At 44.1% G+C, this 43,556-nt stretch carries 35 protein-coding genes and 1 tRNA gene; 15 read left to right on the top strand and 21 right to left on the bottom strand.

Annotated elements, in window-relative coordinates:
• Window positions 1–253: 253 nt before the first annotated feature.
• The 5 genes from mscL to DDR33_RS02225 are packed head-to-tail and all read right to left on the bottom strand — an operon-like array spanning window position 254 to window position 4,010.
• A complete protein-coding gene (gene mscL, locus DDR33_RS02245) occupies window positions 254–646 on the bottom strand; it encodes a large-conductance mechanosensitive channel protein MscL (protein WP_109414115.1) in 393 nt (130 codons plus the stop codon).
• A gap of 45 nt (window positions 647–691) precedes the next feature.
• Entirely contained in the window at window positions 692–1,459 is a 768-nt protein-coding gene (locus DDR33_RS02240) for a LytR/AlgR family response regulator transcription factor (protein ID WP_109414114.1), read from the bottom strand.
• Between the two features lie 4 nt (window positions 1,460–1,463).
• Window positions 1,464–2,546 (bottom strand): sensor histidine kinase, encoded by a 1,083-nt coding sequence (locus DDR33_RS02235; protein ID WP_109414113.1) that lies wholly within the window; start codon window positions 2,544–2,546, stop codon window positions 1,464–1,466.
• Window positions 2,536–3,618 carry a serine hydrolase domain-containing protein gene (locus tag DDR33_RS02230; protein WP_109414112.1) on the bottom strand — a complete coding sequence of 361 codons (1,083 nt, stop codon included), beginning with the start codon at window positions 3,616–3,618 and terminating at the stop codon, window positions 2,536–2,538. Before DDR33_RS02230 ends, DDR33_RS02235 begins: the two co-directional genes overlap by 11 nt.
• An 11-nt stretch (window positions 3,619–3,629) precedes the next feature.
• Window positions 3,630–4,010 carry a hypothetical protein gene (locus tag DDR33_RS02225; protein ID WP_109414111.1) on the bottom strand — a complete coding sequence of 127 codons (381 nt, stop codon included), beginning with the start codon at window positions 4,008–4,010 and terminating at the stop codon, window positions 3,630–3,632.
• 324 nt (window positions 4,011–4,334) lie between these two features.
• Between DDR33_RS02225 and DDR33_RS02220 the strand changes: the two genes are divergently transcribed.
• Window positions 4,335–4,718 (top strand): nuclear transport factor 2 family protein, encoded by a 384-nt coding sequence (locus DDR33_RS02220; protein WP_109414190.1) that lies wholly within the window; start codon window positions 4,335–4,337, stop codon window positions 4,716–4,718.
• Window positions 4,719–4,732: 14 nt separating this feature from the next.
• Here DDR33_RS02220 and DDR33_RS02215 read toward each other — a convergent pair whose 3' ends face one another.
• The 3 genes from DDR33_RS02215 to DDR33_RS02205 all read right to left on the bottom strand — a co-directional run bounded on the left by DDR33_RS02215 (window position 4,733) and on the right by DDR33_RS02205 (window position 7,188).
• On the bottom strand, window positions 4,733–5,158 hold the full coding sequence (locus tag DDR33_RS02215) for a c-type cytochrome (protein ID WP_109414110.1): 426 nt from the start codon (window positions 5,156–5,158) through the stop codon (window positions 4,733–4,735).
• Window positions 5,159–5,197: 39 nt separating this feature from the next.
• The gene (locus DDR33_RS02210) at window positions 5,198–6,352 is read right to left on the bottom strand and encodes a PQQ-dependent sugar dehydrogenase (RefSeq protein WP_202913630.1); all 1,155 of its coding nucleotides are present in this window, start codon (window positions 6,350–6,352) and stop codon (window positions 5,198–5,200) included.
• 158 nt (window positions 6,353–6,510) lie between these two features.
• Window positions 6,511–7,188, bottom strand: a complete 678-nt coding sequence (locus tag DDR33_RS02205) for a hypothetical protein (RefSeq protein WP_146198676.1) — start codon at window positions 7,186–7,188, stop codon at window positions 6,511–6,513.
• A 131-nt stretch (window positions 7,189–7,319) separates the two neighbouring features.
• On the opposite strand from DDR33_RS02205, the gene DDR33_RS02200 reads away from it, so the two are divergent.
• From DDR33_RS02200 to prfH, 7 genes are all read left to right on the top strand, one after another.
• Window positions 7,320–7,817 (top strand): 3'-5' exonuclease, encoded by a 498-nt coding sequence (locus tag DDR33_RS02200; protein ID WP_109414107.1) that lies wholly within the window; start codon window positions 7,320–7,322, stop codon window positions 7,815–7,817.
• A 110-nt stretch (window positions 7,818–7,927) separates the two neighbouring features.
• Window positions 7,928–8,320 carry a DUF3592 domain-containing protein gene (locus DDR33_RS02195; protein WP_109414106.1) on the top strand — a complete coding sequence of 131 codons (393 nt, stop codon included), beginning with the start codon at window positions 7,928–7,930 and terminating at the stop codon, window positions 8,318–8,320.
• A 24-nt stretch (window positions 8,321–8,344) separates the two neighbouring features.
• The gene (locus DDR33_RS02190; RefSeq protein ID WP_109414105.1) at window positions 8,345–8,851 is read left to right on the top strand and encodes a hypothetical protein; all 507 of its coding nucleotides are present in this window, start codon (window positions 8,345–8,347) and stop codon (window positions 8,849–8,851) included.
• A gap of 93 nt (window positions 8,852–8,944) precedes the next feature.
• A complete protein-coding gene (locus DDR33_RS02185) occupies window positions 8,945–9,718 on the top strand; it encodes an SDR family NAD(P)-dependent oxidoreductase (protein ID WP_109414104.1) in 774 nt (257 codons plus the stop codon).
• A 92-nt stretch (window positions 9,719–9,810) separates the two neighbouring features.
• Window positions 9,811–10,725, top strand: coding sequence for a helix-turn-helix domain-containing protein (locus tag DDR33_RS02180; RefSeq protein ID WP_109414103.1), 915 nt, complete (start codon window positions 9,811–9,813; stop codon window positions 10,723–10,725).
• Window positions 10,726–11,025: 300 nt separating this feature from the next.
• Window positions 11,026–12,426 carry an RtcB family protein gene (locus DDR33_RS02175; protein ID WP_109414102.1) on the top strand — a complete coding sequence of 467 codons (1,401 nt, stop codon included), beginning with the start codon at window positions 11,026–11,028 and terminating at the stop codon, window positions 12,424–12,426.
• Window positions 12,427–12,428: 2 nt separating this feature from the next.
• Window positions 12,429–13,046, top strand: coding sequence for a peptide chain release factor H (prfH, locus tag DDR33_RS02170; RefSeq protein WP_109414101.1), 618 nt, complete (start codon window positions 12,429–12,431; stop codon window positions 13,044–13,046).
• Between the two features lie 153 nt (window positions 13,047–13,199).
• Here prfH and DDR33_RS02165 read toward each other — a convergent pair whose 3' ends face one another.
• The gene (locus DDR33_RS02165; RefSeq protein ID WP_109414100.1) at window positions 13,200–14,183 is read right to left on the bottom strand and encodes a hypothetical protein; all 984 of its coding nucleotides are present in this window, start codon (window positions 14,181–14,183) and stop codon (window positions 13,200–13,202) included.
• Window positions 14,184–14,442: 259 nt separating this feature from the next.
• Window positions 14,443–15,042 carry a DJ-1/PfpI family protein gene (locus DDR33_RS02160; protein WP_109414099.1) on the bottom strand — a complete coding sequence of 200 codons (600 nt, stop codon included), beginning with the start codon at window positions 15,040–15,042 and terminating at the stop codon, window positions 14,443–14,445.
• A gap of 209 nt (window positions 15,043–15,251) precedes the next feature.
• Between DDR33_RS02160 and DDR33_RS02155 the strand changes: the two genes are divergently transcribed.
• Window positions 15,252–16,334 (top strand): alkaline phosphatase family protein, encoded by a 1,083-nt coding sequence (locus DDR33_RS02155; protein WP_202913629.1) that lies wholly within the window; start codon window positions 15,252–15,254, stop codon window positions 16,332–16,334.
• A gap of 61 nt (window positions 16,335–16,395) precedes the next feature.
• Here the strand turns inward: DDR33_RS02155 and DDR33_RS02150 are convergent, their stop codons facing one another.
• The 6 genes from DDR33_RS02150 to DDR33_RS02125 form a co-directional block, all read right to left on the bottom strand.
• On the bottom strand, window positions 16,396–17,394 hold the full coding sequence (locus DDR33_RS02150) for an alpha/beta hydrolase (RefSeq protein WP_109414098.1): 999 nt from the start codon (window positions 17,392–17,394) through the stop codon (window positions 16,396–16,398).
• Between the two features lie 117 nt (window positions 17,395–17,511).
• A complete protein-coding gene (locus DDR33_RS02145) occupies window positions 17,512–18,273 on the bottom strand; it encodes a LytR/AlgR family response regulator transcription factor (protein ID WP_238387626.1) in 762 nt (253 codons plus the stop codon).
• 88 nt (window positions 18,274–18,361) lie between these two features.
• Window positions 18,362–19,681, bottom strand: coding sequence for a RagB/SusD family nutrient uptake outer membrane protein (locus DDR33_RS02140; protein ID WP_109414097.1), 1,320 nt, complete (start codon window positions 19,679–19,681; stop codon window positions 18,362–18,364).
• A gap of 7 nt (window positions 19,682–19,688) precedes the next feature.
• Window positions 19,689–23,045 carry a SusC/RagA family TonB-linked outer membrane protein gene (locus DDR33_RS02135; protein WP_109414096.1) on the bottom strand — a complete coding sequence of 1,119 codons (3,357 nt, stop codon included), beginning with the start codon at window positions 23,043–23,045 and terminating at the stop codon, window positions 19,689–19,691.
• 15 nt (window positions 23,046–23,060) lie between these two features.
• Complete coding sequence (locus DDR33_RS02130; protein ID WP_109414095.1) at window positions 23,061–25,646, bottom strand: zinc-dependent metalloprotease; 2,586 nt, start codon at window positions 25,644–25,646, stop codon at window positions 23,061–23,063.
• A 158-nt stretch (window positions 25,647–25,804) separates the two neighbouring features.
• A complete protein-coding gene (locus tag DDR33_RS02125; RefSeq protein WP_109414094.1) occupies window positions 25,805–27,391 on the bottom strand; it encodes a histidine kinase in 1,587 nt (528 codons plus the stop codon).
• A 177-nt stretch (window positions 27,392–27,568) separates the two neighbouring features.
• On the opposite strand from DDR33_RS02125, the gene DDR33_RS02120 reads away from it, so the two are divergent.
• The 4 genes from DDR33_RS02120 (at window position 27,569) to DDR33_RS02100 (ending at window position 32,853) form a co-directional block, all read left to right on the top strand.
• Window positions 27,569–28,111 carry a carboxymuconolactone decarboxylase family protein gene (locus tag DDR33_RS02120; protein ID WP_109414093.1) on the top strand — a complete coding sequence of 181 codons (543 nt, stop codon included), beginning with the start codon at window positions 27,569–27,571 and terminating at the stop codon, window positions 28,109–28,111.
• A 46-nt stretch (window positions 28,112–28,157) separates the two neighbouring features.
• Window positions 28,158–28,979, top strand: a complete 822-nt coding sequence (locus DDR33_RS02115) for an SDR family NAD(P)-dependent oxidoreductase (RefSeq protein WP_109414092.1) — start codon at window positions 28,158–28,160, stop codon at window positions 28,977–28,979.
• 383 nt (window positions 28,980–29,362) lie between these two features.
• Entirely contained in the window at window positions 29,363–32,086 is a 2,724-nt protein-coding gene (locus tag DDR33_RS02105; RefSeq protein WP_238387625.1) for a glycoside hydrolase family 78 protein, read from the top strand.
• 203 nt (window positions 32,087–32,289) lie between these two features.
• Window positions 32,290–32,853 carry a DUF4468 domain-containing protein gene (locus tag DDR33_RS02100; protein ID WP_109414091.1) on the top strand — a complete coding sequence of 188 codons (564 nt, stop codon included), beginning with the start codon at window positions 32,290–32,292 and terminating at the stop codon, window positions 32,851–32,853.
• 464 nt (window positions 32,854–33,317) lie between these two features.
• On the opposite strand, the gene DDR33_RS02095 is transcribed toward DDR33_RS02100, so the two are convergent.
• Together DDR33_RS02095 and metG are read right to left on the bottom strand one after the other, a co-directional pair.
• Window positions 33,318–33,389 (bottom strand) — tRNA-Arg (locus tag DDR33_RS02095).
• 7 nt (window positions 33,390–33,396) lie between these two features.
• Complete coding sequence (gene metG / locus DDR33_RS02090; protein ID WP_109414090.1) at window positions 33,397–35,457, bottom strand: methionine--tRNA ligase; 2,061 nt, start codon at window positions 35,455–35,457, stop codon at window positions 33,397–33,399.
• Window positions 35,458–35,544: 87 nt separating this feature from the next.
• Between metG and DDR33_RS02085 the strand changes: the two genes are divergently transcribed.
• Window positions 35,545–36,471: a S66 peptidase family protein gene (locus tag DDR33_RS02085; RefSeq protein WP_109414089.1), complete on the top strand. Its 927-nt coding sequence runs from the start codon at window positions 35,545–35,547 to the stop codon at window positions 36,469–36,471.
• Window positions 36,472–37,447: 976 nt separating this feature from the next.
• Here DDR33_RS02085 and DDR33_RS02075 read toward each other — a convergent pair.
• From DDR33_RS02075 to DDR33_RS02065, 3 genes are read right to left on the bottom strand one after another with little or no spacing between them, the layout of a single operon-like run.
• Entirely contained in the window at window positions 37,448–37,960 is a 513-nt protein-coding gene (locus DDR33_RS02075) for a lipid-binding protein (RefSeq protein ID WP_158280611.1), read from the bottom strand.
• 22 nt (window positions 37,961–37,982) lie between these two features.
• Window positions 37,983–39,524, bottom strand: coding sequence for a SusD/RagB family nutrient-binding outer membrane lipoprotein (locus tag DDR33_RS02070; RefSeq protein ID WP_109414086.1), 1,542 nt, complete (start codon window positions 39,522–39,524; stop codon window positions 37,983–37,985).
• Between the two features lie 26 nt (window positions 39,525–39,550).
• Window positions 39,551–42,760 (bottom strand): SusC/RagA family TonB-linked outer membrane protein, encoded by a 3,210-nt coding sequence (locus tag DDR33_RS02065; protein WP_109414085.1) that lies wholly within the window; start codon window positions 42,758–42,760, stop codon window positions 39,551–39,553.
• 395 nt (window positions 42,761–43,155) lie between these two features.
• Between DDR33_RS02065 and DDR33_RS02060 the strand changes: the two genes are divergently transcribed.
• Entirely contained in the window at window positions 43,156–43,518 is a 363-nt protein-coding gene (locus tag DDR33_RS02060; protein WP_109414084.1) for a PadR family transcriptional regulator, read from the top strand.
• The last annotated feature ends 38 nt before the right edge of the window (window positions 43,519–43,556 follow it).

Raw genomic sequence — 43,556 nt, 5'->3', positions numbered from 1 at the left:
CAAAAGTAGGGAGAGAACAGCCGCCAGCCTATAGCATTTAGGCGGGGCACAGCAAGTATTCGGTAAACGAAGGAAAAGAACCGGTAAATGAAATTCACAAACAACATTCATTGTGCTGCACTCACAAACAGGGCGCCAGGCAGTTTAAATGTTCTTTTCGTCTGTTAAAAACGACAAACAACTCACAACTGACAAAAACAAGCTCCCCCGCCCGTTCTGGCAGGAAAGATTAAGATCATGCGAAGGCCGGAGATCAGGGATTTTTCCTTGCAAGAAGATCGCGGATCTCTGTAAGTAAAACCTCCTCCTTAGTAGGAGCCGGCGTTACGGTAGGAGCAACAGCTTCCTTCTTTTTAAACTGGTTGATCGCTTTAACGAAAACAAACAGTGCCAGGGCAACAACAAAGAAAGAAATTACCTGCGAGAGGAAATTACCATACTTGATAGCCGTCCCCGGAATTACCAGTTCACTGAGATTGGTCAGGTTCGCTGCCTTAAGGGCTGGAGTGAGAATCGCCGGGGTGATAATATCATCCACCACAGAACTCACAATCTTACCGAAAGCACCGCCTATTACTACGGCAACTGCCAGCTCAAGGACATTTCCTTTAACCGCAAATTCTTTAAACTCTTTAATAAACGACATAATTATCTATGATTTATAACAGATTAAAGATAACACTTTATGTTTTTATCCCGACATCCATTCTCTGAAGATGGCTGCCTTTGCTCTGCTTATCAGGATTTTCTCTTCGGGAGAAGGGACAACTTTTAAGTACAGGCGCCCGTTAAAGAAATAAGCTATTTCCCGGATCGCCTCCCGGTTTACCAGGAACTGTCTGTTGGCCCTGTAAAATAGTTTCGGATCCAGCACCTCCGAAAGTTCATCCAGGCTTCTTTCCTCCATCGTGAGCATTTTAGAATCAAACTTCATCCCACGAACCACTCCATTTGAAAGTTCGAACCAGGCGAAATCAACTGTGGGCACCGGAAGCAAACGGTCTCTGAAAGGAACCAGGAAACTTTGCCTGTAACTCCTTCCCTCTTTCATTAATTCAGTCAGCCTGCCGAGCAACTGTTTATTTATCTCCCGGCCATTCCTCTGTTCAAGGCGCCGGTATTTACCGACCGCCGTTTGCAACCTTTCTTTATTAACCGGTTTCAGAAGGTAATCAACACTGTTCAATTCAAAGGCCCTGATTGCATACTCATCATAGGCGGTTGTAAAAATTACGGGAATATCTACTCTGATATGATCAAATATGGTAAAGGAAAGCCCGTCAGAGAGGTGTATATCCAGGAAAATCAGGTCAGCAGGCGGCTGCGTTTCCAGGAATTCTGCCGCCTCTTCCGTGTTATCGATAACCCCTGTAACCTCCACATCCGGTTCTATAACACGGAGCAGGTTGATCAGATGCGAGGCTGCGTGTTCCTCATCTTCTATAATCAGCACTTTCATTTATCTATTGAGTTAGTGGAACCGTAACAGAGAAACCGGTGTCAGACCTTTTCACGATGATCCCGGAATTCACCAGGTATTGACAGCGCTGATCTAAAATAACAAGCCCCTGCCCGGTAGAGGGCACCGCCCCTTTCCGCGCCTGAAGATTGTTCTGTACCGTTAATCTGCCTTCTTCATCCGTAAAGATATCAATCAGCAGATTCTTTCTGGAAGAAACGATATTATGTTTTACGGCATTTTCCAGCAGCAGCTGAACTGCAAGGTGAGGCAGTTTCCACGCAAGGCGATCCGGGTCGATGTTGATCGCGATCTGGATCTTATTGCCAAACCTAACTTTCAGAATCTCGATGTATGTACCTGCCAGATGCATTTCATCGCGAAGTTGTACCAGTTCAGTATTACTACCCGAAAGCACCTGCCGGAAAAGCTCAGACAAATTGTCTAAAAATTTCGCAGCCGCCTCTTTATCGCTCTGTATAAGGCTGCCAAGCACATTAAAAGAATTAAATAAGAAGTGTGGATTTACCTTGTTCTTCAGAGCCTCATACCGCGATTCTGAATTCATCTTCAGTAAGGATTCATTTGCCAGCAATAACTGCTGCCGTGAAAATATGAGATGGTAAATATGTGAGACCAGGATGATCAGCAGAACCTCGATGAAGATGCTCATGCTAAAGAAGAAACGGAACAACCTTTCATTCACCCTTATATCAAAGAAAGAGAGGTGAAAGAAAATCAACAACGACCTTACTACAAAGAACATCAGGAGGCTTAAAATGATCCGGCACACCGCCTTCCTGAAGTCAATTGTCAGCCTCCCCACTTCAATTCTCCTGGTCTCGAGATTAAGAGCAAGGAAAATGACCGCAACAAGAAACGGATAAAAAGATTTTGCAACAAAATCAGCGGTACTAAAATGAACAGGCCTGCTAAAGCTGTCTGCCTGGCTGAAGACAGCCAGGCGTGGCAGCATAAAGACCAGCGTTATCACCAGCGAAGTAAGGAAGATAAGTTTCTTCTTCGCTGGTATATTATATACTTTGCCTTCGTTTGTCCGGGATTCCTTCTGATTTTTAACGGCCATTATCCGTGGTTTCAATAATGTCTCTTATCATTTGCCTGATCTTCAAACTAGTAATCTGGCTCTCCTTCGGCTTTGTCCGGGTAAAGATAATACCGGCAACATGATGTTTCGAATCCTGCCAGGGATGAGTACCGAAAAGTCCGGGACTACTTGATTCAATTATATTTCCGGACTTGTCAACCACATCCAGCCAGTTGCCGATTCCGTATCTCAAACCTGTGTTAGCATACTCAGAGTACGGATTTGCAGGATAAGGAGTAGCCACGATTTCTGCTCCCCCGGTTTGATCCTTTATCATTTCATCAAGCGCTTGTTTAGTCAGGACTTCAGTACCCTTAAAAACACCGCCATTAACAATCATCTCAAGGAAATTCAGATAGTCGCGTGCTGTTGTCCTCACGCCGCCTGCGATCAGCGGATTTGGCCCGTTAAAAGAATACACAGCCTTCATCCCGCAGGGACTGCCGATGGCTTCATCAAAGAGGTTTTGCCAGGATTTTCCGCTCACAATTTCGGCTATCCTTCCTGCTATCTGCATGCTGGCACTTCCATAACTAAATCCCGTGCCCGGCTTCCTTACTAAAGGCGTATACATCGCTATCGAATCTACGGCCTGTGCCAGTGTAAAATCACGCTTATACTCATACTTGTCAGAGAAGCCGTCCGGCTCTTCCTGATCCCCTTCAAAACCTGAAGTATGAGAAAAGAGCTGCCTGATAGTAATCATACCCTTATGATTCCGGGTAAAAAGAGGCAGGAATTTACCGACGCTGTCATCCAGGGAGAGTTTCTTCTGATCCACAAGCTTCATGATCACCGCTCCTGAGAGCCATTTTGAAGCAGAAGCTATGACACGGGGAGTATTAACATTCAGGTTTACTTCTTTCCTGTAAATAACCTCGCCATCGCGGGAAACTAAAACAGCCACTTGATTCTGATAGACGTCGAGGTTCTGTTCTATGAACTTGTCGACAGCAGAAAAATCATACCTGCTGTTCTTATACGGATTATCATCTGCCTTTTTGCAGCTTCCCGTTAAAAAGGGAAGAAGAAGAATTAAAATAGTTCTCATAATATGCCGTTTTAGTTTTTACTACCAGACTTTCTGTTGTTTTTGAAATCCTCTTTCATCTCAGCCTGAAACTTCTTGTATTCTTTATACTGGTCTTCATCCAGTATCTCTTTCATCTGTGCATCTCTTTTTGAACGGAGAGTTGAAAACTTCCGGTACTTTGCCATTTTTGAATCTCCTGATGATCTTAAAGCAGAAAGGCCTTCAGCGAACTCCGCGTTAACTGCATCCACCTTCTTTTTCTGTTGTTCAGATAAATTTAGTTTTGCTTTAAATTCCCCGTATTTGGCAAGGGCTTCCTGCCGCTGTTCATCTGTCATTTTTGTTTGAGCCCTGAGGCTGACTGCCGATGCGACCAACAGGCAGAGAATAAGTGTCGTAAGCTTTTTCATTTCTCTTTATCATTAATATTCAGACACAAAGAAAGAGCAGACGTTTAAGCTATTAATCTTTAATAATCGGGAAGCTGAAATTTTGGGGGATGAAACCGCCTTTTCGGGCAGCGAACGGATCGCCTGAAATCCGGAGTTCCGAGCCTAACGCTCCTGACAGGCGATAAATTAACACAAGACGCGGTTGTTGATCCTTTCTGGCATATTTACTATATTCAACTCGTTGAATCCTCATCAAAATAACATAGTCCAATGAAGCATACTTTCTTTGTAATCGTTTTATTCACCGTGTTCACATCCTGTAATAACCAAACACCAAAATCCATGGAAACATCTGAAAACGTATCCCTGATCAAAAAGTATTTTGATCTTTTCAACAAGCATCAATGGAAAGAAATGGCCGGTCTATACAATGAAACGGCAGATTTTAAGGATCCTTCACTCGGACCGGGCATTGTTAAACAAACAAGAGAACAAATCATTGGTAAGTACTCTGAACTTAGTACTACGTTCCCTGATGTAAAAGATGAAATAGTACAGATTTATCCTTCAGGTGAAAAGCATGTCATTGTTGAATTTATTTCAACCGGTACCGCTCCGGACCATTCAAAGTTCGAACTTCCCATCTGTACCATTTTCACCATAGAAAACGGTAAGATAACGGGTGACTTCACTTATTACGACAACTTTGAAGAACCGGCAGAATAACCAACCCGGCAACGTTACTTTTTCTCCTTCACGGCTTTCACCATTTGAACGGTGATCATCTTTTTTGATGAATTGCCCCACGAGTTCAGGATGTAGTTCATTACATCCGCCACTTCATCGTCAGCAAGGCCGGGGGGAGGCATCATGTTGTCGTACTCCTTACCATTTACCATGATCTTTCCCTTCTGGCCGAATTTTACAACGCCGATGGCTCTGACAGGATCTTTCAGCAGGAAATCAGATTTAGCGAGAGGAGGGAAAGCAGGGGGAGCCCCTTCCCCTTTTCCCTGATGACAGGTAATACAAGTCTCCATGTAAAGAGCTTTTCCACGGGTGATACTTTTTGTCAGTTCACTTTGCTGAACGGCAGAATGTGATGAATCAGCAAAAAAGAACAAGCCCAAAAACAATATCAGGGCAAAAGACAATATTAGTTTCATATACTTGAATAAACACGTTTTAAACAACAAGGCGAACACTCACGACTTTGGACTGATCTTTACAATTTTACCGGAGTCTTCCAGCACTACATAAATATTACCATCGGGCCCCTGACGGATATCTCTTACCCTGCCGATCTTATCAAAGATGATCTCTCTTTTTACCACCTTATTATCTTTCACAGTAAGATGCTGGAGATGGTTGAACTTCAAAGAGCCGACAAGAAGATCGCCGTTCCACTCTTTAAATTTATCACTGCTGATGAAAGCCATCCCGCAGGGGGCAATTGAAGGCCGCCAATAAATAACAGGCTGCTCAAGTCCGGCGCGGGCAGTATCTTTCGAAATGATGCTGTTGTCATAATCAATCCCATATGTGATCAGCGGCCATCCGTAATTCTTACCCGGTTCAATAATATTCAGCTCATCTCCCCCCTGGGGACCATGCTCATGTTCCCATATTACGCCGGTGCTGGGGTTGATCACCAAACCTTGCGGATTACGGTGTCCATAGGTCCAGAATTCCGGCTTTGCACCGTTGGCTTTCACAAATGGATTATCTTCCGGGATTCTGCCATCTTCGTAAAGCCTGACGATCTTCCCCTGACCTTTGGCCAGGTTCTGGGCATTTTGCATTTGCCCCCGTTCTCCCAGTGATAAGAACACATGTCCCTTTTTATCAAAGATAATACGACCGCCAAAGTGCACGGTCGACTTCACATTAGGCGAAGCTTTATAGATCTTCTGTATATCGGTTAGTGCATGGTCTTTGAGCTTCGCACGGATAAAGGCGGTGTTAGCTCCGCCCTCATCACCCTCTTCACCTTCAGCTTTGGGCGAGGAGTAGCTGATATAGATCCATCCATTGTTTTTGTAATCCGGATGAAGCGTCACATCTAGCAAACCACCCTGTCCCCGGAATAAGCTCTTTGGGAGCCCCGTGATCTCCTGCGGATCCAAAACGCCATCCTTTACAAGACGAAGCTTGCCGGTACGTTCCGTTACCAGCAGCTCACCTCCAGGCAAAAAAGCCACAGCCCAAGGCATACTTAAGCCACTCGCCACTGTTTCAACCTTAAGATCGGATTCATTCAGGGGCATCTTTTCTTTTTCACCAGCAGCGGAATTAATGCTCATTAGAGTGATCGAAGCAAGGAAAAGCCCTCCAAAAATGACAGTATTTTTCGTTTTCATCTTCATAGTTGAAATAAGTTGAGATACATAAAAAATGGACTATGTGTGTTTTGGTTTGCAGGTAGTGAAAATACGAGTTTTTTACTATTAAACAAGCGAGCCATTATACAGGCATGTGCCCCCCTGAGAGGTGCTCATTAAGGCATTTGTTCCCAGCTTTATTTGTCCGACCAGTTATATGCCTTCATATCGAAGCCCTCCAGATATGAAATCTTCCACAACCTAGCTTCCCTCTTTGCTCTCACAGCGTAATAAAAATTATCTCCCCAGGTCCATTTAAAGCCAGCTTTGTCTTTAGATATCCTGATATCGACAAGTTTAATGATGTCCCAGTAATTATCCGGGTAGTCCTGGCAGTTACACCATTCATTGCTACCCTTGCCAAACGGAGACATATCGCCCACCAGCCACGACACCGATCGGCTACGCAACTCCTTGTCCATTCTTACTGCAATTTTCCGATAATCAGCTAAGAAGCTTTCCGTAAAAAAACCGGTTTGCCTGAGTTTGGCAATTGCCTTGCTGTTTTCAGCAAGATCAATTCCATGATAAACGGTGTCGGGGACACTGTTTTCGACTGGACTAAAACTGAGCGGGAGGGCCATTTTCTCTGTTTCAAACCATTTATACAGATTTCTAACCAGTTCGGTTAGCTGTACGCTGTCAGGAGGAGGCAAAAGTATGGATTCAGATGAGACTAAACCTTTTGTTGTATTACTATCGACAGCAGTTTTTTTAGCTGTTGACGACGGATTGCTACATTGAAAGAAGGTAATACTCATTATCAGCATCCCTATCCGGGAAGATAAGAAGCAGAAGGTTTGGCTAGTTTTCATCCGTCCAATTTACAATATTTTCAGCTTCCGGCAATCCTCATCGAAAGGAATTTCCCCTCATCAACCGCCTGTTTGTTTTGCGTCCAAAATCAATATCTTTGATCTGAAAATTGTCTCATTAACAAAACCGCATGCCCGACACGTTTACAGCAATTGATTTCGAAACCGCACAAGGAAAACGATGGAGCATCTGCCAGATCGGCCTCATCAGGGTAGAAAAAGGAGTGCCTACTCAGAAATTTGATGTGCTGATCAAGCCACCCGGCAACGAGTATAGCTTTTACAATACACAGGTTCATGGAATTACGGCAGAGATGACCGCTCATGCCCCTGCTTTTAACCACATTTGGCAATCGATGCTTCCTTTTATCGAAGGACAAAAAATAGTAGCACATAATGCCGCATTCGATTGCAGCTGTCTGGAACAAACACTCGCATACTATAAATTAAAGGTTCCTGATTATACCAAAGTTTGTACCTATCAGATATATAAGCGAAAGCTCGCGGAGCTCTGTTCTATGTATAAGATCAGTTTGAGCCATCATAATGCGCTTTCAGATGCACAGGCGTGCGCACAGCTTTACCTGAGATATTTGCGGAACGGGAACAATACTGTTATTTCACGATAAGATTGGTTATATTCATGAGAGGAACCAGGGTTTTGCCCCGGTCTCATAATTGAAGTTAACCGATAATTCTGTTATTTCTCTTACATTAGAACCGGCCTAAGCAAGGAACCATGGAATTTACAAACATTACAGGCTTCATCGGAATAATCTTCCTATCCGTTTATTTTTTCAGGCAGAAGAAAAGACGCCACCTTCTTCAGGAAGGAATATCAACGGAGGGAACAGTCATAGACCTCATAGAGGAATCAAGCCACAGAAATGGGTCAATGATATACCCAGTGGTCAGGTTCATGATGAAAGATGGTTCTTGGATAACAGCAAAATACTCTGATGGAAGCAGCCCTTCGTTGTTTAAAAAAAGGGAGAAAGTGAATTTGGTTTACAAAGAGGAAGATCCGGAATCGTATCTGATTATCAGTAATAAAGTGCAATTATCTGAAATGGCATTTTTGGTAATAGGGACAATTTTCTCAGCATATTACGGTTATTGCTTGTTGAAATAAAGAGGAATTATTCACAAATATATCATGAGACTGCTCTCCTTCGATATTGAAGACCGTATGAAAGGAATCGGTTACTACGAGATTACCGGAGGACTGATCGGGATTTTTATAACTATCCGCATGTTAGCTTATGAGCCTGCTCTAACCGGCATAAACCTGCTCCTGTATCTGCTTGCAGCTAGCCTTTTTTGTTTTTCGATTTATTGCGGCAACCTTCTGAGAAAGTCAAATATAAAAGGAATCAAACTTTCTACATGGAACCAAATCCTGCAGGTATTTCAAATAAAAATCTCAGTAGGCGCATTCATTTATTGTTCAGGGATTAATGTTGGGGCTGGAATTACTGCTGCTAATGACAGAGTTCTGCCAGAGCTGAACCTCACATTATCGACTTATCTTTTTCAATACACTTCTGAAGGAGGAATAAATACTTCCATAATAGTAAATCTCTTCTCCCTTCTGATCATTTACTGGCTTGATAAACTAGCCAACGACATAGAAACACGCAAGCTACTTATGGGAATCCTTTGATTTCCTGATTCAGTTAGAAGTCTACGTGATTCGGTTAGATCGCAGAGATGACGAATGCTCACTTTTGCTTTGTTCATTTATCAATCTTAATATATGGAAAATCAAATTGAAAATTCAACAGGAAATCAGCCCGTTGCGCTTGTCACCGGAGCCAACCAGGGAGTAGGCTTTCAGATTGCCAAAGAACTTGCGGCAAATGGTTACATCGTCTATGTCGGATCACGCAACCTGGGCAACGGGGAGAAAGCAGCTGCCGATATCGGTTTCAGCGCACGTGCAATACAGCTGGATGTAACAGAAGAGGCCACAATCAGCGCTGCGATGGAGCATATAGAAAAGGAAAATGGTCGCCTTGACCTCCTGGTGAACAATGCAGGTATATCGCACGCCGGCAAACCAGGCCGTTCACTGGAAGAAGTAATGGCAGAGGGACGTGCCACTACTGCCTCCCTGGACGAGGTACGTAAAGTGTGGGAGACCAATGTTTTTGGAGTTATTGCTACAACCCAGGCCGCCCTGCCATTGTTACGCAAATCATCAGCCGCCCGCATCGTTAATGTATCAAGCGGACTGGGATCGCTGACCTGGATCTCCGACCCTGCTTGCTGGGCGAGAGAACATTTCGGTGTGGTTTATGCCGCTTCTAAAACAGCCCTGAATGCCGTTACCCTCTCTTTCGCTTTGGAGCTTGAAAAAGAGGGGATAAAAGTAAACGCTGTCAGTCCGGGCTTTACAGCCACAGCCCTGAATAACTTCCAGGGAACGGACAGCCTTGAAGTAGGCTCCCGCGAACCGATTCGTGTGGCACTGGAGACGGACGGGCCAACCGGCGGCTTCACTGGTCCGGATGGACCAATGCCCTGGTAATCAGCATTCACTATCCTTAGCCGGAAAGTGACCAATTTTCATTTATGACCGGCGGCTGAAGCACCCGCCGGTCATAGTTGTTATCTTTCAGAATGAAAAACGAAGCGCCGAAAATCAGTAAACTGGAATCCATATCAGAGATACATCGTCTGTTAGGACTGCCGGGTCCTGTTCATCCTTTGATCAGCCTGCTGCACCTTAAAGGACAGCTGAATTTTCAGCGGTTGCCCAGCAGTTACATTCCCGGTTTCTACAAGATCTCTTTCATTACAAAGCTGAGCGGAAAATTCAGGTATGGCCAGGGTTATTATGATTTCGACGAAGGGAGTCTTTTATTCACGGCACCCAACCAGGTCGTAGGCGGTTCAGCAAGTTACGAGAACAATGAAGGGTATTCGCTGATCTTTCACCCGGATTTTCTCCAGGGTTATCCACTGGCAGCGAAGATCAATCAATACGGTTTTTTCTCGTACGCGAACAACGAGGCCCTGCATCTTTCAGAGCAGGAAAAAACAACAATGCTGGCGATCTATCAGATCATTCGCGATGAGCTCGAAAGCCGGATCGACGACTTCAGCCACGAAGTGATCATTGCGCAGATCGAACTTTTGCTGAGTTATGCAAAGCGCTTTTACAAACGTCAGTTCTTAACCAGGCAGGTGGTTAACAGCGATCTGCTTCAGCAGGTGGAAGAGCTGCTGAATGCTTACTTTACAGAACAAAAACCGCTCTGCCTCGGTGTGCCAACGGTACAATACCTGGCAGAGCAACTAAATTATTCGCCCAATTATTTGAGTGATATGCTTCGTTCTCTTACCGGACTGAACGCTCAGCAGCATATTCATCAAAAGCTGATCGAAAAATCAAAAGAATTATTGTCGGCATCCAACCTCACCATCAATGAAGTGGCCTACCAGTTAGGCTTCGAATATCCGCAGTCTTTCAGCAGGCTGTTCAAAATGAAAACCAAGTTATCGCCTGTGCAATTCAGGTCGGCGTTTAATTAAAAAAGTGTTATCTTTGCACGCAATTCCTGATTTGTTAACCCTTTAATATCAAGGAATCATGACAGAACTACACTACATATCGCCCCTTTCGCTCATTGCCTGTTAGGCAGGTAAACTACTGTATTTCTTTATCAGCGATAAGTTAAAGCCGCTAAAGCGGCTCTGATGATATCTTATGCCTGCCACATTCATTTACAGGGCTTTTTGAGCACTCCTGGAAAGGGTATATCCTCACTCGTGGATGAATCAGAACCCAATAACATTTCGAACCAGATAGTTGGATTTAGAAACGTACCCCACATGGGCAATTTAAGATCAAAAGATTTAAGTAAAATAGGTTATCATAATGACCAGCTCAGAAGCCTGGTCATTGGCATAACCTCTAAAAATTTCAAACACCACAGCAGGCAGCAGCTGCTCGATCTGCTCGTGGAAATTAAAGACAATCCGGAAGCATTTCTGGATGATGAACTGACAGGTAAAATAGCGGAGAAGATCATTGGAAGGGCTGGTGCTCCTTCGTTTAAAGCGTTTGAACTGCGGAATGAACCGGTGTTTTGCAAAACTTACGGAAGTAAGGGTATTGAGCCGGCAGCTAAAAGACAAATGGAACTGGCCACGCTGCTGCCTGTAAGCGTACAAGCTGCACTAATGCCAGATGCACACATGGGCTTTGGCCTCCCCATTGGCGGCGTGCTGGCGACAGATCACGCAGTGATCCCGTATGCCGTTGGTATGGATATCGGTTGCCGGATGGCACTGTCTATTATCGGCGAAAACGAAAGTTTCCTGAAACGGTATGAGTACCAGATCAGGGAGGCGCTGAAAGCCCATACCCATTTTGGGATGGAAGGAGGTTTGGACACAAGGCAGGAACATGAAGTTTTAGATAGCCCGGTGTTCAATGAGATAGCTATGTTAAAGCCGCTGCGCAGCAAAGCGGTGCGGCAACTGGGTACATCGGGTAGTGGCAACCATTTCGCCGAGTTTGGTGAAATGGAGCTGTTCACTGATAACACCATCGGATTACCCGCGGGAAAGTATACTGCTTTGCTGACGCATTCGGGAAGCCGGGGCCTGGGCTCTGCTATAGCACGGCACTACACCCAGATAGCGATGAATACCTGCAAATTACCGCGCCATTCGCAGCAACTAGCCTGGCTGGATCTGAACAGCGAAGCCGGCCAGGAATACTGGCTGGCCATGACACTGGCCGGTGATTATGCCAAAGCGTGCCACGAGCGCATTCATGCCAACCTGATAAAGGCTTTAAACCAGGAGGCGTTGCGTGTGGTAGAGAACCATCACAATTTTGCCTGGAAAGACCGGTTGACTGATGGCCGGGATGTTGTGATCCACCGCAAAGGAGCAACACCAGCTCACAAAGGGGAACTGGGCATTATTCCTGGCAGCATGACCACCCCGGCCTACCTCGTATCAGGCAAGGGGACGGGCAACGCCCTATACTCGGCCTCACATGGCTCAGGCAGGGCTATGAGCCGGCAAAAGGCGAAGGAGAGCATGACGGTATCTGCCATGAAAAAGTTATTGGCCAATGCTGGCGTAACCTTAATTGGCGGCTCCGTTGAAGAGAATCCTCTGGCCTACAAGGATATTGAAACGGTGATAGCCGCCCAAAGCGACCTGGTAGATATCCAGGGCAAGTTCTATCCGCGGATTGTCAGAATGAATAAGGAGTAGTGATGAAAAAGATGTTGATACAAATCACTTCAGGCAAAGGCCCGGCAGAATGCTGCCGGGTCGTGGCTTGCGTGCAAAAACTGATGATGAAACATGCGGAGCAGCAAGGTATTCAGATAGAGATACTGGAAAACAAGCCCGGTGAATTAAATGGAACTTTGCTGTCCGCCACCATGATGGCGACCGGCAATAAACTTGACGCCTTTGTAAAAGAATGGACTGGCACCATACAATGGATAGCACAAAGTCCCTACCGCAGGTACCACAAGCGCAAAAACTGGTTTGTCGGCGTAGCGACCTTCGACGTGAAGCAACTGATGGAATGGAACCCCAAAGATGTAAAACTGGAAACGTGCCGTTCATCAGGTCCCGGCGGACAAAATGTAAACAAGGTGGAAACAGCGGTCCGGGGAAAACATATTCCATCGGGGCTACAGGTAATAGCCATGGATACGCGGTCTCAGATGGAAAACAGGAAACTCTGTATGGCCAGGCTCGAAGCTAAACTAATGGTTTGGCAAACAGAACAACTGATTGAACAGCAGAAAGGTTACTGGCAGGAGCATAACGCGCTGGAGCGGGGCAATCCGGTCAAAACGGTTAAAGCACCATTGATCTAGTGATATTGATACTTAGCCCCATCGCAGGATGCACTAGTCTTCGCGATGGGGTTTAAAGGCGCTGAGCTTTCATTGCATTCAATTCACATAAAGCTTCCGGCCGTTAAGATGTTTCTCTAATTGGTCAACAGCTTGTCTACCAATTAGAGGTTTTTACATTGGCAGATCAACCCTCACGCCATTTTTCCAATAGCACGGCCTATAGCTCGCCGGAACATTCCCCACCGCTCCTGATATGTAAATATCAATCCCATCAACGAATATCCCGTACGCCTGAGCGCCATCTTCGAGTTCGTGAAGCACTCCGTTCTTCCAGTAACATGCTGTATGCGCTGTGCTGTTAGAATTGTGTTTATTAATTAACCCCGCCGCATAGACATCCGAACCTGATTTAGTGATTTGCCAGATTTCGCCATAACGTGTATCCAGAACAACTGGCTTTGTATTTTTCCAGTACATGGGGACACCGCAAAAACCACCAACGTAAAACTCATCATTTCCGCCGATGTAGACCGAGCTGACCCCCTGGAAGGAAGTACTTTGTTCGGGAAGGGGCAATTCGGTCAAAGCAGAATGGGCATCCCATATAAAAGCACTCCTGAGATGAAACGAACTACCGGCTATACTGGATGTCAATTTCCCCAGAGAACCGGCAAAAATAGCCTTGTCATCATAAAAAGTAACAGATGAGAGGATTCCGGTGCTGTCATTATCCATCCGCACCATCGAGTTATTCTCATAGTAGAATATCCGTCCATTCTCGACGCTACTACCCTGGTTGAACCGAAACCTTTGGATTTCCCCTTGCCTGTCTTTATACGTATAACCAGTTCTGAACTGCTCATCTACCGCTTCCTTATATCCCATATGGTTCCCAACCAGTTCATTAAATGCTGACTGCCCGGCACTTTCGCCATTGATCCAATATTTCGAACTGACACGGCCATCTTCCGACCTGACACCGCTGACGAGGACATTCCCGTTATTAACCAAAATGGATTGCCCAATGGCTAACGGCCCCTTGCCGTCCGGCGAGTCATCCTTTTCACAACTTGTTAAAAGGACGATAAGCACCAGTAAGGAAAAAGCCTTTCCTGCAACAGACAGGATAGAGGTATAAGTTTTACGATAATTCATGAGACAATGATTGAATTCAAAGAGTTTATAAGTATAGTATTGTTTTAGCCCTACAATAGTTATTGTTTTCCTATAAGCAGTACGGGATCCCGAGCAAAAATGATACAAAGGACATTGCGATAATTTATAATCAAGCTGAAAGATAGCAAGGGTCGTATTCTAAACCATTCCTGGAATACGTTTTAGCATAAGGGGACATCAATCAGGTATCGGGAGGATGCGTTCATAAGGGGAGGAAAGTTAAGTATAGCGATCCCGCTCAGCTCTTTCCTTTTGCTGAAAATGGATCATCAGAACTATCCTGATTCCATACATACTCAATATGTCCGGCAATTTCTAAAGCCTGGTCTTTACCAAATGAATCTGCGACATATCCCAGCGCCATGTCAATGCCAGCGGAAACGCCGGAAGAAGTATAAAATTTGCCGTCATGTACCCAACGCGCTTTTTCCATCCAGATAACATCCCTGTTTACTGATCTGACCCAGTCGAAAGCCTTTTTGTTGGAAGTTGCTCTGATTTTATTCAGCAGACCAGTCTTTGCAAGCAATGCGGAACCGGTGCACACGGTGAGCACATTGAGAGACTGTTCAGCCAGGGATCGTAATACAGAAATAAACTCATCGTCACTGACAAGAGGACGTGTTCCCATTCCGCCGGGCACCAAAAGGATTCCACGTGCGTCTGCGTCACTGATTTTGCCAGTCATAATATTCGCCTTATCACGGCTTTGCACAAGCCCCCCATGCAATGAATAGTAACACAGGTTCATCGTGTCGATCCGGCCTAAAACTTCGACAGGGCCAAACAGGTCAAGTGTTTCAAACTGATCAAAGATGAGTAAATTGACGTTTGTCATGGATAATGAATGACTTTGAGATAAAGGTAACATTACTAAAATTAAGATTATATGTAGATTTAGCTTTTTCTATATCCTCATTGCCGGCTCCCTAAAAGGTTAACTATTTATTTAGAAATTCATAATCTGACTTCCCTAAGCTTGCATAACTTTATTTAGTATTTGCACCCGCAGTGCAACCTGAATTAAACCATCATATTTTTAATCTCATGAGTATACAAAAACTCCTTCTTTCCTGCTTGCTGACTTTATGTTCAGCCAGCTTATTCTCTCAGAAAAAAATTGAAAATCTGATCCTGGTGACTACCGACGGCCTGAGATGGCAGGAGGTATTTAAAGGGGTGGACACATCTCTCGCCAACAGCAAAAGATTTAATGAACACGACAGTCTGCTTATCTATCAAAAGTACTCCGCAAAAAGCGCGGAGGAGAGCAGAAGCCGGATTTTTCCATTCCTTTGGAGCGAGCTGGCTGCGAAGGGCAGCCTGTATGGAAACCGGGATAAAGGCACGAAAGTCAACAACGCAAATCCGTACTGGTTCTCATATCCCGGCTATAGTGAATTGTTTACGGGATATGTGGATGTGAAGGTAAACTCAAACGAGTACACATCAAATCCAAATACCAGCCTGCTGACTTTCCTTCAGAAGCAAGTTGCGTTTAAAGGAAAGATAGGTGCATTCGGGGCATGGAACGCGTTCGACCGGATCCTGAATGAAAAAGCTGCTGGCTTCCCGGTGGTGTGTGCTTTTGACAAAGCCGGAGGGGAACACCCTTCTGCTGAGGATAATCTGAGAAACAGGATGCTTGCCGACAGTTATAAACCATGGAACGAGGGTGAATGCCTGGACGTGTTTACACACTATGCGGCAATGGAGTACCTGAAGAAAAAGAGCCCGCGGGTTTTGTATATCGGTTATGGAGAAACAGATGAGTGGGCACATTCCGGCAAATACAGATCTTACCTGGATGCCGCTCACCAGGTGGATGCCTGGCTGAAGGAAATCTGGACATACGTTCAGTCGAACCCGCAATATCGCGATAAGACAGCCTTAGTGATCACCGTTGACCACGGTCGGGGTACAGGCACCGGCTGGACCAGCCACGGTTCGAAAGTGGAAGGCTCGGATCAAACATGGTTTGCTGTGATGGCGCCGGGAATGACGGAAAAAGGAGAAATTCATGAAGAGGTTCAGCTTTACCAGAAACAACTGGCGCAAACGATGGCTTCATTCCTTGGAGTCCGTTTTAAAGCAGAACATCCGGTAGAGGATGGAATAGCACTAAAATAAACCGCTTAACAAAACAGGCAGGCCTGATGTCTGAAACAGTCTCAGGCCCGCCATACCAAACTTAGAGACCCAAATATTTCTTTAACTCTGCTGCTGCCTGAACAAAGAGGGATTTCACCTGGGGAAGATGAGCGAGAGGATTCAGTAAACCAAAGTCATGGATCATGCCGTTATAACGAATGGTAGTCACCGTAACACCCGCTTCGTCCAGTTTACGTCCGTAAGCCTCTCCCTGGTCGCGCAGGATATCAGCCTCAGCAACTTGTATTAAAGCAGGAGGAAGGCCTTGCAGCTGCTCTTTAGTGGCATTTAAAGGAGACAGATAGATCTGCTTCCGTTCCTCCGGATCAGTGGTATAATGATCAAACATCCACTGCATAAGAGGAGTAGTCAGGAAACGGTCTTTCCCATATTTCTTATACGATTCCCATTCAAAAGTAGCATCGGTAACAGGCCACAGCAAGATCTGCAATTTAATCTCTGGCCCGCCCTGCTCTTTCGCCTTGATGGCGGTAACAGCCGACATATTTCCTCCTACGCTATTTCCCACGATAGCCAGGTTCTTACCATCAACTCCAATTTCATGCCCGTTTTCTGCTACCCATTTAGTTGCTGCATAAATCTCATTAATAGCTTGTGGATAGCGCGCTTCGGGAGAAGGCGTATAATTAACAAATACCCCAGCCGCTCCCGAAAGTACCACCAGGTCTCTTACCATCCGTTTGTGGGTAGGATAATCTCCCAGCACCCAGCCGCCGCCATGGATGAAAATAAAGACTGGCAAAATATCTGTGCTTCCTTCGGGCCTCACGATGTTAAGGGTAATATTATAACCGTCTGCGGTTATTTCTTTTTCCGACTCTTCAATTCCAGAGTAATCTACTTCAACCGATTTTTGTGCTCCTACCAGTACCTGGCGGGCGTCTTCGGGCGACATCGTTTCAAGTCCGGGGCCTCCGGGTGCATTCAGGGCTTCTAAAAATGCTTTTGTTCCTTTTGAAAGTGCAGGATCTTCTGCAACTGGCAGGATGCTTACCTCATTTCCTGTTAACGTGCTCATAGTTATTTGTTTTAAGGTGATGAATATTCAATTACAAATCTACTTCGTTTCTATATTGCTAAGGTAGCGTGCTTACCATCCTCCCCAACTTAATGTAGGATAAGAAAATGAGAAAGCTTACATATTAAGCCAGGACCTGAACAAGGATGCCCGGTCTTCACTTACAATTACCGCGAGGTTGTCCGGAGGTACCGGATCGGGCACTATTTTAATCCTGTTACGGGAAAGCTTAAACATCTCCCGGATCGAGCTGATATGAATGATAAACTTGCGGTTGATCCTGAAGAACTCACTGGGTGAAAGCTGAGGCTCAAGGCTGGTAATGGTCTCATCCAGGATATAAGACTCTCCTTCCCGGGTGAAGAGATAAAGGTATTTGCCTTCGGCCATGAAATATGCAATGTCTGAGGCATTAACCGTCTTAATGCGGCTTCCCAGGTTGACCATAAAGCGGTTGCGGCTTCCGGGCAATAGCTGCAGAGGCTTTACCGGCGTTTCGGTTTCCTGCCGGAATGATTGTTCTGTCAGGCTCTTCAGCTTTTTTAGTGATTGCTCTATATCCCGGCGGTCATAGGGCTTAAGAATATAATCGATCCCCTGGTTCTTAAAGGCCTTTAGCGTATACTGATCGTAGGCGGTTGTAAAGATCACCGGACACCTGACCTCGGTCCTGCGAAATATCTCAAAGCTATCGCCATCACCCAGGTGGATATCCATAAAGATCAGATCGGGAGCTGATTCCCTGAGTATTTTGACAGCCGCTTCAATAGTCGCTGCTACGGCAGATACTTCAATGGAAGCATCTGTTTCCGATAAAATAGCCCGGAGTTCGCTGGCCGTCAATTCTTCATCCTCAACAATCAATACCTTCATTGCCATTTTGAAGGCATTAAAATAAACAAAAAACTCCGGTTTTTTAAAGACCGGAGTTTCTGCAGCTTATCAGACTGCTATTTTAATCATTAATTTATTGCAGATTAGGATTATTCTGTATTGCTGAAGCGGGGAACCTCAAAGTATAACGGGGGTCGTTTTGCTGAAGAACAAATGTCTCTCCGTTAAATTGATGCGTGATGCTGGGCTGGCCATAACGGCGCAGGTCGTACCAGCGGTGGCCTTCTAACGCAAGCTCACGCGTGCGCTCGGCCAGGATTTCAGATAGTAGTGCAGGGCCGCTTAGTTGAGCCACTTTTGCAGACTCCGTAATATATCCCTGAGGAGTGAACCGCTTCGCTTTCAATGCAAGGAGTGTTTCACGTGCAAGTGCTGTATTGCCGGTTTGGAAAGCGGCTTCTGCTTTGATGAGATACATCTCGGCATTGCGGAAGGTAACTTTGAACTGATCGCTACCGGTTTTCAACGAATTGTAGCGACTTCCGCTTTTACTGTAAAACTTTGTTAAACGAAGGTCAGATCCTGCCTGGTATTTGCTTATCAGATCAGGAGAAACATAGACTGCTCTGCTAACCAATGAAGGAAGAGTACTTTCCAGGGCCACGATGCTTTCTGCAGAAAGGAAATTCGTCGGCACAAGGTTGCTGTTGTTCAAGTCCTCCAGCTGATTGTTAAAAGCTAATGCTTTTTCTGCCGAACTGAGTGCTTTTTCCCATTCACCGCGATACTCATAGATCCGTGCTTTGAATGCTTCCATTGCCCTGCGTGTAAAACGATAATTCTTACCAGTTTCGAAAGTTGTTATATTAATCAGTTCCTCTGCCTTCTCAATATCTGAGAAGATTTGCGAATAAACAGATTCAGTTGGGGCCGGTGCAAATTTCTTTTCGAGGTCGATCTCAGTAGAAACAGGAACACCGCGATCAGTTGATGCAGTTTCCTTATTATATGGCTTCGCATAAAGATTCAGGAGCTCAAAATGGCAATAAGCACGCAATAAATAAGCTTCTCCGCGGATTTGATCTACCTCTGCACTTTTCCCAGCTTTCTCTTCTGCACTGGTAATTATCTCGGTTGCGTAAAATACACTCTGGTAAAATGACTGATAAGGAAATTCGGTGGTTGCCGGATCGGCAGAACCATCTTTCCAGGTGAAAATGTCTCTTGAATAAACTGCATCCTCCGAATACTCATTCATTATCAATTCATCCGTTCGGAGAGCGAGTTGTCCTTTGAATTCAGGGAAAAGAGAATAGGCACTTGTAAGTAAGGCCCTGAAATCCTCTGTTGTTTCCGGCATCACACGTCCAACAGGCGTTATATCCAGATATTTTTTACAGGAGCTTGCTGATATGAGAACCAGCAAAAGAGCTCCGGATAATAATTTTTTCATACTTTATTTAAAAGCTTGCGTTAATACCAATATTGATGCTTTTTGTTACAGGCTGAGCATAAATATTACCATATGTCTCAGGATCGAAATACCCGTCGTAATTTTTGCTGATGACAAAGAGATTATTCCCCTCAACACTGAATCTCAGGTTCCGGGCACCAATGCGTTTAGAGATATTGGAAGGAAGGGTATAACCCAGTCTGATGCTGTTCACCCGTAAATAACTGATTGATTTCGCCCAGATATCATAGTACCGATACGTATTCATCGGATCTACTACAGAGTACCACTGGTTTACCATCCACCGTTCTGCGTTCTCTGTATTATAACCAATCACACGAGGGAGGGTGGAAGTTGCATTTTGTGATGTCCAGGTGTTCATCAACTGTCCGGAATAATTTCTGCCTCTGTCAACAAGTGCCGGATTATATGAATCCTGACGAAGAACGGTCTGATCAATAAAGAAACTTGTTGTAACAGCCAGATCAAAGCTCTTATATCTGAACTTATTAATAAAGCCACCAGTGAATTTTGGATCTGCGTCCCCTGCATAACTAAAAAGATTTCTATAATCTTCATTAGTCATCGAAGATTCCGTCAACTCTCCGGGGAAAAAGTCAGCCCACGGATCATACAACTTGAAATAATCTTCGAAAGGTACTACCTGTCCGTCCCTGTTGAACTGCAGGTATCCCTGATCATCCAGACCGGCGGTCCTGATTACAAAAACACTGTTGACGGGATAACCTTCTTTTGATGGCATCCGGTCCGTATCCTTCGCTATCTGCCTGGTTACCCTGCTTTTATTGCGGGAAATATTAAAATCGGTCGACCAGCTAAAATCACGGGTCTCAATATTACGGGAGTATACAGAAAACTCCAGACCTTCGTTTTTCACTCTTGACCAGTTAACATTCAGGTAAGCAAAACCCGTTTCAAGAGGAAGGGCCCGCATTGCTAACAGATCCTTACTATGCCGGTTATAATAATCAACTGTCAGCTGAATCCGGTTATTCAATACACCAAGGTCGATTCCTCCATTCAGCGTAGAGGTTTTCTCCCAGCGCAACTTATCATTCGGAGGTGTTTGAATGGAAATCTGTTGTTCGGGATAACCCGGTAAGATCGCACCATTTTGGTAGGTACCCATAACAAACGGGGATGTCGTTTTATCAATATTACCCTGCAATCCATAAGACGCCCTGAGTTTCAGATTTGACAACCATTTCACATCCTCCAGGAAACTTTCCTGTTTTGCATTCCAGGCACCCGACACCGAGTAGATTGGCAACCACTTGTATTTAGGGTCTACCCCAAACAAATCGGATCCATCATAACGAATACTACCATAAAGAGTATACCGGCGATCGTAGGTATAGGAAAGAATGCCATAAAAGGATGCATAGGCATTACGAGCTTTTACCCTGTTGTATGGCTGATAGGTTGTAGTTGACGTAGCACTATATCCCTGAGGATAAACAATGGGACTAGTTGTCAAAGTCTTTGGATCATATCCGAATCCTCTGCTCAGGATAATATCATTATTTGTCCGTCTGAACTCGGATCCAGCCATTGCTTCAATCTCATGCTTCTGATCGATCACTGTATTGAATTCCAGAATATTCTTCCAGTTATATTGAAAAAACGAGGTATTCTGATTCTCAATTATGCCTCCCGCAGGAAGAAAATACTCATATTTCTTTGTAGCAGAGTTATAATAAGATGTTCCCGCACGAAACTTTCTGACGTAGAAACTCTCCTGATCTCCGAACTTCTCTGAATTGTTCTCATCAACCTGAATCCCCATCTCTGAGCGAAATTTCAAAGGCTGAACGATTTTCCATTCAACATTGAAAAGGCCTTTAAAACTTTTATTATTAAAAGTATAATCAGTGTTTTCTCTCTCCTCTACTGCATTAAAGGGTAGATAGATATCACCAACGAGATTTGCTGCCCCGGTAATGTCAGGATCATAAACGTATGCTCCGTTCTCATCCCTTACACGCAAATAAGGATTCGCATTCCTTGAATAGGTAGCAGGATTGGTCTGTGCAGATGCTTCCGTTATATAACTTTTACGATCAGAAGCTGTACCAAATAAACCAGCGCCAAACTTAAGCTTATCAGAAACTTTCAGATTTGTTTTCAACGTCACATTGTATCTCTTCAGACCGGTGCCCCTGGTAGCACCTTTTTCATCATAATACCCGGCAGAGAAATAATAATCTGCATCGTCGGTACCACCTGAGATGCTGGCAGTATACTGCTGATTCACGGAAGTCTGATATAATTCTTTTCCCCAATCTGTATTAACAGCCCTGAGACTATTTATAGCATCCTGCGTTACAGAGTTCAGAGCACTGAAGCCTCCCTGACGGAAAGCATTCAATTGACCATTCTGATTCAGAATCCTGGCCACAGCTCCATAAGTATCGCGGAAAGTGAGATCTTCACGGGCGGCAAGGCCAAGTTCCCAATCCACTTTCTCATTGGAGTTCATCAGATTCAAACGGCTGAAATCAGGACGCTGCCCGATGAATGAGTTTGCATTCACGTTCACCTGCATCGGACCCTTCTTTCCCCTCTTTGTCGTGATCACGATCACCCCGTTAGCAGCCCTTACACCATAGATAGCCGTAGCCGCAGCATCCTTCAGAATGGTGATATCTTCAATATCATCAGGATTCACTCCCGCAATAGGGAAATTACGCAACTGATCAATATTATCCTTATCCAGGATGGCAGGCATATTATCTCCTTCGAGAGGAATCCCGTCGAGAACCCAGAGAGGCTCCTGGTTCCCGTTTAAGGACGCCGTTCCCCTGATCCTGATCTTAGGTGCAGCACCCGGGCCACCGTTCAGGGTGGTAACCACCACGCCGGCCACCTGACCCTGCAGCATCTGGTCAACTCCTGCCACACCGCTCTGGCGGATGTCGGCAAAGCTCACCTTGGCTGATGCAGTTGTGTTCTTACTCTTTTTGATCGAGTTATAGCCTGTTACAATTACTTCCTTTAACTGATTTTCATCATTGACCAGGCGTACCTTTACGAAAGTCGTTCCGCTGATATCGATCACTTTAGAGGCAAAGCCTAGAAAACTCACCCGTATAGTTCGGGTACCGGCAGGAAGCGTCAGGCTGAAGTTCCCGTTTATGTCCGTTACAGTACCCAGGGCCGAACTCCGGATAACGCCGGGGGCCTCAGTCTGTTCACCAATTGTCGACTTATCGGCCATCACCGAGGCGCCGGGAACTGGTTTCCCGTCATCGTCTGAGAGCACCTGCCCCCTGATTGTCACCTGCTGCCCCTGCACCTGCGCACCGAGAAACAGCATACATAAAAAAAGTAATAGTCTATTCATGTGTGATTTTGATTGCTATTGAATATTAAGTCCGCGGCGAATCCTGAGCATCAGGTCCTGGTAGTGCGCACGCGTCACCTCGTCACCAGATTTTTGTTTGCGTTCCAGCAGCCGGAATATCTTTAAAAGTTCGGCGCGCTTAAGCATCGCAGCTTCCGATGTACGCGACATGAGGCTTACATTTATGTTCCTCAAGACGTGCTCCCCGCCGAAGCCCTCATCTACCTGCATATAATGGCATTCATCATGCAGACTTTTTGCCGACAGCTTCTCGAGCAGTTTACCGGAGCTGACGAGCAGCGCATCCACGAAGTTCTGCTGAAACATCCTATCGTAAATACCCAGTGATCTCCCTTTGATAGTTGGCCGAAAAGCTTCAGCATGCATCCTTCCGAAAAGCTCTGTTGCTGTAAATACATGTTCTTTACCCCAGAAAGCCTCAGCCTCCGTCATGCGCATCAGGCGCTCATCGGCAAAAAGCTTATAGATCACATCGTATTGCGCATTTCTGCGAACATTATAGGGGGTGTACTCAAAGGGGCCTACCGGTGAATCCTGAGTAGGCAGGAATTTTGAGAGGAGCTGCGGCTCAACCAGCCATTCCGGCATGCTGAAAACTTCTTTCCGAAGAAAGTTGAATGCTTCTTCCTGGCGCTGTACAGGCACCGGCATCCAGGCGCCCTTGCCATCTCCCTTTACCGCATTTTCAAGATAAAATCCGCCAATGTTCGCGGTTACGTGTCCCGCATACATCTGCCACTGCTGAATAGCCGCCAGCAGAAGTTTTCCGGCTTCGTAATAATCATCACCTTCGGATGCTGCAATTGTGCTTATCTGCGGAACAATACGCCTGAGGTTCTGAAGACCATAATAACTCGCTTTCACACTGTTATCTCCCAGGTCTTCCGACTGTGAACGCGGGTCAACAATATTCTGTGATTCCTGCTGCTCTCCATACTTGTACAGCGGATCATTCTCGTGTTTCCTCAGCCAGTTCTGCAATACCGGCAACTCCTGATGCGGATCATTCATGTCAAGCCACCGGTATCCCCATTCAATTGCATATTTGTCGTATACGCCTATCTGGGGATTAATGTTCCTGACATTATCTTCCGGCTGGGCGACATAGTTGAAACGGGCATAGTCCATGATAGATGGAGCCGTTCCCCCCATACGGGCAGTAAAAGAAGGAGAACGAAGGGAATCGACCGGAAATGCTGCAGAGGCCCCCATATTGTGTTTTAATCCAAGTGTGTGTCCGATTTCATGAGAGGATACGAACCGGATGGCATTGGCCATTAACGTTTCAGACAGATTTCTTGCCCGCGCTGCAGAATCAATAGCCCCCGTCTGGATCCGCATCCAGTATTTTAATGATGTCATCACATTGTGCCACCAGATTACATCCGACTCCAGGATTTCCCCCGAACGCGGATCGATCACTGCTGGTCCCATAGCATTCGACTTCGGCGATGCAGCGTATGTTACAACCGAATACCTGACATCGTCGGCATCGAAATCTGCCGTATCTCTTACTTCCTTTGCCTGAATAGCATTTTTAAATCCAGCCTGTTCAAACGCTTTCTGCCAGTCGTTGATGCCTGATTTAATCGCACCTACCCATTGGCGTGGAGTTGCCGGATCGATAAAAAAGATGATCGGCTTAATGGGCTCAACCAGCTCGCCGCGTTTATATCGCTCCCGGTCCTCGGGTTTTGGCTCCAGTCTCCATCTTGTGATCAGCTCACGTGATTCCATTTGCTGCTGGCGGTCTGAGAAGTACCATCTCGGTGTTGTGAAGAATCCTATCCGCTTATCGCCAAAGCGTGGTACCATTGGAATTTCAGGAAGAAGAAGCACGTTTGTGGTCACCTTCACGCTTACCGGCAGAGAATTGCTTCCTTCTGTCACCGTAGTGCTTAAAAGAGACTTTACTACCAGGTTCTGAGGGAAAGCTTTAATATTCTCTATCGCCGAAAGCGATGTTTTGACACTTGTACCCAGCCCGATATCGTTAAACACATCATTAAAGCTCTTGTCCGTACCGTCGAATACCCGGTTTACTTTTACCACTACCGCTGATGAATCGGTATTGTAAGCTTCTATTTTAAAGGATTCAATTACAGATCCGGTAAAATTATCCCTGACAGACTGTGTGATTGCATCAGCTGCGGGCGACTCTACCTGGGGGACTATGGTTTTCACCCAAACCGTTCCTGCTCTCTTGTTTAGCGAAAAGCGGATCACCTTATTCTCGGTGTTCATCCCTTTGTTAATCCCCGCCTCATTGATAGACAGCGGAACAGACGAGATCTTGTTCACCAGTAAAAAATCCCTTTGCATCCAGCGAAGCGGGATTTCAAAATAGAAATCATTGTCAACACGATGTACGTCAAAGATCCCCTTAACCGTAGTCGCCTTCTTCAAAAGTTCTTTATACGACTTGCCGCTGCTCTTCTTATCAGTATCAGCACTGTCAGCACGACTCTCTGTTTTCTTTTTATCCGTTTTGCCGGAAGATTTGCCCTTTGTTTGCGAGAAAAGCTCAGCAGAACAGGAAAATGCCAGAATGAAAAAAAGAATTACCCTGAAAAATTTCATCAAAAGGACGTTGTGCGCCCTGTTTATCCCGAAAACCACAGATCCAATATGGGTGAAAAACAATATATTATAAAATCAGAACGAACGGACACGCCGTTTTAAGGAGTGAATCCGCATTTTTAAGGAGTAAAATTTCAATCAATTTACTGACCTGCTTGTTAAACGACCGGAAAATAGCATATATAGGAATTGCGTTCCTGTCCATGAGCAAAACCGGCTATCTTATAATGAGCATAGATACTTTGAATGTAATTCAAGCCATATCCACCGGAATCAACAGGCGTTGACCGTGCCTGCAGATTATTTTCAACAACAATAAATCGTCCCTCACTCCTCACGACGATAGTAAGAGGCTGCTCTTTTGAAACCACGTTGTGCTTAACGGCATTTTCGACTGCGGTTTGAATGGCCATTGACGGCAACCGGCACTGCAGATGCCCGGTATCTATATGTACATGAAGTACCTGGAGAGCTTCACCAAACCGTACACGCAGCAGGAAGGTGTACTGCTCTGCAAAATCGATCTCTGCCTGGACTGTGGAAAGACTGTCAGGAAACTCATTCAGCACGTACCGGTATACCTTGGAGAGTTTCATCACGAAAGTTTTAGCGGTCTCAGGCTCGCGGGCAATCAGCACGCTTAAAGAGCCAAGCGAATTGAAAAGAAAATGAGGATTAATCTTTTGCTTTAATTTATCAAGCTGCAGCAGCGCATTCTCCTTCTGCTGCTTTTCTGAAGTCAGCAGTAATTTCTGTTTCTCGATCAGGAGAGTTTGCTGCTCGTCTTCAGCCCTTCGTCTTAATTCAAATTCTTTCAGCCATTTCCGCTGACTGTAAATGCCGGTGCCCAATATGACAATAAGAGCAAAAAGACCAAATATTGCAGAATATTTCGATATAGAATTAATTTCATCGCTCACCAGTAAAGTGGGCGTATCTACGACAAATACCCAGGATTTTCCGGCAACGTTAAAAGAGGAGTATTTTCTAACAACAGGAAGCCCTAGAAAATCGGAATGAACGGTATCCATCAGAATCTTTCTTCCGGAGGTTTGCTGCACTAATCTTAGTTCCTGCCTGCTTAAAACCTTCTTTCCAATAAGTTTCTGATCAGGATAAAAAATTGCGGCACCATCCTGGTCTGCTATAAAGGCATAGGACTGACCTTCCGGATCAGCCACTTCCATATACTTCTGCAATTCCCGCATATCCACCTCAAATCCAAGGACAAGAGATTTCCCGGATTGTAAGTTAACTGCTGTTACTCCATAAACCCATCTAACCGATTCGGAGCTTTTAATTAGTTCACTATATGCGCCTTTAGCAGGAATGACATTCAATAACTGGTTGCTTATCTTCTTATCAACGACTGAATGAATACTTTCCGAAGATTGACGGCTTTCAGTATTAATATGTTTTATTTCATCCTTTCCAGTGGAATACCAAATATGATTAACAATAGGGTCGGAGAAAAGTACAGCCTTGAACAAAAAGGGCTGCTTACCGTCTTTCAATTCCTGCTCAGCTACCTGCCGGGCAAGACTGACCTTTTCAATCAACTCATTAAAACGACTGCGGAAAAAAGACTCTTTATTCCTTTGGATTGCGGCAGTATATACTTCGCCAATCGTCTCCGCCGATTTTTCTAACCGCCAGTTGATAAAAAAGGCAACAGCGATAAAAGAAACTACTATAATAACCGCCGGAAGCAGCAGATAACCACGACCTTTCACCTCATTCTTCATCAGGGGCAAAGATACAGGTTTAGAAAGATGTCCACCTCATATCCAATATAAACGGGCATACCACATCAGTCGGTTTACAGTCAGGGGAAATCTGTGCTATTCTTCCGCTGATACGGACTATTTTCCTCTGGCCCCTCACGATACATTTGTAGTGTTGAATTAATATATATATAAACAATGAAAACAATACAGACACCTTCATTAGATCAGGTAAGCGAAAAATCCCGGACAATTCTTGAACAGGTACAAAAGAAACTAGGCAAGGTTCCAAACCTCTACGCAACCATTGGTTACTCCTCATCCGCCTTGCAGGCCATGCTCGATTCAGAGACAGCACTCTCACACGACTCCAGCTTCACAGCTAAAGAACGAGAAGCAATCAATCTCATCGTTTCGCAGGTAAACGATTGTGCCTATTGCCTGGCTGCTCACACCGCTGTTGCCAAAATGAAAGGCTTCACAGAAGAAGATACTATTGCTATCCGGAAGGTTCAGTATGGAGACGAGAAACTGAATACCGTCATTCTGCTTGCACAATCTATTACCGCTAACAAAGGAGCAGCAGAGCGGGCTCTGCTGGACACCTTCTTCGAAGCAGGCTACGATGAAAAAGCTTTAGTTGAACTGATCTCGCTGATCACTTTGCGGAGCTTTACAAATTATGTATTTGTCAATACAAAAGTTCCCGTTGATTTCCCGGCAGCAAAACAACTTTACTGATTTAAAACACTACTCATTCGATTAAAAACATTAAAACGATCAAATCATGTCCAAAACAATTTTTATAACAGGCGCATCCAAAGGATTTGGAAGAATATGGACGAACGCTTTACTGGAAAGAGGCGACAACGTGGTAGCCACCAGCCGCAATATTGATGCTTACAGCGATATTGCAGCCCAATACCCCGGCAGTTTTCTCCCCCTGAAGCTGGATATTACAGATAAGGCAGCGGCAATTGACGCCATACAAAAAGCAAAAAGCCGGTTCGGAACACTGGATGTCGTAATTAACAATGCAGGTTACGGCGTTTTCGGAGCAGTAGAAGAACTCGAAGAAAAAGATGTACGCAATATTCTGGATGCGAACATCCTGGGTACTTTATTTGTCACCCAGGCAGCATTACCCATTCTGCGCGAGCAGGGGCACGGGCATATCATTCAGCTGTCAAGTGTATTAGGCGTATGGTCGTTACCGACCCTCGGCATCTACAATGCCACTAAGTTCGCGGTAGAAGGATTAAGCGAAGCATTGGCCAAAGAAGTAAAAGGCTTCGGCATCCACGTTACCCTGATAGAACCGAATGGTTACAAAACTGATTTCGGTGGAAGCTCAGCCGTGGTAGCCACAGCGAACCCGGCTTATGATACCGTACGCAACGAGCTGTTCCAAACAGAAGGAATGCCTGCCGAACAATACGGAAATCCGCAGGCAACTGCCTCTGCTATCTTAAAACTGATTGACTCAGACAACCCTCCCTTACGCTTATTCCTTGGCAATCTCGGTCTCCGTAAAACCAAACAGGTATACGCTGACCGGCTTGCAGAGTGGGAATCCTGGGATACTGTAGCAGTAGCGGCTCACGGATAAAAGGGTTGAGTCCAAATTGTTAATTTACGACAATGACACAATTCAAAACATTAAGCGAACTTCATCGGGGAAACAGCACTGGAGCTGATCCTCCTGGCATTAATTTCTGAAGCAAAGAACTTATTAAGAAGTGCAGACCAGGGCATTGCAGAAATAGCCTATTTCCCGGGATTCGAAAATACCTCGTATTTCACCAGGCCGTTTAAAAACAGACCGGTATGAAACCGCTGGAATTCAGAAAAAGCGTTTTAGCAAATTAAGGGCATAGATTGTAATGCCGATCCAGGTCTGAACACTTTCTTTACCAGGATATAATAAGTTATTTTATCTTTATCGAAACACCACAAATAACTTATTATATGTTATTTGCTTAATTAGCTGAAATGATAAACCAATTGATGCCCTTATTAAAATTCAGGAGTCCCGGTACTGACCACACCGGGCTAAGAAAGGCGGGAGCAGCCGCTCTTATCCTTTCCTTTAGAACCCTCTGTTTTCTGATGCTTACCCTAACCGCCTCCGCGCAAAACTTAAGTGTGTCGGGCTTGCAGGTGGAACACCAGATTAACCCGATGGCGGTAGAACCTGCCATACCCAGAATGAGCTGGAAACTGGCATCCCCGGGCAAAAACATCTTGCAGCGCAGTTATGAAATCAGGGTGGGTACCGACCGGAATGCCGTCAGGTCGGGGAAGAATTTATACTGGACCAGTAAAAAAAATACAGACCAATCAATATTGGTTGAATATGAAGGTCCCGCTCTAAAACCAGGTCAACGATACTACTGGCAGGTAAGGGTGACCGATAATTATGGACATATATCTCCGTGGAGCCCGCTGCAATTCTGGCAAATGGGGTTAAAACCCTCGAACTGGAAGGCACAGTGGATATCGGTACCAGGTGCTGATACTTCACTCGCCAGCCCGCTTTTCAGGAAAAAATTCACTCTGAGCAAGGCTGTAAAGTCGGCATCAGCATATATCACATCAAGAGGGTTATACGAAGCGTACATTAATGGAACCCGCATCGGGCAAGATTACCTGACGCCGGGATGGACAAGCTATAAAGATCATTTGCAATACCAGGTATACGATGTCACTGCATTGCTCAGTAAGGGGGACAATGTGCTGGCAGCCATGCTGGGAGATGGGTGGTATAAAGGCAGGATAGGGTTCAGTTATCAAAAGGCTTTCTATGGTGATACCCGGGCTCTTTTAATGCAGATGGAAGTAGAGTATACCGATGGCAGCAGAGAAATCTTACTGTCCGATGAAAGCTGGAGGACTGCATTTGGCCCGGTGCTCAGTTCAAATATCTACGATGGCGAAACCTATGATGCCACCAAAGAACGCTCTGGCTGGACAACACCAGCTTACAAAGAAGACGCTGACTGGAAGAAGGTAAGAAAGCTGGACTACGGGTATGACAACCTGATTGGCATGAGCGCCGACGGTGTCAGGAAGCAGGAGAGTATCAAAGCTGTGAAGATATTAAAAACCCCGAAGGGAGAAACCGTTGTGGATTTCGGACAAAACCTGGTGGGTTGGGTAGAGCTTAAAGTCAAAGGGCCTGAAAATACAAAGATCACCTTAAGTCATGCAGAGGTTCTGGACAAGGCAGGATACTTTTACACCGACAACCTGCGGTCGGCTAAACAGCAAAACGTCTATTACCTTAAAGGAAACAAGGAACAGTTCTTCTCTCCGCACTTCAGCTTCCAGGGTTTCCGGTATGCCAGGGTAGAAGGATTTCCCGGCGATTTAAAGCCGGAAGATCTCACGGCCGTGGTCATTCATTCAGATATGGAGCCTGCGGGCTCGTTTAACTCATCTAACCCGCTGCTTAACCAGTTGCAGCATAACATCGCCTGGGGACAGAAAGGAAATTTCGTGGATGTTCCTACCGACTGCCCACAGCGTGATGAACGCCTGGGCTGGACGGGTGATGCACAGGCATTTTATAACACCGCCGCATACAACATGGATGTAAGCGGCTTCTTTACCAAATGGCTTAAAGACGTAAAAGCCGATCAGCATAAAGATGGCAGCATTCCTTTCGTTGTACCCGATGTCCTGACTCCCAACGATGCAGGCTCAGCGGGCTGGGGCGACGTCGTTACCATTATTCCCTGGGGAATGTATCTTACTTACGGTGATAAACGAATACTGGAAACCCAGTACAGCAGTATGAAAGCCTGGGTTGATTTCATTACGTCCAGAAGCAGGCAAAACCTCTGGAATACAGGGTCTCATTTTGGCGACTGGCTGTTTTACCGCCCGGATGATGACAATGACGGCCGCGCGGCGGTGACTGACAAATATCTCATCGCACAGTGTTTCTATACTCATTCCACACAACTGTTGATAAATGCGGCAAAAGTACTGGGGAAGAATGAAGATCACGCAAAGTATTCATCCTTATTAAACGACATAAAAACCGCTTTTGTAAAAGAGTACCTCACTCCAAACGGCAGGCTGGTGTCTTCTACGCAGACCGCTTACGTTCTGGCGCTGCAGTTTGATATGTTACCGGAAAATCTGCGTGCCTCCGCAGCGGAAAGGCTGGTGCAAAATATCCGTGACTACGGGAATCACCTGACCACCGGCTTCCTGGGCACGCCTTATCTTTGCCACGCCCTTACGAAATCCGGATATACGAATGTTGCGTATGACCTGCTGATGCAGGAGACCTACCCCTCATGGTTATACCCTGTAAAGATGGGAGCCACCACTATATGGGAACGCTGGGACGGCATAAAGCCCGACGGCAGCTTCCAAACACCCAGCATGAACTCCTATAACCACTATGCTTACGGTGCAATCGGAGACTGGATGTACCAGAACATCGCCGGGATCCAGGCCGGAGAGCCAGGATATAAAAAGATCATTATAAAACCCATCGCCGGAGGTAAACTTACCCACGCAGAAGGATCATATGAGAGTAGCTATGGCACCATCCGCAGCAAATGGAGAATAGAGAACAATAAGTTTAAACTGACCGTTACCATCCCTCCTAATACGACAGCGGAGGTATTCGTGCCGGATACGCAAGGAAAATCATATAAAAGTTTCCATGTCGGTTCCGGAGAGCATTATTTTGAGGGATAGGTGGGGTCAGTGATGGGAGCTTTTATAACTGCTTTCAATGTTGATCAGGGGATTAAAAAAGGAAATTTCCTTTGCTGGGCCGAATAAAACTGTCCGTAATTCATCAAACATAAAGCAGCAAGGAAATCCGCATTTTCATAATACTGCAATACTATTTGAATGTAAATAAATTAGCCTACATTTGGTTACTAAAAACCTCACACATGAAAAAAAACCTAATTATAATCGTCATGTTCTTGCCATTAGTTGCCCTTTCCCAGAGAAGTGATTCCTCAAAAAACTCAGTACCATTAAAAGATGGTGATATCCAGTACGAAAGAATATACGATTTAGATAGCACAATAAAAAAGGATGAGCTTTATAGCAGAGCAATTCGATGGATGGCTAAAATATTTATTGATTCAAAAGAAGTAATAAGAATCGCAGACAAGGAAAACGGGAATATTGTTGGCAAAGGAAGTTTTGACATTGTTACAAGCAGCTTTTGGGGAATTAAATATCGAATTCAAATGATAACAGATATCACCGTTAAAGATAAAAAATATAAAATCCTGTTTAACCAGTTTGTATATAGGTATTTAAATGAAAAAACTCCTGCAGATCAATATTATCCTCTTAAAAGATACTTGAAACCTCACAGGGATGATGATCACTTATCACTCGGGCATGATAATAAGCTCTTTCGTGAAATAAATATCAAAATTGAAGAATTGATGTCAAGCTTATATAAAGATATGTCATCTAATATATCTGTAAGCGACTTCTAAGTTTATATCAAGCTATACAACTAGTATCTTAAAGCAGCGGAAGCAAACGAGAAGTTCAGTCATATCGCCCCCGAAGAAAACGCTTATATCTCAATGCGCAACTTGATGAGGTATTTCATTTGCCCCTAATTGATGCCTAAGAAAATAGATTTGTCCAGTCTGCAACATTATGCTTTAACAATACAGGAAGACAAGGATATAATAAAAGAGAACCTTGGACAGATTATCTGAAAGAAACCTCTCATGATGTCGACTGGCCTTTTTAAGCTGATCGGGGGAACTAAATGCTGGATACGGTATCCGTCGATGTAGATAATGCAGCTACAATAGCTTCATGCTGGCAGAAATTATATTTGGAAGGCGCAATACTAATCATTCTGATTTATTTCTTAGCATGTAAATTCTACCCGTCTCAGCCCCTCAACGCAAAAGAGCCAGCAATTCCGTTGAACTGCTGGCTCTTGTAGCCCCGGCGGGAATCGAACCCACATCTAGAGTTTAGGAAACGCCTATTCTATCCGTTGAACTACAGGGCCATCCAACTTAACGAATCACACTGCCATTAGCAGCGTTTTCCGCAGGAGTTACAAAAATAAGTTTTCCTTCCGGATTTTCCGACATCAAAATCATTCCTTTTGAAAGAATTCCTTTAATTTCCCTCGGCTCAAGGTTCACCAGGATACTAACCTGCTGACCGACAATAGCCTCAGGCTCGAAATATTCAGCAATACCGGATACCACCGTTCTGGTATCGATGCCGGTATCAATAGTGAGTTTAAGCAGTTTCTTAGTCTTAGCCACTTTCTCTGCGGCGAGAATAGTTCCGACGCGGATGTCCATAGCCGAGAACTGATCATAATTGACATTCTCCTTAGCTGGTGCCGCTTCCACCGGAACCACAGCAACCTCTTTAGCTTTACTTAGCTTCTCCAGTTGCCTTTCGATAACAGCATCCTCCACCTTTTCAAACAGCAATTCAGCTTTATTTAACTGGTGCCCGTCCTGGAACCGAACCTCCTGGTCATACATAAACACCTCAGAAGAAAGATTCAACATAGCGAATATTTTCTTCGAAGCGGTCGGCAGGAACGGCTGAGAAAGCACGCCTAAATGCCCAATAATATGTAAACAGTTTTGTAAAACTTCACGCGTAGCTTCCGAATCAGTTTTAAAGGTTTTCCACGGCTCCTTATCAGTAAGATATTTATTTCCCAACCGGGCTACATCCATCAACTCCGATAAACCCTGACGGAACTTATAATTCTCAATATCCTCACCAATCGCATGGTAGGCCTTTCCGATCTGGTCGTAAAGATCCTTGTCCCGAAGCTCTGCCGAGCCCTCCACTTTTCCCTCATAATACTTATGCATCAGGATCATCACCCGGTTCACAAAGTTACCAAGAATCGCTACCAGTTCATTATTAACCCTAGCCTGGTAATCTTTCCAGGTAAACTCACTATCAGAAGTTTCGGGCAGGATAGAAGTCAGCACATACCTGAGTTCATCCTGTTTTCCCGGAAACTCTTCCAGGTATTCATGGAGCCATACCGCATGGTTGCGGGACGTGGAAAGCTTATCACCTTCCAGGTTCAGGAATTCATTTGCCGGAACATTCTCAGGCAGAATATACTCACCATGCGCATGCAAAATCGAAGGAAAAGTGATACAATGAAATACGATGTTATCCTTACCGATGAAATGGATCAGGCAGGAATTATCTTCCTCGTTCTCCTGACGCTTCCAGTATTTTTGCCAGTCTGTTCCGTTATCCAGGGCCCATTGCTTGGTAGCAGAGATATAACCAATCGGGGCATCAAGCCAAACATAGAGCTTCTTACCCTTAGCCTCCGCCAACGGAACATCAATTCCCCAGTCCAGGTCGCGTGTCATCGAGCGCGGCTGCAGACCGGCTTTCAGCCAGGAACTGCACTGTCCGTATACATTTGGTTTCCATTTGTTTTTCTTTCCTTCAAGCAACCATTCTTCCAGCCAGGGCTGATATTTATCAAGAGGCAGATACCAGTGTTTCGTTGTACGCAGCACAGGAGCCTTACCACTCAACGTAGATTTCGGGTTAATCAGATCAGTCGGGTTCAGTGAGGTACCACATTTTTCGCACTGATCTCCATAAGCACCATCACTCCCGCAATTAGGACAAGTGCCAATGATATACCTGTCGGCCAGGAACTGATCATACTCTTCATCGTAATACTGCTCAGATTCCTTCTCCAAAAACTCCCCTTTCTCATACAGGTTAAGGAAAAACTCCTGGGAAAGATCATGGTGAATAGGAGAAGACGTACGATGGTAAATATCAAATGCAATACCGAACTGCTCAAAGCTCTCCTTTATCTGCTCATGATATTTGTCAATGATCTGCTGTGGCGTGATCCCCTCCTTCTTTGCCCTGATAGTAATAGCGGCACCGTGTTCATCAGATCCACAAACCCAAACCACATCCTTCCCGCGCAGCCTCATGTGCCTTACAAAAATATCAGCAGGAATATAGGCCCCTGCAAGGTGACCAATATGAAGCGGCCCGTTTGCATAAGGCAACGCCGAAGTAACAGTATATCGTTTAAAATTATCTAATTCAGACATTCAAAATAGATTGTGATAACCCGGCAAAGATACTGATTGAGCTTGAAAAAAAACTCTTAACTTTCGCCCTTTAAACTTTTACTACTGATGATTGCACCCCCATATCTGAAAAAAGGCGATAAGATTGCGATAACCTGCCCCGGAAAAAGCTTACCTTCAGATATCAACAGCGCCATTCAACTCCTCGAGTCCTGGGGGCTGGAAGTTGTGCTCGGAGAAACAGTAACTGCGTCCTATCATCAGTTTGCCGGTCCCGACGAATTACGCGCAAAAGACATGCAACGTTTTCTGGACGACGATTCAATCAAAGCAATCATCGCAGCCAGGGGAGGATACGGAACCATTCGTATAATAGACACACTCGACTTCACACATTTCAGACAAAACCCTAAGTGGGTAGTGGGTTTCAGTGACATTACAGTGCTCCATAGCCATATTCACGCCACCTGCGGCATACAAACCATCCATGGCCACATGCCGCTGAACGTACCAGATGCCACTAAGCCGTCCCTGGAATCCCTGCGTAAAGCTCTATTCGGTGATCCTCTTCACTACGAGTTCCAGAGTACAGTTCCCGGCCGCAGTGGAGATGCAGAAGGAATTCTAATAGGAGGAAACTTAACCTTACTGGTCATGATGACCGGTTCCGTCTCTGAAATGGACTTTACCGATAAGATCCTTTTTATAGAAGACGTAGGCGAATATCTTTACTCCGTAGACCGCATGCTCTGGCAACTTAAACGAGCCGGCAAGCTAGCAAAGCTGAAAGGACTGATAGTAGGAGCTTTTACCGACATGAAAGACAACGATATCCCATTTGGAGAAACGGTCAGGGATATCGTCATGAATATGGTGGAGGGATATGATTATCCTGTGTGCTTCGATTTCCCGGCAGGGCATATTGAGAATAATTATGCGCTTAATTTTGGCCGGAAACTTCACCTAAGCACAATAACTCAAAGGGCTAAATCATTATTACATTTTAGCAGTTCAAATGCCATACATTTTATTTGATAGTTCTAATCTACTTTGATCAAATAATCTGTAAGCGGCAGCCGTTTTAATGAGTTATATCTATTTTAATTTACCCTTAACCTCCCATTAGTTGATGCTTTCTCTTTTCCATATAGGAGGGATACCATTCCCATCTTGTTCGTATTGTTAAAAAGGTTTTAGTTCCTCAATATCGATGAAATTCTTTCGGGACATAAAGGCGGTGGGTACTAACGGCTTCTATCTCAGATACCGATTAAAGTACTTTTCTACAGTTACTGCTTCAATATCTTTTCCTTTCGGAAATGACCTGGGTACTCAGGAAAATATCCATTTCATGTGGTGGTCAAGCAACAGCGCCTCTGGCTTCCGTACCATTAATGATTTCGAGATAAATGCAAAAGACTGTTATCTATCATCCTTTTGCAGAACTAGTCTGTTTGATGGCCGGCTTGGATATGTCAGCCTTATATCCAGAATGCGGACGGTACAAGATAGAATAAACCTCAAACCGTCATACCTATATGGAAAAGGCCCCACAAAGAAGAATATAGCAAAGCTAGAAGAGAAGATAGGAAGATGTCCTACAAAGTCGATCAGTACCGGACAATTAAAGTCAATCATACATTGAAGACTTTAACGGAAAGAAAAGTTAATAAGTAAAGAAGGTATCTTCCTTCGAAAAACCAGAACTATAGAGCCCGAAGTATTATTTAGTCAGCTAAAAGGAATAATCTGCTCAGACTACGTACACTTTATAACCTAAACATGAGTTCGGACTAGCAGCTATAGCGCATAACTTAAGAAAAATGACAGCAAAGCTCATAAAAGTCCTGTCAATCAACCTGAATCGTTAGTATAAACTACTATCAACACAGTTTATCCAGTTTCAACCATCATTAGCATAAATTGAAAATCTACTGATAAGATTTTCAACTATCCTGTAAAGCAAAGAGGGTGCCTTTTTGGGCACCCTCTTCAACAGCAATAAAAAGTTTTACTCTGTATCCGTCCACTGAGTTCTTCTATGCCCTTTTACAATATAGGTCGCACCATCCACGGTAGTACTATATTTAATATAAATACTATCTGCGACGGCGCCACTTGGCAACTTAACCGCATCTAGGATTACCTTGCCTTCTATTATATTAAAAGTAGTTCCTGCCTTTGCTTGGTTCGATATATTCTGACCAATAAACGCTTTCTCACTTAAATTTACATCCACTTTACCAAGCAGAGCCACAGCTTGGGTTGTACCTAATTTAACCCAAGCTTTATCGGCGTCATTGTTAGTGGTGTTGTAAGTCCTAAGGGCAAACAGTGATCCTGCCTTATTAGCAGGAGTAGCACCAAATGCATTCCCGCTTGCGTCATATACGTGAGATAGCCATTCACCCGACATAGGATAGATTGCACTATTCTCTACCTCCTGGTCTGAATAAGTATCGCACCCGCTAGAGGTAAAAACGACAGCGACAAACAGGATATATATTAAATTTCTAGCCTTCATATTTCTCATTTTAACTAAACAATTAATTTTGATTCGCTTCCTTGTGCCACCACATAGGCGTAGTAATAGGAACTACAGACGGAGTATTGGGATTATAGTCACTTGATCTTTTGGGAAACAACAGCCTTCTTGGAAGCTTGCCTGCAGCCAATACTGAATTCACGGCTATAGTGTACTCACCTGGCACATATTCGTCATCTTCTGTATCCACATTACTTATTAGAGGATAGCCTGTCCTATTCTGATCAAAGAAAGAATCCCAAGCTTGGCTACGGGCAGCTGCAACCCACTTCTGTGTTATAATTTGCTCCAGCATTCCTCCCAAACCTGCAGTAGAGTGAAACTCATATTTTCCGCCTGAGGCTAAGAAAGGTGCGGCATTTAATGGAAGTGAAGCAGAATTCCATCTCTCAAACGCTAATGTTACTCCTCTGTCGTAATTAGTTTTGGCTTCACTAACATTTCCCAACCTCGCGTATGCTTCAGCCTTTAAAAATGCTACTTCTGCTGCTGACATAAAGAAAACTGGATCAGTTGGCTTAATTACAGCTCTTGAGGTCTGAGAAATATCCTCATTCGCCAAATAATCTCCTTGCTCAAGCCCATAATATTCCGGCCAAGGCTCTCCAGTCTCTTCATCTACCACAATTTTTCCAGTTTCCGGATCTATAGTTGATGATAAAATAGTCTTCTCATAAAAAGCACCAATTCTGGGATCCTGATTCGCTAAAAGATATTTCAATAGCGTATTGCTAGCCCGCATGTTGCCAGCGTTATTAAGTTTCCGCCTGTCTTGTTCATACAAGGGATTCGATTTATTCTCCGCATCAATAAAGACGTCCATCTTTGCATCGGCTGCCAAAAGGTTATCCCCTAACAAAGTAGTAATTGCAGCCTGATTCGTGGAAAAATCCCTCATTAAAATCTTCAATTTCAAAGATTTGGCAAAAGCAACCCAATTTTCAATATCACCATTGAAAATAAAATCCTCCTTACCCATGGGGTCTAACGCGCTGGCTTGTGAAGCCTTTGATATAGCATCATCAAGCATAGAGATTATTATTCCGTTAACAACCTTGCTATCATCAAATTTTGGCTGAGGATAAGTGGCAAAATCTAATCCTTCTTTAACGGGTATTGCGCCATAAAAATCATTCAGAATGTGATAATCAAACGCTGCCATTACCTCGGCTGCCAAATAATAATGCCATTCTCCTTTTGCAGAAGCCCTCTGCATAGCCAATTTTAAGTCACTCAATGCACCAGACCACATATTACTCCAGGTGTCATTATAACTTGAGATCGTAAGGTTATATTGATCAAGTGTTCTATACTGACTCGCATTATTATTTTGCGTATAATGCTGTGACCAAAAACCACCTATTAACTGGAAGTCCCCACCCACACGGGACGCTGAGTAAGCGAGGCCGGATGGCAGCAGAAACTTAGCTTCAGTATCCTTTAAATAGTTAGGATCGTTATCGTTTATATCAAGAGCCTTTTTACATGCCGTTCCAGATAACAGCAGAAGTAAAACAGACGCATAAATCTTTATTTTTTTCATTTCTTTTTTCCTATCTTATTAATTGACTAGAAAGTTACTCTTAAGCTTGCACCGATGCTTCTCATAGTAGGGCCGGCAGCAAATTCACCAAATTCCGAAGCAATATCGTTACCATAATTAGTTCCTTCCGGATCAACAAATGTATTCGATTTCGGCGTAAACATGAGAAGATTTCTTCCGATCAAACTCACATCAACATTAGATAATCTTGCCTTTGACACCAGGCTTTTAGGTAACGAGTAGGTCAATACTACTTCACGCAGTTTCAAATAATCACGGTCAATTATGTAATCACGGTATCTTGCCTGATTGGTATTCCCATACCAGTAAGAATACATTCCAGTTGTAGAAATCTGAATATTATTTTCTACGTATGAAGTAACGCCGTTTGTTGTAACTTCCCTAACAGAGTTAGGTACAACAAAGGGCTGACGCATGTTATAAGTGGTTTCCATGGTATTTCCAACAAAGGCATTAAGTTGTTTTGTATAGGAATACATTTGACCACCCTTACGCCAATCAATGGTTAAGCCAAGGGAGAAATTCTTATATTTAAGATTATTATTAAATCCTAAGATGAAATCTGGATTGGAGCTACCATAGTCTTCCTTATCATTAGGATCAATAGACTCATAGCCGTTCGAGCCGACAATTATCTTTCCCGCATCAGGGCCACTTTCAACTCTTCTGATTTTAGGCACCCTGTAAATTCCGAGAGGCTCGCCAACTCGCGCAACGTAATCAATTGAATATGCATTCTCAATTACTATTTCTTTGGCATTACCATATAATTTCAGAACCTTGCTTTTGTTCTTAGTGAAATTAGTCACAAAGGTCCACTGAAAATCCTTTGTCTTAACAGGAATAAGAGTAAGCAACGCCTCAAAACCTTTATTCTGGATATTACCAATGTTCAGTGTTTGCGTTGTAAAACCAGCTTCGGGAGCAATGGAAGCTCTAACTATCTGATCCTTTGTTTTCCTGTTATAATAAGAGAAATCTAATCCAATACGGCTGTTAATCCAACGTGTATCTAAACCTAATTCCCATTCAGTGGTGATTTCCGGCTTCAAATTCTCATTTCCTAGATTATTGCTTTGAGTTAAACCTAACACACCCTGTAAAGGCGTATAAATATCACCAAAAGGAAGTGCTGGTTTTGAAGGAATAAATGGAGTACCTACGCGATAAGGATCTGCATCATTTCCTGTTTGTCCCCATGCAGCACGAACCTTTAAGTAACTCAACTTTTCAGATTGTAAATCCTTAAACGCGTCAGTAAATACAAATGAAGTATTAGCTCCCCAATAGAAATAACTTCTGTTATTCTTTGGCAAGGTAGACGACCAGTCGTTTCTTAATGACACATTGGCGAACCAATAATCTTTGAATCCGAAATCTAGACTTCCGAAAACGGCCATTAGTCTTCTACGATTTATCAAAGATTCAGAAATCGGCTCAGATGTACTTTTGTTCTGCAAACTGTACCAATTGGGTACATTTAAGCCCGAAACATATGAATTGAGAAATTCATATTTCCTTTGGTTATAGTTATAACCGACTACTCCGCCTAAAGAAATATCTTCATTTAATTTATAGTCTCCCTGCAGCAAAAGATTAGCATCTATTTGACCATCTTTCCTGAAGTTTTCACCATACCGGCCTACAGTTGGCGCCTTTTCCCATACAGTTGAAAAAGATCCCGGAGTAAAGTTGACAAGTGCTCCCCAATCCTTAAGCTTAGTATTATTGAAATCACCTCCTAAACGACCTATTGCCCTGGTGTTTTTAAATACTTCGTAAGATAGTTCAAGCTTTCCAAAGATCCGGTCATCCTGAAGACGACTTCCATTCTCATTTACAATGAAATAAGGATTTTCCGCGTAAGCGGTGAAATAATTATCTACATTATTATAGACATTCTTATAATCTTTAAGCTGACTAATAGGAATATCTACAGGAATCTGAATGAGCTCCTGGTATAAAGTAGCACCACCATCACTTGTGCCCTGTCCGGAGAAAACAGCATTCATATCTCTTCTGATATAATTTACGCTATAGTCTGCCTTAAATTTTCCGTAATCAGAATTTCCACGTAAAGAGAAGTTATTTCTCGCGTATTTATCTGCATCTGTAGGAACAACTCCATTTTGAGTAGTGTTGGAATAAGAGAACATTAAAGAATTATGATCTCCACCTCCTGATATCGTAACAGAATTTTGAATATCAGAACCAGTGTCGTAGAAGTCACGGATATTGTCCTCAACATAAGAATAGGGCTTCTGTCTGCGAACGCCGTTTACTTCTGTGCCCCAATCTCTTACTATTCCATCAAATTTAGGGCCCCAGGAGCCATTTTCTTCGTAAGCCTGATAAGGCCAGCCCTGACCAAAGATATTCTGAGTTTGAGGTACCCGTAAAACATTGCTTAAGTTGAATGCTCCTGTATAAGTTACGTTCAACTTCTGATTTTGCTTACCCCTCTTTGTCGTAATCATGATAACACCATGAGCAGCCCTTGATCCATATAAAGCAGTAGCTGAGGCACCTTTGAGGATAGACATCGATTCAATGTCCTCAGGGTTAAAATCATTAGCCTGGTTCCCGAAATCCATCGATCTTGAGAACTGGCTTTCGGTACTTCCTGTAAAAGCGTTATTCAACGTATTATTATTAACAGGAACTCCATCAACTACATACAAGGGGTTATTTCCTCCTGAAAATGACGAAACACCTCTGATCACAACTTTAGTGGATCCACCTGGCGCACCAGAGTTTGAAATTGAAACACCAGCAACCTTTCCCTGGACACCACTCATAGCATTAGCGTTTCTTGCAGCTGTTAAATCCTCGGCTTTAACAGTAGAAGCGGCATAACCAATTGCCTTTTGCTGCCTTGATAAACCTAAAGCTGTCACTACAACCTCTGTAAGTTGATTCGCGTCCCCGCTTAGCGTTACATTAAGGACACTTCTCGCACCAACCGCATTTTCTTGTGTTCCATATCCGATGTACGTAAATACCAAAACAGCATTGTTTCCAGGAACCTTAATAGAAAACTGTCCGTTTGCACCGGTTTGAGTACCTGTTGTTGTACCCTTTACTCTTACACTTACCCCCGGGAGAGGCAAGCCATCGTCTTTACCCTTTACCGTACCGGTCACGGTACGTTCTTGCGCCATGGCACACGTAGCCAGCAGCAACAAGATGAATAAACTTGATAAAAGTTTTTTCATATGTTCTTTCTAAATTAATGATTAAAGTATAAAGTTGGGGAGTTTATTCCATTTTTCAAATTTTTATTTGCTTTTTTTTAAAAGAAATATAAAAAGGAGTCATTTTAAGAACAAAAACATGCTATTGTGATACAATAATTACAGTTCTCAAAGTCTTTTATGAAAATGAATTTTACCACCACATCCGGGTTCGACTATCCTAAGATATGGAAAGTTGATCACATTTGAAAGCATCTAAAGACTTTATCTTTTAAAGATAAATACCTAAAGAAGCTCAAAATTGCACTTGATCCTCTTGTGATGAATCTATTCTTTTTAATCGGCAAGAAAACAAATATTAATTTTTATAATACTATGTATTGCATAATACCAAACAAAACATATATCTTTGTATCATGATAGTAGAGAACACTCAAACCCAAATGAGGAAAGGGATACTCGAGTACTGTATCCTTGCTGTTATCTCGCGGGGCGAGATATATGCCTCAGACATAATCAGTGAGCTGAAGAAGGCGCAGCTCCTGGTGGTGGAGGGAACATTATACCCATTGCTGACACGGCTGAAAAATAACGGCCTTCTCAGCTACAACTGGGTAGAATCGACATCCGGTCCGCCGCGTAAATATTATAAGCTTACTGAAGCCGGAGCCGAAGTTTTTAAACAACTCGATAAAACCTGGGAAGAGCTCGTATACGCAGTCGATATTTCCACTGGCCGGAAAGAATCCGGTAACGATACATTGAAACAGAACGGCTAAACGCTAAAGCGATAAAAAACACAGAATAAATTAAGATA

Origin of the sequence: Pararcticibacter amylolyticus (assembly GCF_003130405.1) — a bacterium.
In the GTDB taxonomy this organism is placed as follows: Bacteria; Bacteroidota; Bacteroidia; order Sphingobacteriales; family Sphingobacteriaceae; genus Arcticibacter; species Arcticibacter amylolyticus.
The sequence above is the reverse complement of the archived record's forward strand: the minus strand, read 5'-3'. Positions and strand labels throughout refer to the sequence as shown.

Excerpts from the sequence above, each read along its gene's own strand:
- DDR33_RS02165 (WP_109414100.1), bottom strand. The coding sequence starts at position 14,183 with ATGAATTATCGTAAAACTTATACCTCTATCCTGTCTGTTGCAGGAAAG.
- DDR33_RS02125 (WP_109414094.1), bottom strand. The coding sequence starts at position 27,391 with ATGAAGAATGAGGTGAAAGGTCGTGGTTATCTGCTGCTTCCGGCGGTT.
- DDR33_RS02145 (WP_238387626.1), bottom strand. The coding sequence starts at position 18,273 with ATGGCAATGAAGGTATTGATTGTTGAGGATGAAGAATTGACGGCCAGC.
- DDR33_RS02115 (WP_109414092.1), top strand. The coding sequence starts at position 28,158 with ATGTCCAAAACAATTTTTATAACAGGCGCATCCAAAGGATTTGGAAGA.
- DDR33_RS02160 (WP_109414099.1), bottom strand. The coding sequence starts at position 15,042 with ATGACAAACGTCAATTTACTCATCTTTGATCAGTTTGAAACACTTGAC.
- DDR33_RS02065 (WP_109414085.1), bottom strand. The coding sequence starts at position 42,760 with ATGAAAAAACTTTTATCAAGTTTATTCATCTTGTTGCTGCTGGCTACG.
- metG (WP_109414090.1), bottom strand. The coding sequence starts at position 35,457 with ATGTCTGAATTAGATAATTTTAAACGATATACTGTTACTTCGGCGTTG.
- DDR33_RS02230 (WP_109414112.1), bottom strand. The coding sequence starts at position 3,618 with ATGAGAACTATTTTAATTCTTCTTCTTCCCTTTTTAACGGGAAGCTGC.
- DDR33_RS02060 (WP_109414084.1), top strand. The coding sequence starts at position 43,156 with ATGATAGTAGAGAACACTCAAACCCAAATGAGGAAAGGGATACTCGAG.
- DDR33_RS02085 (WP_109414089.1), top strand. The coding sequence starts at position 35,545 with ATGATTGCACCCCCATATCTGAAAAAAGGCGATAAGATTGCGATAACC.
- DDR33_RS02120 (WP_109414093.1), top strand. The coding sequence starts at position 27,569 with ATGAAAACAATACAGACACCTTCATTAGATCAGGTAAGCGAAAAATCC.
- DDR33_RS02070 (WP_109414086.1), bottom strand. The coding sequence starts at position 39,524 with ATGAAAAAAATAAAGATTTATGCGTCTGTTTTACTTCTGCTGTTATCT.
- DDR33_RS02235 (WP_109414113.1), bottom strand. The coding sequence starts at position 2,546 with ATGGCCGTTAAAAATCAGAAGGAATCCCGGACAAACGAAGGCAAAGTA.
- DDR33_RS02155 (WP_202913629.1), top strand. The coding sequence starts at position 15,252 with ATGAGTATACAAAAACTCCTTCTTTCCTGCTTGCTGACTTTATGTTCA.
- DDR33_RS02075 (WP_158280611.1), bottom strand. The coding sequence starts at position 37,960 with ATGAAGGCTAGAAATTTAATATATATCCTGTTTGTCGCTGTCGTTTTT.
- DDR33_RS02190 (WP_109414105.1), top strand. The coding sequence starts at position 8,345 with ATGAGACTGCTCTCCTTCGATATTGAAGACCGTATGAAAGGAATCGGT.
- DDR33_RS02215 (WP_109414110.1), bottom strand. The coding sequence starts at position 5,158 with ATGAAACTAATATTGTCTTTTGCCCTGATATTGTTTTTGGGCTTGTTC.
- DDR33_RS02175 (WP_109414102.1), top strand. The coding sequence starts at position 11,026 with ATGGGCAATTTAAGATCAAAAGATTTAAGTAAAATAGGTTATCATAAT.
- DDR33_RS02180 (WP_109414103.1), top strand. The coding sequence starts at position 9,811 with ATGAAAAACGAAGCGCCGAAAATCAGTAAACTGGAATCCATATCAGAG.
- DDR33_RS02150 (WP_109414098.1), bottom strand. The coding sequence starts at position 17,394 with ATGAGCACGTTAACAGGAAATGAGGTAAGCATCCTGCCAGTTGCAGAA.
- DDR33_RS02205 (WP_146198676.1), bottom strand. The coding sequence starts at position 7,188 with ATGAAAACTAGCCAAACCTTCTGCTTCTTATCTTCCCGGATAGGGATG.
- DDR33_RS02105 (WP_238387625.1), top strand. The coding sequence starts at position 29,363 with ATGATAAACCAATTGATGCCCTTATTAAAATTCAGGAGTCCCGGTACT.
- DDR33_RS02240 (WP_109414114.1), bottom strand. The coding sequence starts at position 1,459 with ATGAAAGTGCTGATTATAGAAGATGAGGAACACGCAGCCTCGCATCTG.
- DDR33_RS02210 (WP_202913630.1), bottom strand. The coding sequence starts at position 6,352 with ATGAAAACGAAAAATACTGTCATTTTTGGAGGGCTTTTCCTTGCTTCG.
- prfH (WP_109414101.1), top strand. The coding sequence starts at position 12,429 with ATGAAAAAGATGTTGATACAAATCACTTCAGGCAAAGGCCCGGCAGAA.
- DDR33_RS02220 (WP_109414190.1), top strand. The coding sequence starts at position 4,335 with ATGGAAACATCTGAAAACGTATCCCTGATCAAAAAGTATTTTGATCTT.
- DDR33_RS02200 (WP_109414107.1), top strand. The coding sequence starts at position 7,320 with ATGCCCGACACGTTTACAGCAATTGATTTCGAAACCGCACAAGGAAAA.
- DDR33_RS02140 (WP_109414097.1), bottom strand. The coding sequence starts at position 19,681 with ATGAAAAAATTATTATCCGGAGCTCTTTTGCTGGTTCTCATATCAGCA.
- DDR33_RS02185 (WP_109414104.1), top strand. The coding sequence starts at position 8,945 with ATGGAAAATCAAATTGAAAATTCAACAGGAAATCAGCCCGTTGCGCTT.
- mscL (WP_109414115.1), bottom strand. The coding sequence starts at position 646 with ATGTCGTTTATTAAAGAGTTTAAAGAATTTGCGGTTAAAGGAAATGTC.
- DDR33_RS02135 (WP_109414096.1), bottom strand. The coding sequence starts at position 23,045 with ATGAATAGACTATTACTTTTTTTATGTATGCTGTTTCTCGGTGCGCAG.
- DDR33_RS02195 (WP_109414106.1), top strand. The coding sequence starts at position 7,928 with ATGGAATTTACAAACATTACAGGCTTCATCGGAATAATCTTCCTATCC.
- DDR33_RS02225 (WP_109414111.1), bottom strand. The coding sequence starts at position 4,010 with ATGAAAAAGCTTACGACACTTATTCTCTGCCTGTTGGTCGCATCGGCA.
- DDR33_RS02100 (WP_109414091.1), top strand. The coding sequence starts at position 32,290 with ATGAAAAAAAACCTAATTATAATCGTCATGTTCTTGCCATTAGTTGCC.
- DDR33_RS02130 (WP_109414095.1), bottom strand. The coding sequence starts at position 25,646 with ATGAAATTTTTCAGGGTAATTCTTTTTTTCATTCTGGCATTTTCCTGT.